Origin of the sequence: Kitasatospora sp. GAS204B, assembly GCF_029892155.1 — a bacterium.
Taxonomy (GTDB): Bacteria; Actinomycetota; Actinomycetes; order Streptomycetales; family Streptomycetaceae; genus Kitasatospora.
Map to the genome: position 1 here is coordinate 1 of NZ_JARZAG010000043.1, position 43,348 is coordinate 43,348.

Annotated in this window: 39 protein-coding genes and 3 pseudogenes; 34 read left to right on the top strand and 8 right to left on the bottom strand. The window is 72.4% G+C overall.

What is annotated here, in order from left to right; translation table 11 throughout:
- Window positions 1–545: peptidoglycan bridge formation glycyltransferase FemA/FemB family protein (locus P3T41_RS34590; protein ID WP_280694612.1), on the bottom strand; the 545-nt coding region annotated here is incomplete at its 3' end.
- Window positions 546–801: 256 nt separating this feature from the next.
- Complete coding sequence (locus P3T41_RS34595) at window positions 802–1,101, bottom strand: hypothetical protein (RefSeq protein WP_280694613.1); 300 nt, start codon at window positions 1,099–1,101, stop codon at window positions 802–804.
- A gap of 335 nt (window positions 1,102–1,436) precedes the next feature.
- Here P3T41_RS34595 and rpsF point away from each other — a divergent pair, with 335 nt between their 5' ends.
- From rpsF to rplI, 4 genes are all read left to right on the top strand, one after another.
- The gene (gene rpsF / locus P3T41_RS34600; RefSeq protein WP_280694614.1) at window positions 1,437–1,727 is read left to right on the top strand and encodes a 30S ribosomal protein S6; all 291 of its coding nucleotides are present in this window, start codon (window positions 1,437–1,439) and stop codon (window positions 1,725–1,727) included.
- Between the two features lie 98 nt (window positions 1,728–1,825).
- The gene (locus P3T41_RS34605) at window positions 1,826–2,443 is read left to right on the top strand and encodes a single-stranded DNA-binding protein (RefSeq protein ID WP_280694615.1); all 618 of its coding nucleotides are present in this window, start codon (window positions 1,826–1,828) and stop codon (window positions 2,441–2,443) included.
- Between the two features lie 79 nt (window positions 2,444–2,522).
- On the top strand, window positions 2,523–2,759 hold the full coding sequence (gene rpsR, locus P3T41_RS34610; protein WP_030304537.1) for a 30S ribosomal protein S18: 237 nt from the start codon (window positions 2,523–2,525) through the stop codon (window positions 2,757–2,759).
- A gap of 17 nt (window positions 2,760–2,776) precedes the next feature.
- Entirely contained in the window at window positions 2,777–3,223 is a 447-nt protein-coding gene (rplI, locus tag P3T41_RS34615) for a 50S ribosomal protein L9 (protein WP_280694617.1), read from the top strand.
- 133 nt (window positions 3,224–3,356) lie between these two features.
- Here the strand turns inward: rplI and P3T41_RS34620 are convergent, their stop codons facing one another.
- On the bottom strand, window positions 3,357–4,757 hold the full coding sequence (locus P3T41_RS34620; protein WP_280694618.1) for an MATE family efflux transporter: 1,401 nt from the start codon (window positions 4,755–4,757) through the stop codon (window positions 3,357–3,359).
- Between the two features lie 557 nt (window positions 4,758–5,314).
- Here P3T41_RS34620 and dnaB point away from each other — a divergent pair.
- The 4 genes from dnaB (at window position 5,315) to P3T41_RS34640 (ending at window position 9,494) form a co-directional block, all read left to right on the top strand.
- Window positions 5,315–6,781 (top strand): replicative DNA helicase, encoded by a 1,467-nt coding sequence (gene dnaB, locus P3T41_RS34625; RefSeq protein WP_280694650.1) that lies wholly within the window; start codon window positions 5,315–5,317, stop codon window positions 6,779–6,781.
- A gap of 49 nt (window positions 6,782–6,830) precedes the next feature.
- Window positions 6,831–7,400, top strand: coding sequence for a sugar O-acetyltransferase (locus P3T41_RS34630; protein ID WP_280694619.1), 570 nt, complete (start codon window positions 6,831–6,833; stop codon window positions 7,398–7,400).
- A gap of 230 nt (window positions 7,401–7,630) precedes the next feature.
- The gene (locus P3T41_RS34635; RefSeq protein WP_280694620.1) at window positions 7,631–8,065 is read left to right on the top strand and encodes a YciI family protein; all 435 of its coding nucleotides are present in this window, start codon (window positions 7,631–7,633) and stop codon (window positions 8,063–8,065) included.
- A 130-nt stretch (window positions 8,066–8,195) separates the two neighbouring features.
- Entirely contained in the window at window positions 8,196–9,494 is a 1,299-nt protein-coding gene (locus P3T41_RS34640) for an RNA polymerase sigma factor (RefSeq protein ID WP_280694621.1), read from the top strand.
- A gap of 52 nt (window positions 9,495–9,546) precedes the next feature.
- Here P3T41_RS34640 and P3T41_RS34645 read toward each other — a convergent pair whose 3' ends face one another.
- The gene (locus P3T41_RS34645) at window positions 9,547–9,870 is read right to left on the bottom strand and encodes a DUF1330 domain-containing protein (RefSeq protein WP_280694622.1); all 324 of its coding nucleotides are present in this window, start codon (window positions 9,868–9,870) and stop codon (window positions 9,547–9,549) included.
- 129 nt (window positions 9,871–9,999) lie between these two features.
- On the opposite strand from P3T41_RS34645, the pseudogene P3T41_RS34650 reads away from it, so the two are divergent.
- Together P3T41_RS34650 and P3T41_RS34655 are read left to right on the top strand one after the other, a co-directional pair.
- A pseudogene (locus P3T41_RS34650) lies at window positions 10,000–10,665 on the top strand (HAD family hydrolase); the annotation flags it as partial.
- Complete coding sequence (locus tag P3T41_RS34655) at window positions 10,639–11,292, top strand: class I SAM-dependent methyltransferase (protein WP_280694651.1); 654 nt, start codon at window positions 10,639–10,641, stop codon at window positions 11,290–11,292. The pseudogene P3T41_RS34650 and the gene P3T41_RS34655, both read left to right, overlap by 27 nt.
- 54 nt (window positions 11,293–11,346) lie before the next feature.
- On the opposite strand, the gene P3T41_RS34660 is transcribed toward P3T41_RS34655, so the two are convergent.
- Window positions 11,347–11,700, bottom strand: coding sequence for a helix-turn-helix domain-containing protein (locus P3T41_RS34660; protein ID WP_280694653.1), 354 nt, complete (start codon window positions 11,698–11,700; stop codon window positions 11,347–11,349).
- A 193-nt stretch (window positions 11,701–11,893) separates the two neighbouring features.
- On the opposite strand from P3T41_RS34660, the gene P3T41_RS34665 reads away from it, so the two are divergent.
- The 5 genes and pseudogenes from P3T41_RS34665 (at window position 11,894) to P3T41_RS34685 (ending at window position 16,135) form a co-directional block, all read left to right on the top strand.
- Window positions 11,894–12,553 carry an NAD(P)H-dependent oxidoreductase gene (locus tag P3T41_RS34665; protein WP_280694623.1) on the top strand — a complete coding sequence of 220 codons (660 nt, stop codon included), beginning with the start codon at window positions 11,894–11,896 and terminating at the stop codon, window positions 12,551–12,553.
- A gap of 214 nt (window positions 12,554–12,767) precedes the next feature.
- Window positions 12,768–13,721, top strand: coding sequence for an MBL fold metallo-hydrolase (locus tag P3T41_RS34670; protein ID WP_280694624.1), 954 nt, complete (start codon window positions 12,768–12,770; stop codon window positions 13,719–13,721).
- Between the two features lie 31 nt (window positions 13,722–13,752).
- Window positions 13,753–14,415: pseudogene (locus tag P3T41_RS34675) on the top strand (molybdenum cofactor guanylyltransferase); the annotation flags it as partial.
- Window positions 14,416–14,579: 164 nt separating this feature from the next.
- Window positions 14,580–14,894, top strand: a pseudogene (locus tag P3T41_RS34680) (DUF6457 domain-containing protein); the annotation flags it as partial.
- Window positions 14,891–16,135, top strand: a complete 1,245-nt coding sequence (locus P3T41_RS34685; protein ID WP_280694626.1) for a molybdopterin molybdotransferase MoeA — start codon at window positions 14,891–14,893, stop codon at window positions 16,133–16,135. The pseudogene P3T41_RS34680 and the gene P3T41_RS34685, both read left to right, overlap by 4 nt.
- A gap of 12 nt (window positions 16,136–16,147) precedes the next feature.
- Here the strand turns inward: P3T41_RS34685 and P3T41_RS34690 are convergent, their stop codons facing one another.
- Together P3T41_RS34690 and P3T41_RS34695 are read right to left on the bottom strand one after the other, a co-directional pair.
- Window positions 16,148–16,993 carry a bifunctional 5,10-methylenetetrahydrofolate dehydrogenase/5,10-methenyltetrahydrofolate cyclohydrolase gene (locus tag P3T41_RS34690; protein ID WP_280694627.1) on the bottom strand — a complete coding sequence of 282 codons (846 nt, stop codon included), beginning with the start codon at window positions 16,991–16,993 and terminating at the stop codon, window positions 16,148–16,150.
- Window positions 16,990–17,610, bottom strand: a complete 621-nt coding sequence (locus tag P3T41_RS34695; protein WP_280694629.1) for a cyclodeaminase/cyclohydrolase family protein — start codon at window positions 17,608–17,610, stop codon at window positions 16,990–16,992. Before P3T41_RS34695 ends, P3T41_RS34690 begins: the two co-directional genes overlap by 4 nt.
- A gap of 212 nt (window positions 17,611–17,822) precedes the next feature.
- On the opposite strand from P3T41_RS34695, the gene P3T41_RS34700 reads away from it, so the two are divergent.
- Together P3T41_RS34700 and P3T41_RS34705 are read left to right on the top strand one after the other, a co-directional pair.
- A complete protein-coding gene (locus P3T41_RS34700) occupies window positions 17,823–19,871 on the top strand; it encodes a carbohydrate binding domain-containing protein (protein WP_280694630.1) in 2,049 nt (682 codons plus the stop codon).
- 67 nt (window positions 19,872–19,938) lie between these two features.
- Window positions 19,939–20,916: an NAD(P)H-quinone oxidoreductase gene (locus P3T41_RS34705; protein WP_280694631.1), complete on the top strand. Its 978-nt coding sequence runs from the start codon at window positions 19,939–19,941 to the stop codon at window positions 20,914–20,916.
- 100 nt (window positions 20,917–21,016) lie between these two features.
- Here P3T41_RS34705 and P3T41_RS34710 read toward each other — a convergent pair whose 3' ends face one another.
- Complete coding sequence (locus tag P3T41_RS34710) at window positions 21,017–22,084, bottom strand: hypothetical protein (protein WP_280694632.1); 1,068 nt, start codon at window positions 22,082–22,084, stop codon at window positions 21,017–21,019.
- Between the two features lie 160 nt (window positions 22,085–22,244).
- On the opposite strand from P3T41_RS34710, the gene P3T41_RS34715 reads away from it, so the two are divergent.
- The 17 genes from P3T41_RS34715 to alaS all read left to right on the top strand — a co-directional run.
- Window positions 22,245–22,409: a hypothetical protein gene (locus P3T41_RS34715; protein WP_280694633.1), complete on the top strand. Its 165-nt coding sequence runs from the start codon at window positions 22,245–22,247 to the stop codon at window positions 22,407–22,409.
- A 225-nt stretch (window positions 22,410–22,634) separates the two neighbouring features.
- Window positions 22,635–23,810: a peptidogalycan biosysnthesis protein gene (locus P3T41_RS34720; RefSeq protein WP_280694634.1), complete on the top strand. Its 1,176-nt coding sequence runs from the start codon at window positions 22,635–22,637 to the stop codon at window positions 23,808–23,810.
- Window positions 23,811–23,899: 89 nt separating this feature from the next.
- Entirely contained in the window at window positions 23,900–25,201 is a 1,302-nt protein-coding gene (locus P3T41_RS34725) for an ATP-grasp domain-containing protein (protein WP_280694635.1), read from the top strand.
- 65 nt (window positions 25,202–25,266) lie between these two features.
- Window positions 25,267–25,455, top strand: a complete 189-nt coding sequence (locus P3T41_RS34730) for a lysine biosynthesis protein LysW (protein ID WP_280694636.1) — start codon at window positions 25,267–25,269, stop codon at window positions 25,453–25,455.
- Entirely contained in the window at window positions 25,452–26,339 is an 888-nt protein-coding gene (locus tag P3T41_RS34735) for a RimK family alpha-L-glutamate ligase (protein WP_280694637.1), read from the top strand. Before P3T41_RS34730 ends, P3T41_RS34735 begins: the two co-directional genes overlap by 4 nt.
- A 14-nt stretch (window positions 26,340–26,353) precedes the next feature.
- A complete protein-coding gene (locus tag P3T41_RS34740; RefSeq protein WP_280694638.1) occupies window positions 26,354–27,007 on the top strand; it encodes a degT/DnrJ/EryC1/StrS aminotransferase in 654 nt (217 codons plus the stop codon).
- Entirely contained in the window at window positions 27,004–28,323 is a 1,320-nt protein-coding gene (locus P3T41_RS34745; RefSeq protein ID WP_280694639.1) for a DegT/DnrJ/EryC1/StrS family aminotransferase, read from the top strand. Before P3T41_RS34740 ends, P3T41_RS34745 begins: the two co-directional genes overlap by 4 nt.
- Entirely contained in the window at window positions 28,316–29,359 is a 1,044-nt protein-coding gene (argC, locus tag P3T41_RS34750) for an N-acetyl-gamma-glutamyl-phosphate reductase (protein WP_280694640.1), read from the top strand. Before P3T41_RS34745 ends, argC begins: the two co-directional genes overlap by 8 nt.
- On the top strand, window positions 29,356–31,206 hold the full coding sequence (locus P3T41_RS34755; protein WP_280694641.1) for a M20/M25/M40 family metallo-hydrolase: 1,851 nt from the start codon (window positions 29,356–29,358) through the stop codon (window positions 31,204–31,206). Before argC ends, P3T41_RS34755 begins: the two co-directional genes overlap by 4 nt.
- The gene (locus P3T41_RS34760) at window positions 31,203–32,000 is read left to right on the top strand and encodes a thiamine pyrophosphate-dependent enzyme (protein ID WP_280694642.1); all 798 of its coding nucleotides are present in this window, start codon (window positions 31,203–31,205) and stop codon (window positions 31,998–32,000) included. The genes P3T41_RS34755 and P3T41_RS34760 overlap by 4 nt, the downstream gene beginning before the upstream one ends.
- Window positions 31,997–32,929: a transketolase gene (locus P3T41_RS34765; protein ID WP_280694643.1), complete on the top strand. Its 933-nt coding sequence runs from the start codon at window positions 31,997–31,999 to the stop codon at window positions 32,927–32,929. Before P3T41_RS34760 ends, P3T41_RS34765 begins: the two co-directional genes overlap by 4 nt.
- A gap of 44 nt (window positions 32,930–32,973) precedes the next feature.
- Window positions 32,974–34,605 (top strand): ABC transporter substrate-binding protein, encoded by a 1,632-nt coding sequence (locus P3T41_RS34770; RefSeq protein WP_280694644.1) that lies wholly within the window; start codon window positions 32,974–32,976, stop codon window positions 34,603–34,605.
- Window positions 34,606–34,658: 53 nt separating this feature from the next.
- A complete protein-coding gene (locus P3T41_RS34775; RefSeq protein WP_280694645.1) occupies window positions 34,659–35,996 on the top strand; it encodes a hypothetical protein in 1,338 nt (445 codons plus the stop codon).
- 204 nt (window positions 35,997–36,200) lie between these two features.
- Complete coding sequence (locus tag P3T41_RS34780) at window positions 36,201–37,439, top strand: MFS transporter (RefSeq protein WP_280694646.1); 1,239 nt, start codon at window positions 36,201–36,203, stop codon at window positions 37,437–37,439.
- Window positions 37,440–37,495: 56 nt separating this feature from the next.
- Window positions 37,496–38,860, top strand: a complete 1,365-nt coding sequence (locus P3T41_RS34785) for a hypothetical protein (RefSeq protein ID WP_280694647.1) — start codon at window positions 37,496–37,498, stop codon at window positions 38,858–38,860.
- Window positions 38,845–41,388, top strand: a complete 2,544-nt coding sequence (gene pepN, locus P3T41_RS34790) for an aminopeptidase N (protein ID WP_280694648.1) — start codon at window positions 38,845–38,847, stop codon at window positions 41,386–41,388. Before P3T41_RS34785 ends, pepN begins: the two co-directional genes overlap by 16 nt.
- 161 nt (window positions 41,389–41,549) lie before the next feature.
- Window positions 41,550–43,348 (top strand): alanine--tRNA ligase (gene alaS, locus P3T41_RS34795; protein WP_280694649.1); only part of this gene is annotated, 1,799 nt, incomplete at its 3' end.

The window sequence follows — 43,348 nt, forward strand, 5'->3', positions numbered from 1 at the left end:
CCGGCCAGCGCCACCTGGAAGACGTAGCGCGGCTGCACGTCACCGAAACCGGCCCCGCCGTCCTCGCCCTGCAGCCAGCCGCCCCGGCGCAGCCGGTCGGCCAGCTCGAAGGCCTGCGGCTCGTACCAGTCGGGGTCGAGGTCCCGCAGCCGCTTGGCCTGACCACCGGCGATCGCCTCCTTGATGGTGGTGGACTCCCAACGGCGGATCACCACCGGCGGCCCCATCTTCACCGAGAACGCGCCCTGCGCCTTCAGATGCGCCAGCATCGGGCTCAGCCACCGGTCGAGATCCTGGTCGAACCAGTCGATCGTCGGCCCCTCCGGCAGATAGGCCAGGTAGCGCTTGAGCTTGGGCAACTGCCGGTAGAGCACCAGACCGGCACCGACCACCGCACCCGAAGCATCGATCCACCCGATCGACTCGCTGCGCCACTCCGACTTCACCTCGCCCCAGGACGGCACCTGCATGTGGCTCGCTGACGGCAGGCTCCGGATGAAGGCGAGATGCTCCTCACGGGTGATCGTCCTCAGACGCAGGCTCATGCTCGGGGTGCTCCTTGGAGTGGACTGCGGGTGTCGGCCTCGCGACCCTATGGCTGTGTGACCCTATCGATGGCTCTGTGACCTTATCGTCCGAATGGTCCGTTTCGGCCGGGTCACACGCGGCGCGCTGACGGAACCCTAGGGGTGCGGTCCGCGATCGGGTGCCGGAACGGCGCGAACGGCGCCCTCCGAGGGGAGAGCGCCGTCTGATGCGCCGGCTGTGAACCGGGCTGCCGCCGGGCGGCTGCCCCGGAGGTCAGCCGAAGAGGCCGCCATGGGCCAGACCGATGCCGAGACCGAACGCGGAGGCGGCCAGTGCGATCACCGTCACGAACCGCTCGGCGGTGGTCACTGAGATGAACTGGCTCCACAGGCCGACGATGACGCCGGCGAGCCCGGTCCAGGAACTCAGCAGGTGCAGGCTGTGCACGAAGGACGTGCTGAAGGCCACCAGGCCCAGGATCACGGTCAGGCCCACCAGGGTGTTCTCCCTGGGGTGCCGGTGACCGTCGGTGTTGAGGGTGAGCGCGGGGAATCGGCGGATGGTCTGTGCCATGGAACCCACCTCCTGCGGAGGGCGAGCGCGGTGTGTGTACCCGTTCTGCCCAAGATTGCGCCGCTCCAGACGTCCCGGCAATCCATGGGTGTTTTGTTCGTCCGGATGGGTGCGGGTAGGCTGAGCGATCTGCACTGGTGTATCTGCGTCCTCGCCTGCCCGCTCGCGGGTCGGTGGCCCGTTTCGGGTCCGGCGGGGTCCGACTGTCAGACCTGGTCACTACCGTGGTCCCACCACAGTGGTCCGAGGTCGGCACGGCTCCAGTGCCGACGCCGTACAACCCTCCTGCCACGGAGAGACCGTGGCCGCTGAGTCCAAAGGAGGTGGGTTTACCCATGCGTCACTACGAGGTGATGGTCATCCTCGACCCCTCGGTCGAGGAGCGCGCTGTCTCCCCCCTGATCGAGAACTTCCTCAACGTCGTCCGCACCGGCGGTGGCACCGTTGAGAAGGTCGACACCTGGGGTCGTCGCCGCCTGGCGTACGAGATCAAGAAGCAGCCCGAGGGCATTTACTCGGTCATCGACCTCAAGGCCACGCCTGAGGTCGTCAAGGAGCTCGACCGCCAGATGTCGCTGAGCGAGTCGGTTCTGCGGACCAAGGTCCTGCGCCCGGACACCCACTGAGCCACCCTCGGGACTTCTGAAGTCCCGAAGGCTCATGTCCGATGTTTCACGTGAAACATCGCTGAACGGAACTCTTCCTCCCGAGAGGTCAGCACACCATGGCAGGCGAGACCGTCATCACCCTCGTCGGCAATCTCGTCGACGACCCCGAGCTGCGTTTCACCCCCTCGGGTGCGGCGGTCGCGAAGTTCCGCATCGCGTCCACTCCCCGCACCTTCGACCGCCAGACCAACGAGTGGAAGGACGGCGAGAGCCTCTTCCTCACGTGCAACGTCTGGCGTCAGCCGGCGGAGAACGTGGCCGAGTCGCTGCAGCGCGGCATGCGCGTGATCGTGCAGGGCCGACTGCGCCAGCGGTCTTACGAGACCAAGGAAGGCGAGAAGCGGACGGTCTTCGAGGTCGAGGTCGACGAGGTCGGACCGAGCCTGCGCTCGGCGACCGCCAAGGTGACCCGGGCCAACCGGTCCGGCGCTCCTGGTGGTGCCGGCGGCGGCTTTGCCGGCGGTGGCCAGCAGGCCGGCGGCGGCGGCCAGGGCGGCGGTTGGGGTGGCAACGGTGGCGGCCAGGGTGGCAACTGGGGCGGCAACGCCTCGGGTGGCCAGTCCGGTCCCTCCGACGACCCCTGGGCGTCCAGCGCTCCCTCTGGTGGCAACCAGGGTGGCGGCGGCTGGGGTGCCCCGTCCGGTGGCGGCTTCTCGGAAGAGCCCCCGTTCTAAGAGCTGACAGATTTCGTGCGACCCGGGACTCCCGCACTCGATGCGGGCCCCGGATCGTGATCCTCATTTGGAGCACACCATGGCGAAGCCGCCTGCTCGCAAGCCGAAGAAGAAGGTTTGCGTCTTCTGCAAGGACAAGGTCAACTACGTTGACTACAAGGACACGAACCTGCTGCGGAAGTTCATCTCCGACCGCGGAAAGATCCGTGCCCGCCGGGTCACCGGCAACTGCACCCAGCACCAGCGTGACGTCGCCACGGCCGTGAAGAACAGCCGTGAGATGGCGCTGCTGCCCTACACCAGCACCGCGCGCTAAGAGAGGGTGACCGAAAAATGAAGATCATCCTCACTCACGAGGTCCCTGGCCTCGGTGGCGCCGGCGAGATCGTCGAGGTCAAGGACGGTTACGCCCGTAACTACCTGGTTCCGCGTGGCTTCGCCATCCGCTGGACCAAGGGCGGCCAGAAGGACGTCGACGCGATCCGTCGCGCTCGCAAGATCCACGAGATCCAGACCATCGAGGCGGCCAACGAGTTCAAGGCCAAGCTCGAGGGTCTGCAGGTCAAGCTGGCCGTTCGCTCCGGCGACGCCGGCCGCCTGTTCGGCTCGGTGACCCAGGCCGACGTCGTCGAGGCCGTCAAGGCCGCCGGCGGCCCGGCGGTGGACAAGCGCGCCGTCACGATCGCCTCGCCGATCAAGACCGTGGGCACCCACAAGGTCTCGGTCAAGCTGCACGCCGACGTCAAGGCCGACCTCGACGTCGCCGTCGTCGCCGCCTGATCCAGGCTGCGGTAACGCGTCAACGAAAGGGCCGGGCCTCCCGCAGGGGAGGGCCGGCCCTTTCGCGTCTCCGGTGCCGGTCCGCGTGCCGGTCTGCGGTGCCGCCTGGCGCGCGGCGGTTCGCCTCGGGTGTTCAGGCCCGGACCGCGCCGGTCACCAGCCAGCGGCCGGTGCGCAACCGGCCGAGCAGGAAGGCGCAGCGCAGCAGGATGAAGAGGTTCAGCGCCCACCAGACGCCGGCCAGCCCCCAGCCGAGCGAGGGCACCACCAGGACCAGCGGCGCGAAGGCGGCCAGCGTGCCGAGCATCGCCCAGGCCAGGTAGCCGCCGTCGCCGGCGCCCATCAGCACCCCGTCCAGCACGAAGACCGGTCCCGAGGCGGGCTGGGTCAGCGCGACCAGCAGCAGGACCACGGAGAGCTGCGCGCGGACCGCCGGGTCGGCGGTGAAGAGGGGGACGTAGAGCGGCCGGGCCAGTACCACCAGCAGGCCGAGCAGCAGCCCCGAGCCGAGCCCCCACTCGACCATCCGCCGGGTCGCCGCCCGGGCACCGGCGCGGTCCCCGGCACCCAGGTAGCGGCCGATGATCGCCTGCCCGGCTATCGCGATGGCATCCAGCGCGAAAGCCAGGAAACTCCAGAGCGCCATGGCGATCTGATGGGCCGCCACCTCGCGGTCGCCGAGCCGCGCGGCCACCGCGGTGGCCAGCACCAGCACCGCGCGCAGGCTGAGGGTACGGATCATCAACGGCCCGCCGGCCCGGGCACAGGCCCGGATCCCGGCGGGGTCGGGACGCAGCGCGGCCCGCTCGCGGCGGGCGCCGCGGACCACCACGGCCAGGTAGGCCGCGGCCATCGCGTTCTGGGCCAGGACCGTGCCCCAGGCCGAGCCGGCCACGCCCAGGTCGGCGCCGTAGACCAGGGCGAAGTTGAGCCCGAGGTTGGCGGTGAAGCCGGCCACGGCCACCAGCAGCGGTGTACGGGTGTCCTGCAGGCCGCGCAGCACGCCGGTGGCGGCCAGCACCATCAGCATGGCCGGGATGCCCAAGGCGCTGATCCGCAGGTAGGTCACCGCGTACGGGGCGGCGGTGGCCGAGGCGCCGAGCAGGTCGGCCACCCGTGGGGCCAGCAGGGCCGCCAGCAGCCCGACCGGGACGGCGAGCAGCAGGGCCAGCCAGACACCGTCGATGCCCTGCTGGACGGCCGCCCTGCGGTCGCCGGCGCCGATCCGCCGGGCCACCGCGGCGGTGGTCGCGTAGGCCAGGAAGACGAAGATCCCGGCGAGCGTGCTCAGCGCGGTGCCGGCCACGCCGAGGCCGGCCAGCTGGGCGGTGCCGAGGTGGCCGACGATCGCCGAGTCGCCGAGCAGGAAGAGCGGCTCGGCCACCAGCGCGCCGAAGGCCGGCACGGCCAGCGCGAGGATCTCCCGGTCGTGCCGGCGGCGCTCGTGCCGGAGCTCGGCGGCGGCCGGCCGCTCGGTGCCGGGCGTGCTGGGCGCGGGGGGAGTCGGCTCAGCGGTCGAGGGGCCAGCAGTCATGCGGATACCGTAAGGCATGCACCGGTAAGCAGTACATGGAGTCTTGGTCATTACGGCTGCTGGGTGCCCAGCTGTGTGAAGTTTTTCTCATGCACAGCCGGTGGAAAGAGTCATCCCAGGTCAGCGAGTTGACACCGGGCGGATCGTCTGGTTATCCACAGGACTTTCCCCAAGCTTGTGCACAGGTTTCGGGCAGTTGTCCACAGTGATATGCAGTTCATCCCCACCCCCTGTGGATAACTGCCCCGGATTTTCTTGGAACTAGGCCCACGCGCGCCTTAGCGTGGTCGCTCACCCGACGCGCCGCGCCCGCACCCGGCCGCCGTTCTGTCGGCCGTGTGGCGTATGAAGGAGGTGGAGCGGACCGTGATGGTGCCCTTCCACCACCCAGGCCACCTCGTCTTTGCACCAGACTCGCACCGCTCGCTGAACGGGGAACAAGCGTGACCGGCCCCCAGTACGACGACCACGACGTGCCGCCGCCCCCGGAGGACGACTGGCAGCCGTCCGACGACGCGTTCGGCCCCTCATTCCCCGCCGCCGGCCCCAGCGACCGCCTGCCGGTCACCCGCAACCGCGGCGAGGCCGCCGGGGGCGGTGGTGGTGGCAAGGGTGAGTTCCGCAAGCGTGACGGCGAGCGCGGGCGTGACGGCGGTCGGGACGGGGGGCGCGACGGCGGCCGGGAGGGCGGCGTCGAGGGTTTCGAGCGGGTCCCACCGCAGGACCTGCCGGCCGAGCAGTCCGTGCTCGGCGGCATGATGCTCTCCAAGGACGCCATCGCCGACGTCGTCGAGGTGCTCAAGCCGCTCGACTACTACCGCCCGGCCCACGAGCTCATCCACAGCGCGATCCTCGACCTCTACGCCCGCGGCGAGCCGGCCGACCCGATCACCGTCGCCAGCGAGCTGACCAAGCGCGGCGAGCTCACCCGGGTCGGCGGCCCCGGCTACCTGCACACCCTGGTCAACTCCGTCCCCACCGCCGCCAACGCCGAGTACTACGCCGAGATCGTCCACGAGCGCGCCGTGCTGCGCCGCCTGGTCGAGGCGGGCACCCGGATCGCCGGCATGGGCTACGCCGCCGAGGGCGATGTGGACGAGATCGTCAACGCCGCCCAGGCCGAGATCTACGCCGTCACCGAGCAGCGCACCAGCGAGGACTATGCGCCGCTGGCCGACATCATGGAGGGCGCCCTCGACGAGATCGAGGCGATCGGCTCCCGGCAGGGCCAGATGTCGGGCGTCCCGACCGGCTTCGCCGACCTGGACGCGCTCACCAACGGGCTGCACCCCGGGCAGATGATCGTGATCGCGGCGCGCCCGGCCATGGGAAAGTCGACACTGGCCCTGGACTTCTCCCGGGCCTGCTCGATCACCAACGGCCTGCCGAGCGTGATCTTCTCGCTCGAAATGGGCCGCAACGAGATCGCCATGCGCCTGCTCTCGGCGGAGGCCAGGGTCGCGCTGCACCACATGCGTTCGGGCAACATGACGGACGACGACTGGACCCGAGTGGCGCGCCGGATGCCGGACGTGACGGCGGCTCCGCTCTACATCGACGACTCGCCGAACCTGTCGATGATGGAGATCCGCGCCAAGTGCCGGCGCCTGAAGCAGCGCGCCGACCTCAAGCTGGTCGTCATCGACTACCTCCAGCTGATGCAGTCCGGCGGCTCGAGACGGGCCGAGAGCCGTCAGCAGGAGGTCTCCGACATGTCGCGAAACCTGAAGCTGCTGGCGAAGGAGCTGGAGGTCCCGGTGATCGCGCTCTCCCAGCTGAACCGTGGCCCCGAGCAGCGCACCGACAAGAAGCCGATGGTCTCCGACCTGCGTGAATCGGGCTCCATCGAGCAGGACGCCGACATGGTCATCCTGCTTCACCGCGAGGACGCCTACGAGAAGGAGTCCCCCCGCGCGGGCGAGGCCGACCTGATCGTGGCCAAGCACCGTAACGGTCCGACGGCCACCATCACGGTCGCCTTCCAGGGCCACTACTCGCGGTTCGTGGACATGACGCGGGACTGAGGCGGCGGCGGGTGCGGAGCGTGGCTGATCCCGATCCGAGAGGAGACCCGTGGGCGAGAACAAGCAGCGCATGCTGGCCGGGGACTGGTACCTCCCCGACGACCCCGAGTTGGGCGCGGATTCCGAGAGGCGGGCCGCGCTCTGTGCGGCGTACAACGCGGCCGGCCGGCTCGCTGCGGGCGAGCGCCGGGCGGTCCTGGAGGAGTTGCTCGGCTCGGTGGGCGACGGGGTGCGGATCCGGCCTCCGTTCCAGTGCGACTTCGGCTACCACATCAGCATCGGGGCCCGTACGTTCGTCAACTTCGGTGCGGTCTTCCTCGACGCGGCGCCCGTCACCATCGGGGCGGACGTGCAGATCGGGCCGAACGTCCAGCTCCTGACGCCGACTCACGAACTGGATCCGGATCGCCGCCGGGTCGGCTGGGAGCGGGCGGTCCCGGTGACGATCGGCGACAACGTCTGGCTCGGTGGCGGGGTGATCGTCTGTCCTGGTGTGACGATCGCCGAGAACACGGTGGTCGGGGCCGGCGCGGTGGTCACCAAGGACCTGCCGGCCGGGGTGCTGGCGGTGGGCAACCCGGCCCGGATCGTGCGCGCCCTGGACGGGCGGACCAGCTGAGCGGTGGCTCAGTCGAGGACGGTCAGGTCCAGGGAGGCCAGACCTCTGCGTGCGGGAGCAGGCTGGCGCCGGCTGGGGGTGACGCCGGGGGAGGAGGCGCACCGGCGGGTGGTTCGGAAAAAGTTCAGCCGCGGTGTCGATTCGGCGTGCCGCCGTTCGACGCATGGGTGAAGGCTGGATGGAACCGGGTGGAGAGGCCGCTCGGGAGCCGGGCCGAGAAGGAGACTGCGATGCGCTACATGATGATCGTCCGGGCTGATGAGAACACCGAGTCCGGCGTGCTGCCGCCGCCGGAGGTGTTCGAGGAGATGGGCCGCTACAACGAGGAACTGGTGAAGGCCGGGGTGCTGCTGGCGGCCGACGGGCTGCACCCGAGTTCGAAGGGGTTCCGGGTCAGCTGGCCGGGCGGGAAGCCGAAGGTGACCGACGGGCCTTTCACCGAGGCCAAGGAGCTGATCGCGGGCTACTGGCTGATCCAGGTGAAGTCGCGCGAGGAGGCCGTCGAGTGGGCCTGCCGGGTGCCGTTCGGCGAGGGCGGGGAGGTGGAGCTGCGGCAGATCTTCGAGCCCACCGACTTCCCGGCCGACGTGCTGCCGCCGGACGCGCTGGAGCGCGAGCAGGCACTGGCCGAAGAGGTGCGGCGCCAGCAGGCGCAGGCTCGGTAAGGGCGCCGAGCGGGTGAGCTGCTGAGCAGGTGAGCTACGCCCGGCTCGGGGTTTGCAAAGGTTGCACACCCCGAGCCGGGCGTAGCTTGCGCTTGCGACCCCCCGTCGCCCGCTGCTCTGATGGGTAGCCGTGACCACCGCCCAGCCGCACCACCCTGATGCCGACCCGGCCGCGCACCGCGCGGTGGACGCCGTCTGGCGGATCGAGTCGCCGCGGCTGATCGCCGGGCTGACCCGGATCGTGCGGGACCTCGACCTCGCCGAGGAGCTGGCGCAGGACGCGCTGGTCGCCGCGCTGGAGCAGTGGCCCAGGGACGGCGTGCCACGCAACCCGGGCGCCTGGCTGATGACCACCGCCAAGCGCCGCGCGATCGACCTGGTCCGCCGTGAGCAGCGGCTGGCCGGCAAGCTCGACCAGTTCGGCCACCAGCTGGCCGCCGAGCCCGCGCCGGGCCCCGAGCAGTTCGTCGAGCAGGCCGAGGAGATCGAGGACGACCTGCTGCGCCTGGTCTTCATCGCCTGCCACCCGGTGCTCGCCACCGAGGCGCGGGTGGCCCTGACCCTGCGGCTGCTCGGCGGGCTCACCACCGAGGAGATCGCCCGGGCCTTCCTGGTCCCGGAGTCGACGGTCGCCCAGCGGATCGTCCGCGCCAAGCGGACGCTGGCCAGCGCCGAGGTGCCGTTCGAGGTGCCCAGCGGTCCGGAGCTGGCCCAGCGGCTGGACTCGGTCCTCGAGGTGATCTACCTGATCTTCAACGAGGGTTACGCGGCGACGGCCGGCGACGACTGGATGCGCCCCGCCCTCTGCGAGGACGCGCTGCGGCTGGGGCGGGTGCTGGCCGGGCTGGTCCCGAGCGAGCCGGAGGTGCACGGGCTGGTCGCGCTGCTGGAGGTCCAGGCCTCCCGGGCGCAGGCCAGAACCGGCACGGACGGTGCCCCGGTGCTGCTGCTCGACCAGGACCGGTCACGCTGGGACCAGCTGCTGATCCGGCGCGGCCTGGCGGCGCTGGCCCGGGCCGAGGAGCTGGCCGCCGGCCCGCCCGGCCCGTACGCGCTGCAGGCCGCGATCGCCGCCTGCCACGCCCGCGCGGTGAGCGCCGAGCAGACCGACTGGGTGCGGATCGCCGCGCTCTACGAGGCGCTGGCCCGCCGGGCGCCCTCCCCGGTGGTGGAGCTGAACCGGGCGGTCGCGCTGGGCATGGCGTTCGGCCCGGCGATCGGACTCGACCTGCTCGACCAGCTCCGCGACGAGCCCGCACTGCGTGGGTACCACCTGCTGCCCGCCGTCCGCGGTGACCTGCTGGCGAAGCTGGGTCGGGTGGCCGAGGCCCGGGCGGAGTTCGAACAGGCGGCCGCGCTCACCCGCAACGGCCGGGAGCACGCGTTGCTGCTGGCTCGGGCGGCGGAGTGCGCCCGGCAGTCGAACTGACGGGCCGACACACCGGCGCAGGCCTCGAGCGACCAGGCTCCGCAGGTGCTCCTCAGTGGGCGAGCGTTGCCACGGCGCGGTAGCCGGCGTCGACTCCGCCGACCAGCAGGACGTCGCAGACGGCGTTGTCGGTGCGCAGCGCGAGGATGTCCTGGTAGGCGGGGGAGTCGTACCAGGCCTGGGCCCGCGCCAGGTCGGGGAACTCGATCAGCACCAGGTCGCCCGACCAGCTTCCCTCGCGCAGGTCGACGGGGTTGCCGTGGACCAGGAAGCGGCCGTCGAAGGGGTCGAGGGTGGCGTCGATCCGCTCCAGGTACTCGACGATCCCGGCGTTGAAGTCGACGGTGTGCAGGTGGCCGAGGGCGTAGGCGGTCATGGTGTCCTCCAGGTTGCGACCGGTTCGTTCGTTCCGCTGTCGACAGTACGGACGGCGCGGTCCGGGCGAATCGGTCAGCCATAGGTAGGCCGGTGACCGGTGTGCGGGGGACATGCCTAGTCTGACCCGATGACAGAAACCGACAGCCGTACGAACGATCGCGTCGACCTGGTCATCTTCGACTGCGACGGGGTGCTGGTGGACAGTGAGCGGATCGCGGTCCGGCTGCACGTGGCACTCGGTGCCGAGTTCGGCTGGCCGCTCACCGGGGCGGAGGTGGTGGCGCGGTTCGTCGGCCGCTCGACCGCCTCGATCGGCGAGCAGGTCGCCGAGCGGCTGGGCGCGGCGGTGGCCGCCGACTGGCAGCGGGCCTTCGAGGAGCGGCACCGGGTGGCGGTGGACCGGGAGTTGGCACCGGTCGACGGGATCGAGGCGGCGCTGGCGGCGCTGCACCGGCCGTCCTGCGTGGCCTCCAGCGGCAGTCACGAGAAGATGCGGCACACCCTGGGGCGGACCGGCCTGTACGACTACTTCGACGGTCGGATCTTCAGCGCCACCGAGGTCGACCGGGGCAAGCCCGCCCCTGACCTGTTCCTGCACGCGGCGGGGCGGATGGGCGTGCCGGCGGCGGGCTGCGTGGTGGTGGAGGACAGCGGCCCGGGCGTCCGGGCGGCCCGCGCGGCCGGGATGCGGGTGCTCGGCTACGCGGGCGGCCTGACCTCGGCGGAGTCGTTGGCTGAGGCGGGCGCGCAGCAGGTCTTCCACGAGATGCGCGAGCTGCCCGGGCTGCTCGCGGACCTGGCGCGCGGGGCGGACCGGGGCGCCGCCGCGGGCACGGCCGGCTATCAGGACGAGGCCGCCGTGCTGGTCGAGCAGTACGAGAGCGTCAGCTTCGCGCAGGTTCACCACGGACGGCTGCACCTGCTGCCGCCGGCGCCCGCCCGGGTGCTGGACCTCGGCGCCGGCTCCGGCCGGGACGCCGCCGCGCTGGCGGCGCTGGGCCACCAGGTCACCGCGGTCGAGCCCACCGCCGCGTTGCGCGCGGCGGGCGAGCGGCTGCACCAGGGGGCCGGGATCCGCTGGGTGGACGACGCGCTGCCCGGGCTGCCGGCGCTGCTGGCCGAGGGCGCCCGTTTCGACCTGATCACGGTGATCGCGGTCTGGATGCACCTGGCACCCGCCGAGCGGGCGACGGCGATGCGCACCGTGGCCGGGCTGCTCGGCCCCGGCGGGATGCTGCTGCTGACCGTCCGTCACGGTCCGGTGCCGGCCGGGCGGCGGATGTTCACGGTGCGGGCCGAGGAGGTCCTCGACCAGGCACGGGCGGCGGGGCTGCGCGCCGTGCACCAGGACGAGCGCGGGGACCTGCACGGGCGGGGCGACGTGCGGTGGAGCGAGTTCGGCTTCACCAACGACCGCTGATCGGCTGGCCCCTCGAACCGCTGGCCCCTCGAACCGCTGGTCCGCTGCGGCCGCTCAGCAGCCGGGTGGGACGGCCTCCGGTAGATGGGTGGCGGCCCAGTTGCGCAGCTCGTCCAGGGCCGGGCGCAGCGCCCGGCCCGCCTCGGTCAGCCGGTAGCTGACCCGCAGCGGTGGTCCGTCGTCGACCAGGCGGACCACCAGGCCGGCCTCGGCCAGTTCGGTCAGCCGGTCGGAGAGCATCCGCTCGCTGATCCCGGGGATCGCCCGGCGAAGCTGGGAGAAGTGCGCGGGGCCGTTGCTGAGCACCGCCACCACCAGCCCCGACCAGCGCTTTCCGAGCAGCGTGAAGACCCGGGTCAGCGCGTTGTCGACGCTGGTGCACGGACCGAGCGTCGCCGCGGCCGCCACCGAGGCGACCTCGCACAGCTCGTTCGGTTCCGGCACGGTCCCGGTGGTGCTCAAGCCTGTCGGATCCAGCTCTGGCTCACCCATGCCGTCCAGGGTACGGCCATTCCATCGTGACTGCGGAAAAGTTAGCTGCTACGGTAATGACAGCTGCCAAGAAAACGGCAGTACCTATCGCGATGTATGGAGGATTGCCATGCCCACGCTGCTGCACATCGACTCTTCGGCCGTGACCCAGGGCTCGGTCTCCCGTGAGGTCGCCGCGACCTTCGCCCGGGAGTGGCAGGCCGCGAACCCGGACGGCACCGTGATCCACCGCGACCTGGGCGTCACCCCGGTGCCGCACCTCAGCGGTGCCGCGATCGCCGCCCAGTGGGCCCCGGCCGAGACGCACACCGAGGAGCAGCGGGCCGCCGCCGCGCTGCGCGAGGAGCTGATCGTCGAGCTGGAGCAGGCCGACGCGGTGCTGATCGGCGCCCCGATGTACAACTTCACCATCCCCTCCACGCTGAAGGCCTGGCTCGACCAGGTGGTGCTGTTCGGCCGCACCGGCGGCGAGGGCGGCTCGGTCGCCGGCAAGCCGGTCACCGTGGCCGTCTCGAACGGTGGCGCCTACGGGCCCGGCACCCCGCGCGCCGAGTTCGAGTTCGTCCAGAGCTACCTGCGCAAGGCCTTCACCGGGCTGCTGGGCATGGACGTGGACTTCATCGTGGCGGAGATGACGCTGGCCCGGGTCAACCCCGCGCTCGCCGAGTTCATCGAGCACGCGGACGCCTCCAAGGCGCAGGCCCACGAGGACGCGGCGGCCAAGGCGAAGGCGCTGGCCGGGCGGCTGGCGGAGCGCGTCGACGCCTGACGCCCCGTTGCCACTGTGTCGCCACACTTCGTCGTCGGCGGGCCGTCGCTGACGGTCCGTCGAAGGCCGGCCGGCGGACCGTGGCAGCGGCCCGTCGAGGCTCACTCGCCCGGGCGCGCCTGCCGGGCGACGCGGGGGGTCGGCTTCCATGCTGGTCCCGACAGCGCCCCCGCCCGGCGGGGCGCGAGGACCGCCGCGGATCAGGGAGAGCCAAGTGACCTCGTCGCCACCGCCGTCATCGCCGAACCAGCCCGCTCGATCAGGCGGGAGCGGCGGCGGCAACGGCGAGGACGGCGGGACCGGCGGGCACGGCCTCACCCCCGTGCCGGTGGGTGCCACCGCGACCACCCCACCCGGCCCGCCGCTGGCGATCGAGGTCTTCACCGGCCCGGAGTCGGCCTTCTTCGCCACCTCCAGCCTGATCCTCGGCCTGCGCGACGCCATCCTGGTGGACGCCCAGCTGACCCGCAGCGCCGGGCGCGAGCTGGCCGAATGGATCGCCGGCAAGGGACGCAACCTGCTGGCCGTGGTGATCACCCACCCGCATCCCGACCACTACTTCGGGGTCGAGGAGGTGCTCCGGCTCTTCCCGCAGGCGCATCTGCTCGCCGCTCCGCCGGTGGTGGAGGCGATCGCCGCGACGGCCGCCGAGAAGGTCCGGCAGTGGCGGCCGATCTACGGTGCCGACATCCCCGAGGCCCCGATCCTGCCCCGTCCGCTGCGGCCGCAGCCGCTGATGATCGACCGTCAGCTGATCCGGGTGCTCTACCTGGGCCAGGGCGACTGCGCCACCAGCACCGTGGTGCACGTCCCCGGCTCGCGCACGGTGATCGCCGGTGACCTGGTCTGGAACGGCACCCACGTGTGGACCGTCGAGACCACGCCCGAGCAGCGCGCCACCTGGATCCGCAATCTCGGCCGGATCGCCGACCTGGGCGTGAACCGGGTGATCGCCGGGCACCGGGCGCCCGAGCAGGACGACGACGCGGGCCGGGTGCTGGCCTTCACCGGCGAGTACCTGCAGGACTTCGACCACCTGCTCGCGCGGCACCCGCACGATCCGGACGCGCTGATCGCCGCGGTCGGTGAGCGGTACGGCGAGCTGACCCTGCCGACCGTGCTGGCCGCCGGCGCCCAGGCGCACGCCGGGCCGGCCGCCGCGGAGTAGCGCAGCCGGCGTAGCGCGGATACTGGGGGCCATGACCAGAGCAGCGGCTCACTGGAAGGGCACGGACGGCGGTGCGGACGACGGCGCGATCGGGTACGACGCGATCGTGCTCGCGGGTGGCGCGGCCCGGCGGCTCGGCGGCGCCGACAAGCCGCGGCTGACGGTCGGCGGCCGCAGCCTGCTGGACCGGGTCCTGGCCGCCTGTGCGGGGGCTCGGAGCACCGTGGTGGTGGGGCCGGCGCCTATGCGCCCTGGCGGCCCGGCGGCGACCGGTGGGCCGCGGTGGACCAGGGAGCAGCCGCCCGGAGGCGGGCCGGTGGCCGCCGTCGCGGCCGGGCTGGCGGATCCGGCGGTGCGCGCGCCGGTGGTGCTGCTGCTCGCCGCCGATCTGCCGTTCCTGGACGCGGCGACCGTGCGCCGGCTGGCGGCCGCCCTCATCGCCGAGGTCGCCGAGGTCGCCGAGGTCGCCGAGGTCGATGCGGCCGTGCTGGTCGATGCCGAGGGCCGCGACCAGCCGCTGGCCGCCGCCTACCGCACGTCGGCCCTGCGCGCCGCGCTGGCCGGCCTCGGCGACCCGGCGGGCCTGCCGCTGCGGCGCCTGACCGGCGGCCTGCGCACGGTCCGGCTGGCCGATCCTGACGGCGTGTCGCAGGACTGCGACACCTGGGAGGAGCTGGCTGCCGCCCGCAGCCGGGCGGACCGGCAGGACTGAGCGGCAGGACCGACCCCGGGGCCCCTCGACGGTTGTTCGCTCACAGCCCCGGTGCGGCCCCGTGAGCGAAACGACCCGATGCGCTGATCCGCGCGACACGGTGGCGGGCCGTGGATCAGGCAGCATGGACCACCATGGAACGCACGCTGGACGACTGGATGGCCGAGGCCGCGGCCGAGCTGGGTATCGACCCGAAGGCCGAGATCCGGGAACTGCTCGACCTCGCCCGGGTGGTGGCGCACGGGGTGGACCGCCCGGCCGCCCCGCTGACCACCTTCCTGGTCGGCTACGCCGCCGCGGCCCGTGGTGGCGGGGCGGGCGCGGTCGGCGAGGCCGTGCGGCAGGTGACCGCGCTGGCCGAGCGCTGGGCCGCCGGGCCGGGGGCGGAGCAGGAGGCGCAGCGGCCGGCGGCGCCGCAGCCGTCCGAGACGCCTCCGCCGCCCGCCGTGGAGCAGCCGTGAGCGCCGCCGCGCCGCCGCTGGGCACCCAGGGGGCCGCCACCCCCACCCCCGTGGCGTCCTGGCCACGGGCGCGCGCGATCGCCGGCCGGGCTCCGGCGCGTCCGCTGCCCGCTGTCGAACGCGAGCTCGACGCCGCGCTCGGCCACACGCTGGCCGTCCCGCTGGCCGCGCTCACCGATCTGCCGGCCTTCGACACCTCCGCGATGGACGGCTGGGCGGTGGCCGGCCCGGGCCCGTGGCGGCTGGCCGGGAGGGTCCTGGCCGGGCGGACCCCGCCGCCGCTGGCCGACGGCTGGGCCACCGAGATCGCCACCGGTGCCCAACTGCCGCCCGGCGCGACCGCGGTGCTGCGCCGCGAGCACGGCCGGGTCGAGCGCCCGGGCAGGGGCCCCGGCACGCTGCACTCGATGGTGCCCAGCGAGCCCGCGCCCGGCCAGGACGTCCGCCCGCGTGCTCAGGAGTGCCGCAGCGGCGAGGAGTTGCTGCCGGCCGGTACGCCGGTCACGGCGGCCGTCCTCGGCCTCGCCGCCGCCTGCGGCTACGACCGACTGGCGGTCCGTCGCCGCCCCACCGTCGAACTGCTGGTGCTCGGCGACGAGTTGCTGGAGTCCGGCCTGCCGGAGCCGGGGCTGGTCCGCGACGCGCTCGGCCCGCTGCTGCAGCCCTGGGTGGGCACGGCCGGTGCCGAGGTGCTGGGGCGGCGCACGGTGCGGGACGACTTCGCGCTGCTGCGGGACGCGGTGCGGCACTCGCCGGCCGATGTGGTGGTCACCACCGGCGGTACGGCGTCCGGGCCGGTGGACTTCCTGCACGCGGCGCTGGCCGACTGCGGTGCCCGGCCGCTGGTGGACGGGGTGGCGGTCCGTCCCGGACACCCGATGCTGCTGGCCGAGCTGCCACCGGCTGGCCCCGACCGGCCGGTGCGTCATCTGGTCGGACTGCCCGGCAACCCGCTGGCCGCCGTGGCCGGCATGGTCACCCTGGCGCTGCCGCTGCTGGACGCGCTCGCCGGGCGCCCGACCGGCCCGGGCCGCATCGTGCGGACCGCCGCCGCGCTGCCCGGGCACCCCGCCGACACCCGGCTGCTGCCGGTGCGGCTGGGCGAGCGGGGTCCGGTGCCGCTGGCCTTCGACGGCCCGGCGATGCTGCGCGGCCTGGCGCTGGCCGAGGCGCTGGCCGTGGTCCCGCCGGGCGGTGTGGCGTCGGGCGAGCGGGTGGAACTGCTGGGCGTGCCGGGGTGAGCGGGGTGGTGGTCAGCCGGCCCGGTCGGCGGCCAGCACCGTGTGCCGCAGCAGCAGCGCGGTGGTGACCGGACCCACGCCGCCCGGCACCGGGGTCAGCGCGCCCGCCCGTTCGGCGGCCTGCGGCGCCACGTCGCCCACCAGGCCGCCGTCCGGGGTGGGGTTGGTGCCCACGTCGATCACCACGGCGCCTGGGCGCACGTGGTCGGCCGTGATCAGCCCGGGTCGGCCCACCGCCGCGACCAGCACCTCGGCGCCGCTGGTCACCGCCGCCAGGTCGGCGGTGCGCGAGTGGCAGACCGTCACCGTGGCGTCGCGGTCGAGCAGCAGGTGCGCGGCCGGCTTGCCGACCACCGTGGAGCGGCCCACCACCACGGCCTGACGGCCGCTCAGCGGCACCCGGTAGTGATCCAGCAGCGCGACCACGGCCTCGGCGGTGGCCGGGGCGAAGGCGGGCAGCCCGCTGGCCAGGCGGCCCAGCGAGAGCGGGTTGGCGCCGTCGACGTCCTTCTCGAAGGCGATCGCCGAGGCGAGCTCCTCCAGGGTGGTGCCGGGCGGCAGCGGGGTCTGCAGCATCAGTCCGTGCACCGCGTGGTCGGCGCTGAGTTCGGCCAGCCGGGCGCTGATCGCGTTCGGCTCGGCGTCCGGGCCCAGGTCGTGGACGGTGCACTCCAGGCCGGTCTTCTTGGCCGCGCGCACGATCGAACGGACGTACCAGGCGCTGGACTCGTCGGCCGTGGCGGTGACCACGGCCAGCTGTGGGCGCCGGCCGGCGGCGGCCAACTCCTCGGCGCGGGCGGCGGCTTCGGCCCGGATCGCGTTGGCCAGCTCGGTGCCGGAGAGCACGGTGGCGGTCACTTGGCCAGCTCCGCCCGGACGGCGGCGGTGACCCGCTCGGCGCGGGCGGCGATCTCGTCCACCCGGGCGGTGTCGGCCAGCAGCGCCTCGCGGGTGCGCTCCTCGCGGATGCCGGTCAGGTTGACCTCGACGTTGACCCGGGCGGTGGTGGCCGCCGCCCGGGCCGCCTCGGCGGCGGCGGCGATGTCGGTGATCACGTTGGGGTTGCCGATCGGCAGCAGGGTCTCGGCCAGTTCGACGATGTCCAGCGCGGCGGTGATCACCTCGGCCGGCGGGCGGGCGGCGCCGACCAGTGCCTGGGCGATCGCCGCCGTGCGGGCCGCCTTGGCCGCGTCGTCGTCCGTGGGCAGCCGGTAGGCGTCGGTGACGGCGGTGAAGGCGGCCGCGTCCTGCTCGGCCAGGGTCAGGGCCCGGCCGCGCAGCGTGTCGCTCTCCCGCAGGATCCGCTCCACCACCGGCTGGTGGGCGGCGTACTTCTCCCCGGTGCTGTAGCGGGCCACCATGGCCAGCAGCGCCGCCGCCTGAGCGGCGTGCAGCGCGGCCGACGCGCCGCCCCCCGGGGCGGGGACCCGATCGGCCAGGCGGTCCAGGAACTCGCTGATTGTGTCGTCGCGCACGGCGGCTCTTCCTTGCAGGGGGGTCGGTAGGGCGCATTCTCGCATAGCTGATCGACCGTCAGATGGCGGCTCGGCACGGTGGCGAGGCCGTTCGGTGAACCGCGGCCCTTGACGTCTCAAGAGGTCTAGTCCATCGTCGTGACGGTACGCGTCGCATCGCCCTGCCGCCCCCACCGGAGGACTCTGTGCGCAAGCTCAACTCTGCCGTTTCCGTGATCAGTTCGGCTGCCCTGCTGGCCGGCGGACTGCTCGCGCTGGCCGCTCCCGCGCGGGCCGACGGCACCGATCCGGTGGTCAACTCCGGGTTCGAGACCGGTGATCTGACCGGCTGGAGCTGCGATCCGGGAACCGGCGCCGTGGTCGGCTCCCCGGTCCACTCCGGCGCGCACGCGCTGGCCGGCGCGGCCACCGCGAGCGACGACGCGCAGTGCACCCAGACCGTCGCCGTCCAGCCGAACTCGACGTACACGCTCTCGGCATACGTCCAGGGCAGCTACGTCTACCTGGGCGCCACCGACCACAGCTCGACCTGGACGCCGAGCACCAACGGCTGGCAGCAGCTGACCACCAGCTTCAGCACGGACGCCTCGACCACCTCGGTCACCCTCTACCTGCACGGCTGGTACGGCCAGGGCACGTACTTCGCCGACGACGTCTCGCTGACCGGTCCCGGTGGCGGCCCCGCGCAGAGCCCGGCCACCCCCGCCGGGCTGACCGTCGCGGCCACCACCGCGTCCTCGATCTCGCTGGCCTGGACCGAGCCGTCCACCGGCTCCACCGCCACCTCGTACCAGGTCGGCGAGGGCTCGACGGTGGTCGCCACCAGCGGCTCCACCACGGCGACCGTGTCCGGCCTGGCCGCCGGCAGCAGCCACACCTACACCGTCACCGCGCTCGACGCGGCCGGCCACGCGTCGGCGCCGAGCGCCCCGGTGAGCGGGGTGACGCAGACCAGCGGCGGTGGCCCGGGCGGCGGTTCCAGCTGGCACCCGTCCTACCTGTCGATCGGCAGCGTCTACACCCCCGGCGGCAACGTGGACGGCTTCTTCAGCGGCCTCGCGACGCACGGCAAGCTGCCGGACTACGGATATGAATATCTGACCGGCGACGACCTGTTGAACTGGGCGGCGACCACCACGACCATGGTCCAGCACTCCGAGCAGCTGGGCATGACTCCGGTGATGGTCGAGTACGGGATGAACGGCAACGTCGACGGCACCGGCGTCGACTACACCAACATGCAGAGCGCGAGCTGGCTGACCTCGTACTTCCAGGCGCTGAAGAACGCCGCCACGGCGGCGAACGCGGCCGCGCCCGGCAAGCCGGTGGGCTGGGTGATCGAGCCCGACATGCTGGGCTACCTGCAGCAGAACTACGCCGCCCAGTACGGCGGTGACGCGTCGAAGTTCCCGGCCGCCACCAGCGCCGCGTACGCCGCCGGCGTGCTGAGCAGCGGCAGCGATCCGGCGTTCGGCGACAGCCTCAAGGGCCTGGTCGAGGCGATCGGTTACACCGTCAAGAAGTACGACCCCGCGGCCTTCCTGGGCTGGCAGGTCAACACCTGGGGCGTGCGGGACGCGCTCAAGGACACCGACACCATGGGCTGGACGGCGGGCCGCCAGTCGGTCGCCTCGACCGGCGACCAGGTGGCCGCCTTCCTGAAGAGCGCGGACATCGGCTACCGGGCCGACTTCGTCGCCTTCGACCAGTGGGGCCAGGACTTCGGCATCCTGCGCGACCCGAACCCCGCCGCCGACGTGCGGTACCTGAACGCGGCGCACTGGAGCAACTACCTGCTCTACGTGCAGACGATCCGTCAGTCGCTCGGCCTGCCGGCGGTGCTCTGGCAGATCGCGGTCGGCCACCTCAACTCCACGCACACGCCGAGCCCCGGCTACTTCAACGCCTCCGGCAGCTTCCCCGACCTGGACAACACCACCGCCGAGCAGAACGAGGACTCCGCCTCGACCTTCTTCTACGGCGACTCCTTCACCTCCAGCGGCAACAACCTCGCCTTCTACGGCAGCAATCCGGGCGCCGACCCGAAGGTCTCGGTCAGCGGATCGACCGTCACCTGGGGCTCCCACCTGCCGGAGGCCGCCGCGGCGGGCGTGGTGGCGGTCCTGTTCGGCGCGGGCACCGGGACCAGCACCTACGGCGTGCCGGAGACCTCGGGCACCGACCAGAGCGGGCCCGGCGACTTCGGCTACTGGGCCACCCGGACCCAGTCCTACCTGGCGGCACCGACCCCACTGCCGTAGGACAGGCCCTGACTTCCAGCGGGTGGCGATCGGCCCGCTCGCGGGGTGCGCCGAGTAGCGTCGAGCCATGTACGCATTCACGATTCCCCAGCCGGGCGGGCCCGAGGCGCTGACCTGGACCAAGGTCGACGATCCGGTGCCCGGCGAGGGCGAGGTGCTGGTCGAGGTGGCCGCCACCGCCGTCAACCGCGCCGACCTGTTGCAACGTCAGGGCAACTACAGCCCGCCGCCGGGAGCCTCGCCCTACCCCGGCCTGGAGTGCTCGGGCCGGATCGTCGCGCTCGGGGCCGGGGTGGCCGGCTGGGCGGTGGGCGACGAGGTCTGCGCCCTGCTGGCGGGCGGCGGTTACGCGGAGCAGGTGGCCGTGCCGGTGGGCCAGTTGCTGCCGATCCCACGCGGGTTGGGGCTGGTCGCCGCCGCGGCGCTGCCCGAGGTCACCGCGACGGTCTGGTCGAACGTGTTCATGGTGGCGCACCTGCGGCCGGGGGACACGCTGCTGCTGCACGGCGGCGCCAGCGGGATCGGGACGATGGCGACGCAGCTCGGCAAGGCGGTGGGCGCGAAGGTGATCGTGACCGCCGGCAGCGCGAAGAAGCTGGCGCGGTGCGCGGAGCTGGGCGCGGACGTCGGGGTGAACTACCGCGAGCAGGACTTCGTGGAGGTGGTGAGGGAGGCCACCGGCGGGCACGGGGCCGACGTGGTCCTGGACATCATGGGGGCGAAGTACCTGCAGCGGAACCTGGACGCGCTGGCGGTCAGCGGGCGGTTGGTGATCATCGGCCTGCAGGGCGGGGTGAAGGCCGAGGTCGACCTCGCCACCCTGCTGCGCAAGCGGGCCGCGGTGGTGGCGACGTCGCTGCGGCCGCGTCCGCTGGCGGAGAAGGCGGCGATCGTGGCGGCGGTGCGCGAGCACGTCTGGCCGTTGATCGAGTCGGGGGTGGTGAAGCCGGTGATCGACCGGGTGCTGCCGTTGACGGAGGCGGCGCAGGCGCACCGGGCGCTGGAGGCGGGGGAGCAGGTGGGGAAGGTCGTGCTGCAGGTCTGAGGAACCACCGCGGCCGCGGCCCGCGTTCTCGCGGCGCCGGAGCAGGGTCCGGCGCCGCTCGCGGCCAGGGGGGCGCTGGGGCTTGTCCGCCGAAGCGGGCTCAGTCGTCCAGCCACCCGTTCTGCCGTGCGTAGCTGCCCGCCTGGAAGCGGCTCTCGGCACCGAGCTCGTTCATCAGGTCGGTGACGTGCCTGCGGTAGGTGCTGGTCGACATCGACAGTCGCCGGGCCGCCAGGTCGTCCTTCATCCCCGACTCGAGCAACCGCACGATGGACCGCCGCAGTTCGTCCTTGGCGGAGCCGTAGCCCATGCCGCTCGGCGCCGCCTTGAAGGGCAGTCCGGATTCCCAACTGCTCTCCCAGGCCCGGTAGAGGTGGCCGACCAGAGCCGGTTCCCGAATGGCGATCGCACCGTTCCCGGGGGAGCTCTTTCCGTCGGCGATGACCGCGACCTCCTGGTCGAAGAAGAGAATTCGATCCGAGATATGACTGGTGGTCCGCACCTGTGCGCCCATCGCCGTCATCCGGGCCAGATGCTGCTGCATGTACTGATGCGCCAATACCGAATGCGGGTAGAGGGTACGCATTGCGACGCCGCGATTAATGACTCGGGCGGTGCGGGCGACCCCCTCCTCCAGGGCCTGTGGCGAGGCCAGTTGAGGATGGGCCGCCGCCGCTTCGACGCGGGCGCTCGCGGAAAGCCGCTCCAGGGTGGAACGGACGGTGTCCGGCAGGGTCAGATATTCGATGCCGTTCTGCATCGAATGGCCCTGCCAGGACTCGTCGAACACCGGCTTGAGGGCCATTACATGGCTTTTCAACCGTTCCGCCGCACGATGTCGCTCCCGAATCGCGGCCTCGATCGGACCGGTCAGGTGAGCCGCCGCGGCATCCGGGCTGCAGGGCGTGTAGCTGGCGGAGCGCGTTTCGCCGGAGTTGTCGGGACCGTCCCCGCTCTCCCCTTCGTCGCCTTCCTCCCGTTCGTGACGCAGCAGGTGGAGGCTGGTGAGATCGGCCACCGCCGCGTCCACCGCCGCCATCGGCACCGCCAGCCGGAGGGCGGCTTTCGCCGGATCCAGCCGGCCCCGCTCGAGGGCCCATCGGTAGAGGGCCAGATGCAGCTCTCCCAAAGGGGGAGGTTCGCTCCCCACTGAGGTCGGTTTGGTCATCTTCGTGCCGTTCGTCGGTGAGTGGTAGTCACCTGCAAGTTCTTATCACCGGTAACCCCCTGGCGCCAGGGAGGTGCGGCGAGGCACGGTTGTGCCAACGCAGCAAAGGCGCCGGCTGGCAGGGAATCGGCCGGTGCAACGGTACTCAGGGGGAGTCACAGTGAAGCTCAAGTTTGCCATTATGGCCGTTTTTTCCGCTCTTTCTCTCGCGGTTGTCCTCGCCGCCCAGCCGTCCTCGGCGGTGACCGTTTCGGCCACCACGTCGCCGGTTGTGGCCGCCACCGCGTCGGCGCCCGTGCTGCCCAACGACCTTACTTGGCCGTAGTCCCCGGCCGGACGCCGACCAGGAGGCGCAGATGATTCCGGTCAGGTTCGCGGCATCAGGAACAGAAAGCGATTGCTTGATGCACTGCACGGCTTCCGACTGTTCGGACGTGTGTTACCTCGACCTCTACAACCGCGTCAGCGCGGCTCGTTCGACGCAGGACGTGCGCTGGGCGGCGGACCGCCCGGAGCCCGCGGCGCCGACCCGACGCGTCGGGACGGCGGCATGAGCGAGCTCTCCGCCTTCGACGACATCACCGGTGGCCTGCCCGCCCAGGAGTGGGAGGCCCTGGCCGGCGACCGGCTCTACTCCAGCTACGACTGGCTGCGGTTCTGTGCCACCGACGTCGGTGGCAGCACGGTCACCGGCGCGGTGCACGCGGACGGCGGTTCGGTGGCCGTCACCGCGGTGGCCGAGGAGCCGAACTCCTTCTACCAGTGGCAGACCCAGCTGACGGCCCGAGGGCTGCCCGCCCCGGCGCCGGCCGGCCTGCTGGTCGGCCAGCGCCGGGGCTACCAGACCCATCTGCTCACCCGGGAGGGCGTCACGGCGCAGCAGGTGGCGCCGGCGCTGCTCGACCGGCTGCGGGCGCTGAGCCAGGAGGTGGCGGGCAGCGCGGTGCTGCCCGCCCTGCCGCCCGGCCCGGTCCCCTGCGTGGCGAGCTTCGTGACCACCCAGGACGTCCTCGCCCTGCGGTCGGCGGGAGTGCGGACGACGCCCGTCCTGCTGGCCACGGACGCCTGGGTGTCGGTGCCGGAGGGCGGCTGGTCGGAGTGGTTGCGCACGCTGCCCTCCAAGGGTCGCCGTGACTCGATCAAGCAGGAGGTCAAGGCCTTCACGGCGGCCGGGTACGAGATCACCCGGGTGCCGCTGCTGGAGTGCTACCGGCAGGCGGCCGAACTCCTGGCGGGCACTCAGAAGCGTTACGGGCACGCATATGACATCGACATACTCACCGAATCCTTCCGTTTGCAGGCGGTGGCGATGGGTGCCAAGGCGGAGGTGCTGTTCTGTGCCCGGCAGGGCGAGCCGCCGGTCGGCTTCTGCCTCTTCTACGTGCACGGCGACACCCTGTCCGTGCGTGCGGTCGGTTTCGACTACGAACGCCTGATCCGAGGCGCCGCGGAGTATTTCAACCTCGTGTACTACACGCCGGTCCGGATAGCGGCGGAGAGCGGGCTGCGCCGGCTGCACCCCGGAATCGAATCCCCGGACGCCAAGGCTCTTCGCGGTGCGCGGCTGCGGCCGCTGTGGCTTCTCGATCTTTCCGAGGACAGCGTTCTCGCCGACCGGGGGGACCAGATCCGCGAGCACAACTCCGCTCAGGTGAGCCGGCTCTGCGACATCTCCCCGGCGGTCGCGAAGGCGCTCGAGACGGACCTCTTCGCACCCTTCTGCTGATCACCCGACGACGACGATCACCCCGATCACGCTGACCACCCGCTGATCGGACGCCGCCCGGACCCCCGAACAGGAATGAGCCCTTCAGCATGCCCATTGATCGTTCCACCCTGCCCGGAGCCGTGCTCTTCATGGGCGACCTGGTCGTCCTCGCCCGGCAGGGCCGCCTGATCCAGGAGGCCCGACGCCGGGGCTACGCCCCGGTGGCGGTGGTGAGCCTGGACACCGACCTGGCGCGGCTGGCGGCCGTCCGGGCGGACGGCACCCACCCGCTCAGCGAGCTCGCCGAGGTCGTCCAGGTGTCGGATGCCAGGATCGGCACCGTCCTGCCGGCCGTCCAGCCGCTGCTGCGCCGCTACGACGTGCGCGGCGTGATCTCGGTCGGCGAGGTGTTCGTCGAGCCGGTGGGCGTGCTCGCCGACTGCCTCGGGCTCCCCGGCGCCGGCACCGCCGCCTCGGTGATCTGCCGCAACAAGCTGCTGCAGCGCACCACCGTGCCGGAGTTCTCGCCGCGCTGGCAGGTGGTGCCCCTCGAGGAGCGGGCCGGCTTCAGCCTGCCGGACGGGGACTTCCCGGCCGTGGTCAAGCCCGCCGGCCGGTTCTACAGCTCGGGCGTTCGCCAGGTCGAGAACCAGGCCGAACTGACCGACGCGCTGGCCCAGTTCAGCGCCGAGGAGATCTCCCTGGTGGAGAGCCGGGTGATCGGCCGCGAGTTCTCCGTCGAGGCGCTGGTCCAGCACGGCGAGGTCTTCTGGTCCGCCGTGACGGGCAAGGAGACCAACGAGCACGAGGGCCGGTTCTTCACCGAACTGTCCCACACCAGCCCGGCGTTGATCGATCCCGAGGAGGCGGCGGCGCTGCTCGCCGCCAACACCGAGATCCTGCGCCGGGTGGGCGTGCGGGACGGCATCACCCACGCCGAGTACCGGCTCACCGAGGACGGCGTGGTCCTGATGGAGGTGGCCGCCCGGCTGCCCGGGGACGCGATCACCTTCCTCTGGGAGCTGGCGACCGGCGAGCCCTTCGAGCCGGTGATGCTGGACCTGGCGCTCGGCGAGCCGGCCTCCTACCCGGCCCCGCGGCGGCGCGCCCGCCAGCACTTCGTGGACCACCCGCACGGCGTCCTGCGGGACGTCACGGCGGACGGGGTCGAGGTGTCCTGGCCGAGCCGGGACGACCGTTGGCCCGTACTGACTCCGGTCGGGACACTCGCGCCGGCCCAGCCGCGCGCCGTCCTGGTCGGCCGACTGCCCGGCGACGTGCTGGGCGTGCAGTTGGACTCCGGCCACCGGTCGGCGTCCGTGATCGTCGACGCCCCGTTGGACACCGATCTCGACCTGGTGACCAAGGAGGCCGTCGAACTGGTGACGCTCCTGGTGGACCCGGTCTGAACCCGGTCCCGCTGCCCTCGGGCAGCACACCCTGACGCACAACACCCGTGAGAGGAACGAGAGAGATGACGACAGCCATCACCGCACCCAAGTGCCTGGTGTGCGACACCGACTTCGAGGTCCAGGAGGACTGGGAGACCGGCGAGATCACCGAGTGCGGGGCCTGCGGCCAGGAGCACGAGGTGGTCGAGAAGACCGACGCCACGGTCCGGATCGAGCTGGCCCCCGAGGTCGAGGAGGACTGGGGCGAGTGACCGCTCCCGAGCTCGAAGTACTGCTTTCGGTCACCATGCTGCGACCGGACGAGAAGCTGCTGCTGCAGGCGCTGCGCGCCGAGGGAGTGGCCGTCCGTCCGGTGCTGCTGGAGGATCTGGCGGGGGTGGTGGCGGGGCACACGGCCCCGCCCGGCCTCGCCCTGATCAGGAACCTGTCCCACCGTGAGGCGATCGGCGTGGCCCGCCGGCTGGAGTACATCGGGGTCACCACCCTGAACCGCGCCGCCACGATCGAGACCTGCAACGACAAGGGCCTGCAGGCCCTGCTCTTCGCCCAGCACGGCATCGCGCACCCGCGGTCCCTGCACGCCTTCAGCTATGCCCAGGTCCGCGAGGCCGTCGGCGAGCTGGGCTGGCCCTCGGTGCTCAAACCGGTCAGCGGCTCGTGGGGCCGGGGCGTCACCAAGATGGTGGACGAGGAGTGCGTCGACGCGTGGGTCGGCGGCCGTGAGTCCGCCGACGCCGCCGGCAAGCTCTTCCCGGTGCTGGTCCAGAAGTACATCGACAAGCCGGGGCACGACCTGCGGGTCGTGGTGGTCGGGCGGACCCCGGTGGTCGCCATCCAGCGGGTCTCGCAGGACTGGCGCACCAACACCCACCTCGGCGCCGAGGTCAAGCGCGTGGAGATCACCGACGCCATCGAGAAGTCCTGCGCGCAGGTGGTGGACGTGCTCGGGGACGGCTTCTACGGGGTCGACCTCGTCGAGGACCGCTCCACCGGCGAGTTGATGGTCCTGGAGGTGAACGCCAACCCGGAGTTCGCCCGCTCCTCGGCCAAGCACGGCGTGGACGTGGCCGGTCTGCTGGCCGCGTACGTCGCGGAATCGTACGGGCCGTCCGTCCCCACCGCCCAGGCCGCCTGAGACAGAGAAGAGCTATGGAACTGTTTGACACGGCCACCGTGCTGACCCGGGTCCTGACCTCGGGCGTGGTCATGAGCATCGAGAAGAGCGACCGTGAACTCCCCGGTCTGGAAAGGCTGTTGACCAAGCAGACCGGCCGCGCGAAGGCCGTCCTGCTGAACAGCCGCAGCGCGGCGGTGCACGCCGCGCTGGCCGGCCAGGGCATCGGGCACGGCGACCGGATCAACCGGCCCGGCCTCGGGCGCCAGGACCTGGCGTTCGTCAACTGGCTCGGCATCAGCGTGATCGAGGAAGGGGTCGAGGGAGGGGTCGAGGAAGGCCCCGTCGCCTTCGACCACCTGGCACTCGACCCCGAGAACGCGCACCAGCTCGGCGAGTGGGCCCGCCGGTCCACCGCCCCGGCCCTGGTAGTCGACCTCACCGGCCTCGGCTTCGGCCCGGCCGCCGCGGTGCTGACCGACGACGCGGACCTCTGGGCCCGCGCCGAGCGGTTGAAGATCTTCGGCGCCTACGACCTGCGCACCATGTGGACGCAGGAGGAGGCCGATTCGAACCTGGTCCCCGGGGTCCAGTTCAACTACCGGCTCAGCCCGCTGGTCGCCGCCTGCGTCCGGATGGCGCTCAGCCAGGCGGCCCGGCCCCACACCACCTCCGGAGCGACGAAGTGATCACTGACTTCCCCGCGGCGCCGCTGCCGCTTCCCGACGAAGCCGAGCTGGCCGCCGAGCTGGCCGCGTTCGGCGGTGGGGCGATGATCCCCAAGGAGATGCGGCGCACCATCTTCCCGGTCATCACCAAGGAAGACGTCTTCAACCTGATGCTCGCTCAGCGGGCGCTGCCCGAGCGGGTGGTGGCCGACTTCGCGGAGTCCTACCGCGACTACGTCGGCGCCAACCACGCGCTGCCCACGGCCAGCGGGACGTCGAGCCTGCACCTGGCCCTGATCGGCGCGGGCGTGCAGCCCGGCGACGAGGTGATCGTCCCGGCGTTCACCTTCATCGCCACGGCGCAGGCCGTGGTCGCGGCCCACGCCATCCCGGTCTTCGTGGACATCGACCCGCGGACCTACTGCATGGACCCGCAGGCCGCCGCCGCCGCGATCACCTCCAGGACCCGCGCGATCATGCCGGTCCACGTGCACGGTCTGCCGGCCGACGTCCCGGCGCTGCGGGCGCTGTGCGACCAGCACGGCCTGGCCCTGGTCGAGGACGCCTCGCACGCCCACTCCGCGAAGATCGGCTCGGCGACCGCCGGGTCGCTGGGCGACGCGGCCGGCCAGAGCCTGATGGCCGACAAGAACTTCCCGCTGGGCGGTGAGGGCGGCATCGCCTTCTTCGCCACCGAGGAGGCCTACCGGCGCGCGGCCGACTACGTGGAGCGGCACGGCATCGACTACCGGATGTCCTGGGTCGCGGCGGCCTTCGGCGCCAGCCAGCTCAAGCGCCTGCCGTACTACGACCAGGTGCGGGCCCGCAACGCGCGGCTGCTGGGCGAGATCCTCGACGGGACCGGCCTGTTCCGCGCCCCGTACGTCCCCGAGGGCCACGTCCACGCGTACAACATGTACCGGATCACCCTGCTCCCGGAGGCAGTCGGGCTGGATGACCTGCCCGTCCACGCGGTCAAGGAGGCGGTGCACGAGCTGCTGGTCGCCGAGGGCGTCCCGGCCCGGGAGTGGCAGAACTCCCCGATCCCGTGCCACCTGCCCTTCCAGCACCGGGCCGGGTTCGGCAACGGCTACCCGTTCTCGCTCAACCCGGGCGCCGTGCGCGACCACCGCCCGGAGGACTTCCCGGTCACCGTCGGCATGCTGGACAGCACCCTGGTGCTCTGCCGCGAGCTGCGCTCGCCGGTCGAGTACGAGCGGGCGCTGCGCTACGCCGACGCGTTCGCCAAGGTGGCCCGCCGTCCCGACGCGATCCGCAAGCTGGTCGCGGACAACGACTACCGCCGTCCGTACGAGAAGGCGGCTCGCCTTGGCTGAGCACAAGATCCGGGTCGCCGTCGCCGGCGCCAGCGGATACACCGGCGGCGAGGTGATCAGGCTGCTGCTCGACCACCCCAACGTGGAGCTGGCCTTCCTGTCGGCCGAGCGCAGCGCCGGCACCCCGGTGGGTGCCGTGCACCCCTGGCTGCGCAACCACCCGGGGGCGGCGGGCCTGAAGTTCCGTCCGCTGGCGGAGCTCGACGAGGTGGACGTGGCGTTCGGCTGCCTGCCGACCGGCACCCTGCCGGCCCGGCTGCCGCTGCTCGCGGAGCGGGCCAAGCGGGTGCTGAACCTGGCCGGGGACTTCCGGCTGCGCGACCCCGAGGAGATCCGCACGCACTACCCGAAGACGGCCGCCCAGCCGGCTCCGGAGGAGTTCGCCTACTACGTGCCCGAGTTGTCGGGCGCCGTGCCGGAGGGTCGCTTCATCAACCTGCCAGGCTGCATGGCGGTGGCGACCATCTACGCCCTGTACCCGCTGTTCGCCGACTCGCTGGTGCTGCCCGGCGTCGTGGTCGACGCCAAGACCGGTTCCACCGGCGGCGGTCGGGGCGGGACGGAGCAACCCGCCGAGCGTTCGGGGAACTTCCGGGTGCACAAGCTGCACGGTCACCGGCACACCCCGGAGATCCGGCAGGCGCTCACCGAACTCACCGGTGCCGCGCCCGAGTTGCGCTTCTCCACCCACAGCCTGGATGTCCCGCGCGGCATCATGGTCACCGCCTACACCCAACTGCGGCCCGAGACCTCGGCGTTGGACGTCAAGCGGGCGTTCGCCAAGGCGTACGTCGGCAAGCCGTTCGTCCGGGTCCGGCCCGCGCCGAAGGCACCGCAGGACTTCCCGATGCTCAAGGCCGTGGTCGGCTCGAACGTCGCCGAGGTGGCGATCGCGGTCAAGGGCGACCAGTGCGTCGCGGTGACCGCGCTCGACAACCTCATCAAGGGCGCTGCCGGGCAGGCGATCCAGGCGATGAACCTGGTCAGCGGGTTCGAGGAGACGGCGGGCCTGCCCCGGACGGCGGTGTCACCGTGAGGCCGCTGTACGTGGTCAAGGTGGGCAGCGCCACGCTCGACCGGGGCGCCATCCACCAGGAGCTGGCCGCGCTGGTCGCCCGGGGTGCCCGGGTGCTCCTGGTGGCCGGCGGTGCGGTCGGGATCGAGCGGCACTACCGGGCGATCGGCCGTCCGATGCCCGAACTGCGGCTCGCCAACGGCGATCTGGTGCGCTACTGCCCGCCTGCCGAGATGCCGCACCTGGTGGACGCCTACGAGCGGGTCACGCTGCCCTCGGTCGAGGCCGGCCTGCACGCGCTCGGCCTGACCGTCTTCACCTCGGTGGCCGCCCGCAGCGGGCTGGTCGCCGGGCGGGCCAACCGGCCGCTCAAGACGGTGAACGCGCAGGGCCGCCCGAGCGTGGTCCGCGACCACCGGGTGGGCCTGCCGGACGAGGTCGACACGGTGCGGCTGAACGCGCTGCTGGACGCGTACGACGTGGTCTGCCTCTCGCCGCCGGTCATGGACCGGGACGGCGGCAGCCCGCTGAACGTGGATGCCGACGTCCTGGCGGCGGTGCTCAGCAACGCGCTGGACGCCGACCACCTGCGGCTGGTGACCGGCACCGCCGGGCTGCTCACCGACCCGTCCGACCCGTCCTCGACGCTGCGGCACGCCCACCAGGGCGAGGCGGCAGGCTACGCGGGCGGCCGGATGCGGCAGAAGGTGCGGGCCGCCGAACTGGCCCTGGCCGGGGCCGCCGACGTGGCCATCACCGGACCGCACACCATGGCGGACCCGGCCGGCTGGACGCGCTTCTGGCGCACCACCGAGCCGGCGGCCGACCTGACGCTGCTCAGCCGCGCGGTCGCGGTGCCGTCCGTCTCCGGTGACGAGCACGAGCTCGCCGGGTACCTGCGCGACTGGTGCGAGGAGCGCGGGATCGACGCGCGGATCGACGAGGTCGGCAACCTGGTCGCCACCCGCGGCAGCGGCCCGCGCCGGCTGCTGCTGCTCGGCCACCTGGACACCGTCCCCTACCGCTGGCCGGTCCAGTGGCTCGGTGAGGAACTGTCAGGCCGGGGCAGCGTGGACGCCAAGGGCTGCCTGGTGAACTTCCTGGAGGTGCTGGCCACGGCCGAACTGCCCGCGGACGGCCAACTGCGGGTGGTGGGAGCGGTCGAGGAGGAGATCTCCTCCTCCAAGGGCGCCTTCCACGCCCGGGACCACTACCCGGCCGACGCCGTCGTGATCGGCGAGCCGAGCGGCTCGCAGACGCTGACGCTGGGGTACTTCGGGCTGTTCAAGCTGCGCGTCACCGCCTCGGTGACCAGTGGGCACTCGGCCGGGATGGACGCGGTCTCCGCTCCCGACGCCCTGGTCCGGGTGCTGGAGCGGATCCGTGAGGCGGTGGAGAAGGAGGCGTCGGACGCCCTCAGCGCGGTGATCGACATCCGCTGCGAGCCGGGCCGGCAGAGCCACCGCGCCGTCGGCATCCTCAACTTCCGGATCCCGCCGCTCGCCGACCTGGCCGCGCTGCGCGAGGCGGCGCTGGCCCAGGCAGGGCCGGGGGTCGAGATCGAGGTGCTGCGGGCCACCCCCGGCTTCGCCGGCGGCCGGTCGACCTCGCTGGTCAAGGCGTTCACCCGGGCGTTCGGCGAGTCGGGGGTCCGCCCCCGCTACGTCGTGAAGAAGGGCACCTCGGACATGAACACCCTCGCCACCACCTGGCGCGACGTCCCGATGGTCGCGTACGGCCCGGGCGACTCCACGCTGGACCACACCGACGCCGAGCGGATCACCGCCACCGACTACCGCGCCGCGCGCTCGGTCCTGAGCGACGCGGTCGCCCGGTGGTTCGCCCGCCCGGAAGGGAGCCGGGCATGACCGCAACGCTGGATCTCGATACCTCACTGGCCGAACGGGCCGTCCAGGCCCGCAAGTTGGTCATCGACATGGCGGCCAGCCCGCGCGGCTGCCACCTCGGCGGCAGCCTGTCCGTGCTGGACATCCTGATCGCGGCGCTGCACCGCTGCGAGCTCGACGACGGCACCCAGGTGGTGCTCAGCAAGGGCCACGCCGCCGCCGGGCTCTACGCCGCACTGCACGTCAGCGGGATCCTGCCGCAGAACCCGGCCCCGCTGTACGGGCAGCTCGGCCACCCGTACACCGGCCACCCGGGCCCCAAGGTGCCCGGGGTGCTCTTCCCCACCGGGAGCCTGGGCCACGGTGTGCCGTACGCGGCGGGCTGGGCGCTGGCCCGCCGCCTCGGCGGCCAGGGCGGGCTCGGCATCGCCGTCGCGGGGGACGGCGAACTGCAGGAGGGCCTGGTCTGGGAGACCTGCCAGGTCGCCGCCGCCCAGCGGCTGGGCAACTTCGTGCTGGTGGTGGACCGCAACGGCGGCCAGAACGACGGCCTGGTGCGGGACATCTCGCCGCTGCCCAACCTGGCCGCGCGGTTCGCCGCCTTCGGCTTCGAGACGGCCGAGGTGGACGGGCACGACCTGACCGCGCTGAGCGCGGTGCTGTCCGGCGACCGGTCCACCGCCGAGCGGCCGCTCGCCGTGATCGCCGACACCGTCAAGGGCAAGGGTGTGCCCGCCGTCGAGGGCAAGGCGGGCTCCCACTACGTCACCATCGACGCCGCGCGCGCCGCCAAGTGGAAGCGGATGATCCGATGACCCTCTCCGGCCGTGACGCCTACCGGGACGAACTCACCCGGCTGGCCGCCACCGACCCCACCATCGTCTGCCTGGAAGCCGATCTGGGCGGCAAGGGCCACCCGTTCCAGGCCGCCCACCCGGACCGGTTCTTCAACCTCGGCATCGCCGAGGGCGCCATGATCGACATGGCGACCGGGCTCGCCGTGGCCGGCTACAAGCCGTTCGTCAGCACCTTCGCGCCGTTCGCCGCGCTCCGGGCGGCCGAGAGCCTCAAGCTCACCCTGGGCTACCTGGGCGCCGGGGTCACCGTGGTCGCGCCCTACGCCGGTGTCTCCGGCGCCTGGTTCGGCACCACGCACCACTGCCTGGAGGACTTCGCCGTTCTGCGCAGCATCCCGGGCGTGACCATCGCGGCCCCGTACGGCGAGGCGGACATGCGCGCCGTGATCCGGTCGGCGGCCCGCTCGGGCCGTCCGCACTACCTCAGGACCGGCCGCAACGCCACGTACCAGAGCCTGAGTCGGGACGGCGACGAGCTGCCGCTGGTGAACTGGGCGCAGCCGGGCGAGGCGGGCGCGAGCTGCCTGGTCTCGGTCGGCGAGGAGGGCACCAGGCTCGCGCTGGCCGCGGGCGAGCTGCGCCCCGAGCTGGCACACGCCCACCTCACCTACCTGGATCACGATCATCTCGCCGCCGCGGCAGCCGAGTTGAGCCGGCGCCACACCCGCTTCACGGTCGTCGAGGAGCACCGGCGCGAGGGCGGGGTGGCCGAGGCGCTGGCCCTGCTGCTGCCGCAGTGCGAGGTCACCGGCGTCAACGCCGGCCACGACTGGCCCGTCCAGGGCGGCGACCACGACGAGGTGATGGGCCAACTCGGCCTGGACCTGCCGGCCGTGCTGTCCGCCCTCGACCGGCTCGACCGGCTCGACCCGCTCGTCGCGCGCTGAGCACCAGCCGACCCGTACCTTCGTTTCCCCACTGGAGTCCTGCCATGTCCGACCAGTTCGAGATCGACCACCTGGGCCAGTCGCCGACGCCGGCTCCCGCAGTGCCCGGAGCCCGCCGCGGCGGCCGGATCACCCTCCTCGCGGACGCGCCGCCGGAGCACGTGGACCCGACGCAGATGTACATCGGCACCACGCTGGGCGTCGCCACCGGCATCTTCCACCGCACCCTGACCGGCTACCTGGAGAGCTGGGACGGCGGCCCCCGCAAGCTGGTCGGCGACCTGGCCACCGACACCGGGCGCACCACCGACGGCGGCCTGACCTGGACCTACACCCTGCGCGAGGGGCTGAAGTTCGAGGACGGCACGCCGATCACCTCGTACGACGTGGCGCACGCGGTGGCCCGGTCGTTCTCCTCGAACGGCGTCTACGGACCCCAGTTCATCCAGCAGGCGCTGGACCCGGAGCGGAGCTACCAGGGCCCGTACCAGGACGGCACCCCCGCCCCGGGCGTGACCACCCCCGATGCCCGCACCATTGTCTTCGCGCTGGCCGAGCCGACCCCGGGCTTCCCCTTCCTGGCCACCACGACCACCACGACGCCGGTCCCGGCGGACCGGGACACCCGGGACGGGTACGAGACCTCGTGGCTGGCCACCGGGCCGTACCGGGTCCGGGACTTCGTCCCGAACGACCACTACCTGCTGGAGCGCAACCCGCACTGGGACCCGGCCAGCGACCCGATCCGCAGCCAGTACCCGGACGAGATCCGCTGGGAGTTCGGGGTCGCCCGGCAGCAGCAGACGGACCGTCTGCTGGAGCCGACCGAGGCCGACGCCCTGTCGATCGCGACCTTCGACGTCGCCGAGGACAAGGTGGCCCAGGTGGCGGCCGATCCCGAGCTGCTGCGCCGGGTGATCGCCGGTCCCACGGCCTACCTCCAGTACGTCTACCTCAACACCCGCCGGGTCACCGACGTCGACGTCCGGCGCGCGCTCAACTACGCCTTCGACCGCGGCACCTGCGTCGAGCTGGCCGGCGGTGAGGCCGGGGCGCAGCCGGGCACCACGATCCTGGCGCCGATGGTCCCGGGCTACCGGCACCACGACGTCTACCCGTCCGGGCCCAACGGCGACCCGGTCAAGGCCAAGGAGCTGATCGCGGGCAAGGAGCTGCGACCGCTGGTCTTCGCCTACCCGGACACCGACCCGAACCGTCCGGTCGCACCGGCGGTCAAGCAGGCCCTGGAGCGGGCCGGTTTCGAGATCGTCCTGCGGCCGGTCGACAAGGCCGCCTTCTACAGCCTGATGGGCGACCCGGAGAACGACTGCGACCTGATCTACGGCGTGTGGGGGCCGGACTTCCCGGACGCCTCGGGCGTGTTCGACGTGCTCTTCCGCGGTGACCGGATCACCGACGGCGGCAACATGAACCTCTCCTACTTCGACGACGCCGCGATCACCGAGGAGATCGCCCGCCTGGCCCAGGAGCCGGACCGGGCGGCCGTCGCCGAGGGCTACGCCGAGCTGGACCGCCGCCTGATGGCCGAGCACGCGCCGGTCATCCCGGTCTACTACAAGCGCCAGTTCACCCTGTTCGGCCCGCGGGTCGGCGGACTCTTCCTGAGCGCGCAGTACTTCGTCCCGAACCTCACCCGCATGCACGTCGTCGACTGACGACCCGCTGCACCCCCACCAGTCAACGGCCGAGCAGAACCGGAGGGTTCGTCATGACGGACCGCATCACTGAGCTGTACAACAAGGAGAGCCTCGCCGAGGGCAGCGCGCTGCCCGGCATCATGGGCGAGGTCGAGCGCGACCCGGCGCTCGCCAACTGGACCGGGTCGTACCTGTCCAGGCCGCTCTTCATCGAGAAGCGCGAGATCGAGGCGTTCGCGGACGACGTCCTCGGGCTGTTCGACATCATCACCTCGCTGCCGAAGCGGCTGTTCGACGGTGATCTCGACCGCTACTGCGACGCCCTGGGCATCGACGAGGAGCGCAAGAAGCTGATCATCCGGCTCGGCGGCGTCACCCCGCCCCGCTACGGTCGCGCGGACATGTACCACAACGGCACCTCCTTCAAGCTCCTGGAGATCGGGATCGCCAGCGAGGTCGGCGGCGCCGACCGGGCCGGCGAGATCCCCCGCGCGCTGCTGGACGCCGAGCCGTTCGCGGCCTTCGCGGCGCAGCACGGCCTCGGGTACACCCACACCGGCCGCGCGGTCGCCGAGACCCTGGTGCAGGCGGGTGCCGCGATCGCCGCCGGTCGTGAGCCGGTGGTGGCCCTGCTCGAAGGCCCCGGCGGGCTCGCCAACTACGCCAGCCACTGGAACACCTTCCGCGACGTCATGCGCGGGTTCGGCGTGAACTTCCACGTCGCCGAGATCGGCGACGTCGAGGACCGCGACGGCAAGCTGCACCTCGGCGACACGCCGGTCGATGTCATCCTGCGCTGCTTCACCGTCGAGGAGATCATCGGGGACGAGCACGGCGCCGCGCTGGTGGAGCCGGTCTTCCGGGCCCACGAGGCCGGCACCGTCTTCCTGTTCACCCCGATGGAGAGCAACCTGTTCGCCAACAAGGCGTGCCTGGCGCTGCTCTCCGACCCGCGCCACCGGTCGAGCTTCTCCGAGGAGGAGCTGACGCTGATCGACCGGGTGCTCCCGTGGACCCGCTCGCTGAAGGGCGAGCCGTCGATCGAGCACGACGAGCTGCTCGCGTACGCCCGCGCGCACCGCGAGGAGCTGATCCTCAAGCCGAACGCCTTCTACGGCGGTGTCGGCGTCATCGCGGGCTGGACCAGCACCGAGCAGGAGTGGTCCGAGGCGCTGGAGCGGGGCGTGGTCGAGGGCGCGATCGTGCAGGAGCGGGTGGTGCCGCGCTCCGAGCCGGTGGTCGACCCGCTGACCGGCCAGCAGGAGGACTGGCAGGCGGCCTGGGGTCTCTTCTACACCCCGGGCGGCTACGCCGGTGCGTACGCGCGCGCGGTGCCGGCCTTCGAGAGCCCGGTGATCGGCGTCACGGCGTACAAGAACACCCGCACCGCCGGGGTGCTGCACTACTGAGCCCCCTGAGCCGGCCCGGCCCGCGCGCTCCGCTCCTCCCCGGTGGGGCGCGCGGCCGGGCCGGCTCCCGTCGGGACGACGACGGTAGGAAGAAGTGCGATCCGACTTGTCACCACCGGCCGGCGCTGGCCCCCGACTTGGGACCTGAGGGAGGCTGGCCACTGGAGCGGGCATGCCAACTCCCATCAACCACAAGGAAGCGAAATGAGCAGCTCACCACGTTTGCGCAGCGCGCTGGCGGCCAACTTCGGCGGCCTGCCCCGCCCGTTCTGGATCGTCTTCGCCGGGATGATCGCGAACCGGATCGGCACCATGGTCGTCCCGTTCCTGGTCTTCTACCTGGGCTCACGCGGCATCACCACCGCGCAGACCGGCGGCATCGTGGTGGCCCTCGGGGTCGGCGGGATGTTCGGCCCGATGCTGGGCGGCTCGCTGGCGGACCGGATCGGCCGCCGGCCCGCGGTCATCATCGGCCTGGTCGCCACCCCCGCAGGTCTCGGCGCGCTGCTCGCCGCACCCGGTCCGCTCACGCTGGGCGTGGCCGCCGCGCTGCTCGGGCTGACCTCGGGCATCTACCGTCCGGCCGCCTCCGCGCTGGTCGGTGACGTGGTCGGGACGGAGCTGCGCGGCAAGGCGTTCAGCCTGCTGCACTGGGGATTCAACATCGGTACGGCGGTGGCGAGCGCCGGCGCGGGCTACCTCGCGGCGCGCGGTTTCTGGCTGCTGTTCCTGCTGGACGGCGCGACCTGCCTGCTCTACGCGGCGATCGTGCTGGTCGGCATCCCCAAGGACCTGCCCAGGCCGAAGGTCGCCAAGGCGAGCGGCGGGTACGGCGTGGTCTTCCGCGACCGGCTGATGGTCGCCTACCTCGGGCTCAGCGTGCTGGGCATCACCATCTACACCCAGACCGAGTTCACCATCCCGCTCGCGATCCGCGACAACGGCCTGTCACCCGCGGTCTACGGGCTCGTCGGTGTCGCCAACGCGGCGCTGGTGGTGGCCCTGCAGCCGGTGCTCTACGGGCGGCTTTCCAAGCTGCCGCGGGTGAAGGTGCTGGCCGCCTCGTGGGCTCTGATCGGTCTGGGCGTGGCCTCCACCGGGCTCGCCCACCAGGCCTGGCAGTACCTGCCGACCGTCGCGATCTGGTCGCTCGGCGAGGTCGTCAACGGCGTGGTGGCCGGCGCGATCGTCGCCGACATCGCCCCGGAGGAGGCGCGCGGACGCTACCAGGGCGCGCTCAGCTGGGTCTGGTCGACCGCGCGGCTCGCCGCGCCCATCATCGCCGTCGGCCTGTTCACCACGGTCGGCCCGGCCGCCCTCTGGTGGGGCTGCGCGGTGGTCGGCCTGATCACCGCCGCCGCGACGGTGCGGCTGACGGCCGCCGTCGAGCGGCGCGTCAACCCGCCCCAGGCCGAGACCAAGGTGCTGGAGCCGGCGCTGTGACGTCGCCGGCCGGAGCGAGGCGCAACGACAACCCCTACGGACAGGACTGAACTCCCGTGACTGTCAACGAGACCTACCTGCGACGGACCCTGGCAGGCGACCGCGGCCTGCTGGACGCGGTGCGGGACGCGAAGCTCCCCGAGGCGTTCGCCAACGCCTTCGGCAAGGTCCTGCTGCCGCGGCCGTTCTTCGTCCCCGAGACCGAGATCCGCTCCTTCGCCGACGACCTCGCCGTCTTCTTCGAGCTGCTGTTCTCGATCCCGCAGCGCCTCTTCGACGGCGACCTGGGCCGCTACTGCGAGGCGCTGGGCATCGACCGGCCCCGGGCGGCCGTCATGCGCCGGCTGGCCGACCGGCCCGCGCTCTACGGGCGCGCCGACCTCAGCCACGACGGCGAGTCGTTCAAGCTCTTCGAGCTGAACGTCGGCAGCACGCTCGGCGGGACGGACCGCGCCGAACTCGCCCGCACGCTGCTGGAGGTGCCGGCCTTCCGCGACTTCGCCGACGAGCAGGGCCTCGGCTACGTCCACACCGGCGAACGGCTGGCCCAGACGCTGCGTGAGGTGGCACTCCCGCTGACCGACGGCGCCGAGCCGGTCGTCGCCTACGTCGAGCACAACGGCGGCCTGACCGGCACCAACCACCTGGCCCGCTCCTTCGCGGAGATGATGGCCCGCGCCGGCATCGACCTGGTCGTCGGCGAGATCGGGCAGCTCGAGGAGGTCGACGGTCGCCTGCACCTGCACGGCCGCCGGATCGACGTGGTGCTGCGGTACTTCACCCCCAACGAGATCGTGGACGACCCGGACGGGGCGCGCGACCTCGAACCGGTCCTGCGCGCCCACGAGGAGGGCCGCGTCGTCCTGTGGACCACACCGCAGAGCGCGCTGTTCGGCAACAAGGGCGCCATGGCGCTGATGTCGGACCCACGGGTGCGCGCGGGCCTGTCGGACGCCGAGACGGCACTGGTCGACCGGATCCTGCCCTGGACCCGGATGCTGACGCCCGAGTTGGTCGACCACTGCCGCCAGTACCGCGACGAGCTGATCCTCAAGCCGCGCGCCGACTACGGCGGCGCGGGCATCGTGGCCGGCTGGGAGAGCACCGACCGGGAGTGGCAGGAGACGCTCGACGCCTCCGTCGACGCGGGCTTCATCGTCCAGCGCCGGGTCGGCGCCCGCCCCGAGACGGTCGTCGACCCCGACACCGGCGAGCTCAGCGAGTGGACCGCGACCTGGGGCCTGTTCCTGCTCCCCTCCGGCTACGCCGGGTCCTACGTCCGCGCACTGGAGGACTCCGCCGGCGTCGTGCGCGCCGGGACCTTCCGCACGACGACCGTGTTCCACACCCCCGATCCGGCTCCGGCGGACCGGGCCGGGTCGGCGACCGCCACGAAGGAGGCGGCGTGGCAGGCAATCTGACCCAGGGTGAGGCACGGGAGCGCGCGGCGATCCTCTCCGTCGACTCGTACCAGGTCCTGATCGACCTGACCCGGGGCCCGGACAGCTTCCGCTCCACCACCACCGTGCGCTTCGCCTGCGCGGAGCCGGGGGCGGGCACCTTCATCGAACTCGCCGGCGCCGACGTCCACGACGTCGTCCTCAACGGGGAGCGGCTGGCGGGCACTGCGCAACAGGGCCGGATCGCGCTGCCGGGCCTCGCCGCCCGCAACGAGCTGCGCGTCGAGGCCGACTGCCGCTACTCGCGCACCGGCGAGGGCCTGCACCGCTTCGTCGACCCCGTCGACGACCGGGTCTACCTCTACAGCCAGTTCGCGACCGCCGACGCGCAGCGCGTCTTCGCCTGCTTCGACCAGCCCGACCTCAAGGCGAAGTTCGAGCTGACCGTGATCGCGCCCACCGGCTGGGAGGTGCTCTCCAACGCGGCCCCCGACCGGCCGGCGCAGTCCGCCGGGTCCGCCACGACCTGGCACTTCCCGCCCACCGAGCCGCTGCCGAGCTACGCCCTGGCGCTGGTGGCGGGCCCGTACGCGGTCGCCCGGGACCACTACCGGGCGCAGGACGGACGGGAGTTCCCGCTGCGGCTGCTCTGCCGCGCCTCGCTGGCCGAGCACCTCGACGCCGACGTCCTCTTCGACATCACCAAGCGTGGCTTCGACTTCTTCCACGACGTCTTCGGCACCCCCTACCCGTTCGCCAAGTACGACCAGGTCTTCGCACCCGAGTTCAACGTCGGCGCGATGGAGAACGCCGCGTGCGTCACGGTCAACGAGAAGTACGTCTTCCGCTCGCGCGCCACCGCGGCGCTGCGCGAACGGCGGGCCGAGACCCTGCTGCACGAGATGGCGCACATGTGGTTCGGCGACCTGGTGACCATGCGGTGGTGGGACGACCTGTGGCTCAACGAGTCGTTCGCCACCTACGCGGGCGTGCTCGCCCAGACCGAGGTCACCGAGTGGACCGGCGCCTGGACGACGTTCGCCAACCTGCGCAAGGCGGAGGCGTACCGGCAGGACCAGTTGCCCTCGACGCATCCGATCGCCGCGGACATCCCCGACATCGCGGCCACCGAGGTCAACTTCGACGGGATCACCTATCTCAAGGGCGCCTCGGTGCTCAAGCAGCTGGTCTCCTACGTCGGTCGGGACAACTTCCTGGCGGCGATCGGGCGGTACGTACGCCGCCATGCCTGGGGGAACACGACGCTGGCCGACCTGCTGGCCGCGCTGGAGGAGACCTCGGGGCGCGATCTCGCCGCCTGGTCGAAGCAGTGGCTGGAGACCTCCGGCGTCAACACCCTGCGGGCCGAGTGGGTGTACGACGAGGCCGGCCGGGTCACCGGCTGCACCGTCGTGCAGGAGGCCCCCGAGGAGCAACCGGTGCTCCGCGCGCACCGGATGGCGATCGGCCTCTACGACCGCGGGCCCGGCGGCATCGTGCGGCGGCGCCGTGTCGTGCTCGACGTCGTCGGGGCCCGCACCGAGGTGCCCGAACTGGTCGGCGAGCCGCGTCCGGACCTGGCGCTGCTCAACGACGACGACCTGACCTACGCCAAGGTCCGGCTCGACGAGCGGTCGCTGGCGACCCTCCTCGGCCACCTCGGCGAGATCCGTGATCCGCTGGCCGCGGCACAGGCCTGGACGATCGCCTGGGACATGACCCGTGACGGCGAACTGCCGGCCCGCGACTACGTCCGCCTCGTCGTGTCGGGCCTGCGCTCGGTCACCGACGCGACGCTCGCGCAGACCCTCGTCGACCAGGCGCGCAAGGCCGTGCACGACTACGCGGCGCCGCACTGGCAGCCGATCGGCCGGCAGACGCTCGCGGCCGCGGCCCACCAGCTGCTGGAGACGGCCGAGCCGGGCTCCGACCTGCAACTGGTCCACCTACAGGCGCTCCTGGGGGTGGCCGTGGCGCCCGCGCAGCTCGCCGTGCTCCGCGGCATCCTGGACGGCACCTGGCGGCCCGAGGGCCTGACGGTCGACGCCGACCTGCGCTGGGCGGTGCTCCGCCGGCTGGTCGCGTGCGGGGCCGCCGGAGCCGCCGAGATCGACGCGGAGCTGCGCGCCGACGGCTCGGCGGCCGGTGAGCGCCACGCGGTCGTCTGCACCGCGGCGATCCCGACCGCCGACGCCAAGGAGGCGGCCTGGCAGCGGATCCGCTCCGGCGCACTGCCCAACAGCCTGCTGCGGGCCACCCTCGAAGGCTTCGCCGAGCCCGACCACCGGGACCTGCTGGTGCCCTTCGCCGACCGCTACTTCGCCGAGATCGCCCAGGTCTGGTCCGACTGGGCCGGCGGCATGGCCCAGCGCTTCGCCCGGGACGCGTTCCCCTCGGGAGCGATCGGCGAGTCGACCCTGGCCTCGGCGGACGCCTGCCTCGCCCGCGCGGACCTGCCCGCGGCCCTGCGCCGCCTGCTCGCCGAGGGGCGCGACGAGATGGCGCGGGCGATCCGGGCTCGGCGCCGTGACGCCGTGGCCACGCCCTAGGGCGTGTGTGGCGGATCTTTCCGGGCCCGTGGCTCCCCCCGGCCTTCGGCCCGAAAGGGCACCTTCGGGCCGAAGGCCTGTGGCCCGCGCGCCGATCCGAAAAGATCCGCCGTACAGGCCCTAGTGACACCCGCGACCTTGTTCATCTGGAGGAACCACTGATGGAGTCGGCAGAGATCCGCCGCCGCTGGCTGCGCTTCTACGAGGAGCGCGGACACACCGTCGTCCCGTCGGCGTCCCTGGTCGCCGACGACCCCACCCTGCTGCTGGTCAACGCGGGCATGGTGCCGTTCAAGCCGTACTTCCTGGGCGAGGTCAAGCCTGCCTTCAGCACGGCCACCAGCGTGCAGAAGTGCGTGCGGACGCCGGACATCGAGGAGGTCGGCAAGACCACCCGGCACGGCATCTTCTTCCAGATGTGCGGCAACTTCTCCTTCGGCGACTACTTCAAGGAAGGGGCCATCAAGCTCGCCTGGGAGCTGCTGACCTCCTCGGTGGCCGACGGCGGCTACGGCCTGGAGCCGGAGAAGCTCTGGATCACCGTCTACCAGGACGACGACGAGGCCGAGCAGATCTGGCGCGAGGTCGTGGGCGTGCCGGCCGAGCGGATCCAACGCCTGGGCAAGGCCGACAACTTCTGGTCGATGGGCGTGCCGGGTCCGTGCGGCCCGTGCTCGGAGATCAACTACGACCGCGGCCCCGCCTACGGCGAGGAGGGCGGTCCGGCCGTCAACGGCGAGCGGTACATGGAGATCTGGAACCTGGTCTTCATGCAGTACGAGCGCGGCGCCGGCACCGGCAAGGACGACTTCGAGATCCTCGGCGACCTGCCCGCCCGCAACATCGACACCGGCCTGGGCCTGGAGCGCCTGGCCACCATCCTGCAAGGCGTCGACAACCTCTTCGAGATCGACACCAGCCGGCTGATCCTGGGCCGGGCCGCCGAGCTGACCGGCCACCGCTACGGCGCCGGCGAGAAGGCCGACGTCTCGCTGCGCGTGGTCGCCGACCACATCCGCACCTCGGTGATGCTGGTCGCCGACGGCGTGACCCCGGGCAACGAGGGCCGCGGCTACGTGCTGCGCCGGATCCTGCGCCGCGCGATCCGCAACATGCGCCTGCTGGGCGCCACCGAGCCGGTCGCCCGGTCGCTGACCGAGGTGACCATCGAGGCGATGGGCCCGCAGTATCCGGAGCTCTTCGCGGAGCGGCAGCGGATCGAGACGGTGATCGTCGCCGAGGAGGCGTCGTTCCTGCAGACCCTGCGCAGCGGCACCGCCATCCTGGACACGGCCGTCGCCGAGACCAGGTCGGGCGGCGCCACGGTGCTCGCCGGTGCCAAGGCCTTCCAGCTGCACGACACCTACGGCTTCCCGATCGACCTCACCCTGGAGATGGCCGCCGAACAGGGCCTCGCGGTGGACGAGGACGGCTTCCGCCGGCTGATGCAGGAGCAGCGCGACCGCGCCAAGGCGGACGCCCGGGCCAAGAAGCTGGGCCACGCCGACGTCTCCGCCTACCGCGCGGTGGCCGACCGCTCCGGCGCCTGCGTCTTCACCGGCTACAGCGCCACCGAGGGCGAGGCCACCGTGGTGGGCCTGCTGGTGGACGGCGTGCCGGCGCCGGCCGCGCAGGAGGGCGACGAGGTCGAACTGGTCCTGGACCGCACCCCGTTCTACGCCGAGGGCGGTGGCCAGCTCGCCGACCACGGCCGGATCCGGCTGGACTCCGGTGCCGTGGTGGAGATCCACGACGTGCAGCAGCCGGTGCCCGGGGTGATCGTGCACAAGGGCTCGGTGCTGGTGGGCGAGGTGGTGGTCGGCGCCCGCGCCTACGCGAGGCTCGACCTGGAGCGCCGTCGGGCCGTCTCCCGTGCGCACAGCGCCACCCACCTGACCCACCAGGCGCTGCGTGACGCGCTGGGTCCCACGGCCGCGCAGGCCGGCTCGGAGAACGCGCC

What these genes read in the sequence shown, in the direction of transcription:
- P3T41_RS34775 (WP_280694645.1), top strand. Translation starts at nt 34,659, where the DNA reads ATGACGGACCGCATCACTGAGCTGTACAACAAGGAGAGCCTCGCCGAG.
- P3T41_RS34710 (WP_280694632.1), bottom strand. Translation starts at nt 22,084, where the DNA reads ATGACCAAACCGACCTCAGTGGGGAGCGAACCTCCCCCTTTGGGAGAG.
- P3T41_RS34595 (WP_280694613.1), bottom strand. Translation starts at nt 1,101, where the DNA reads ATGGCACAGACCATCCGCCGATTCCCCGCGCTCACCCTCAACACCGAC.
- P3T41_RS34760 (WP_280694642.1), top strand. Translation starts at nt 31,203, where the DNA reads ATGACCGCAACGCTGGATCTCGATACCTCACTGGCCGAACGGGCCGTC.
- P3T41_RS34605 (WP_280694615.1), top strand. Translation starts at nt 1,826, where the DNA reads ATGGCAGGCGAGACCGTCATCACCCTCGTCGGCAATCTCGTCGACGAC.
- P3T41_RS34780 (WP_280694646.1), top strand. Translation starts at nt 36,201, where the DNA reads ATGAGCAGCTCACCACGTTTGCGCAGCGCGCTGGCGGCCAACTTCGGC.
- P3T41_RS34770 (WP_280694644.1), top strand. Translation starts at nt 32,974, where the DNA reads ATGTCCGACCAGTTCGAGATCGACCACCTGGGCCAGTCGCCGACGCCG.
- P3T41_RS34765 (WP_280694643.1), top strand. Translation starts at nt 31,997, where the DNA reads ATGACCCTCTCCGGCCGTGACGCCTACCGGGACGAACTCACCCGGCTG.
- P3T41_RS34655 (WP_280694651.1), top strand. Translation starts at nt 10,639, where the DNA reads ATGCGCGAGCTGCCCGGGCTGCTCGCGGACCTGGCGCGCGGGGCGGAC.
- P3T41_RS34645 (WP_280694622.1), bottom strand. Translation starts at nt 9,870, where the DNA reads ATGACCGCCTACGCCCTCGGCCACCTGCACACCGTCGACTTCAACGCC.
- rpsF (WP_280694614.1), top strand. Translation starts at nt 1,437, where the DNA reads ATGCGTCACTACGAGGTGATGGTCATCCTCGACCCCTCGGTCGAGGAG.
- rpsR (WP_030304537.1), top strand. Translation starts at nt 2,523, where the DNA reads ATGGCGAAGCCGCCTGCTCGCAAGCCGAAGAAGAAGGTTTGCGTCTTC.
- rplI (WP_280694617.1), top strand. Translation starts at nt 2,777, where the DNA reads ATGAAGATCATCCTCACTCACGAGGTCCCTGGCCTCGGTGGCGCCGGC.
- P3T41_RS34705 (WP_280694631.1), top strand. Translation starts at nt 19,939, where the DNA reads ATGTACGCATTCACGATTCCCCAGCCGGGCGGGCCCGAGGCGCTGACC.
- P3T41_RS34635 (WP_280694620.1), top strand. Translation starts at nt 7,631, where the DNA reads ATGCGCTACATGATGATCGTCCGGGCTGATGAGAACACCGAGTCCGGC.
- P3T41_RS34725 (WP_280694635.1), top strand. Translation starts at nt 23,900, where the DNA reads ATGCCCATTGATCGTTCCACCCTGCCCGGAGCCGTGCTCTTCATGGGC.
- P3T41_RS34740 (WP_280694638.1), top strand. Translation starts at nt 26,354, where the DNA reads ATGGAACTGTTTGACACGGCCACCGTGCTGACCCGGGTCCTGACCTCG.
- P3T41_RS34720 (WP_280694634.1), top strand. Translation starts at nt 22,635, where the DNA reads ATGAGCGAGCTCTCCGCCTTCGACGACATCACCGGTGGCCTGCCCGCC.
- P3T41_RS34620 (WP_280694618.1), bottom strand. Translation starts at nt 4,757, where the DNA reads ATGACTGCTGGCCCCTCGACCGCTGAGCCGACTCCCCCCGCGCCCAGC.
- P3T41_RS34665 (WP_280694623.1), top strand. Translation starts at nt 11,894, where the DNA reads ATGCCCACGCTGCTGCACATCGACTCTTCGGCCGTGACCCAGGGCTCG.
- P3T41_RS34730 (WP_280694636.1), top strand. Translation starts at nt 25,267, where the DNA reads ATGACGACAGCCATCACCGCACCCAAGTGCCTGGTGTGCGACACCGAC.